The following is a 56,554-nucleotide window of genomic DNA, read 5'->3' as shown; positions in this document are numbered from 1 at the left end:
GGTTATAGAGAGCAGGTCCCTTTCTGTGGCCGGGGCTCGCTCCGCGATGGCCTGGAGGGTGACGTCGGTGAAGACCACGTAGACCGGAACCTTGGCCTCCTTGGCGGCCGAGGCACGCCAGACCTTGAGGCTCTCCAGCAGGGCCTCGTCGTAGTCGGCCGGGCAGGTGGCGCATCTGCCGAGCTTCTGCTCGGCGGCCGCGGCCAGGGTCCTGCCGCAGACACGGCAGTTGATCGGCGCGGCCACCTCGCGACGCCCGGCGGACCTTCTTGAAGCCGAACCCTGGGACGCCCCTCCGGACACGAACGCGGCGAAGGCCGACGTCGCCCGGCCGGACCCTCCGGAACGTCCTGTGAGGCCGTCGAGGAAGCGGGAGGGCCTCCTGGAGCGGTGCCCGCCGGGTGAGCGGGCCAACGCCCACGACAGCGCCAGGTGCTCTCTGGCCCGGGTGACGCCGACGTACAGCAGGCGGCGCTCCTCCTCGATCTGCTCCGGTGTCTTGGCGTAGACGATGGGCATCATGCCCTCGGTCATACCGACCAGGAAGACGGCGTCCCATTCGAGGCCCTTGGCGGCGTGCAGGGAGGCCAGTGTCACGCCGTCGACCGGCGGCGCGTGCTGTTCGCCCGCCCTGCGCTCCAGTTCCGCCACGAAGGCGGTCAGGTCGGCGCCCTCGGCCGCCATGTCCTCGGCGAGGTCGGCGAGGGCCCTGAGCGACTCCCACTTCTCCCGGGCTCCTCCTCCGCCCGGCGGCACGGGGGTCAGGCCGATTCCGGCGAGGATGTCGTTGACGGTCGGGGCCAGTTCGTCGTCCCGCGCGGCCGAGCGGGCGGCGCCGCGCAGCAGGACGACGGCGTGGCGCACCTCCGGGCGTTCGAAGAAGCGGTCGGCCCCGCGCAGCAGGTAGGGCACGCCGACCGTGGTGAGGGCCTGCTCGTAGGCCTCCGACTGGGCGTTGACCCGGAAGAGCACGGCGATCTCGCGGGACGGGACACCGCCGTCGACGAGGGCGCGGATCGCGCGTGCCACCCCCGCGGCCTCGGCCTGTTCGTCGTCGTACTCGGTGAAGCCGGGTTCCGGACCGTCGGGGCGCTGGGCGACCAGCGTGAGCCGGTGCGGGCTCTTCGACCGGTCGATCAGCCTGTTGGCCAGGGAGACGACCTGGGGGGTCGAGCGGTAGTCACGGACCAGCTTGATCACGGCCGCCTCCGGATGCTCGACGGAGAAGCCGGTCAGATATCTGGGGGTCGCGCCGGTGAAGGAGTAGATCGTCTGGTTGGGGTCGCCGACCACGCACAGGTCGTCGCGTCCGCCGAGCCAGGTGTCGAGCAGGAGTTTCTGCAGCGGGTTGACGTCCTGGTACTCGTCGACGACGAAGTAGCGGTACTGCTGGCGGATCTGTGCCGCCACCTCACGGTGCTCGGTCATCACGGCGGCGGTGAGTTCGAGGATGGTCTCGAAGTCGACCAGGTGCCGTTCGCGGCGGAGCCGTTCGTAGGCGTCGAAGAGCCGGAAGACCTCCTCCGCGGGCACCGGCGGCGTACGGCCCGCCTTTCGCGCGGCCTCGGCGTAGTCCTCGGGGCCGATCTGGGTGGCCTTGGCCCACTCGATCTCGCCCGCGACGTCGCGCAGTTCGGCCCGGTCCGGGGCCCTTCTGACGAGTCGGAAGGCGTCGGCCAGCAGCGGCAGCTTCGACTCGATCACCTTGGGCGGGTCTCCGCCGATGACGCGCGGCCAGAAGTAGGTGAGCTGGCGCAGCGCGGCGGCGTGGAAGGTGCGGGCCTGCACCCCCGGGGCGCCGAGCGCGCGCAGCCGCTGCCTGAGCTCACCGGCGGCGCGTGTGGTGAATGTCACGGCCAGCACGCTCTGGGCGTCGACCACTCCGCTGCGCACCGCGTGGGCGACGCGGTGGGTGATCGCCCGGGTCTTGCCGGTCCCCGCTCCGGCGAGCACACAGACCGGTCCGCGTACCGCCTCGGCCACCGCCCGCTGTTCCGGATCCAGTCCCGCCAGGACGTCGTCTGTGACCACGGGGACTCCTTACACGGGTTGTACAGGCCAGCTGTGAACATCCTGGCAGTCGGTGGCCAAGCTCCGCCCATTCTGGCAACATGCCGCCGTCAACCTACGTCGTTCCAGAAGATGCGTAAAAAGGGCAGTTCCTCCACAATGAGGGGGGATTTTGGGGTCCGAGGGAAGGAAGAAACCTGTGAGAACCGCGGCGACCGTGAGCGCTCTCGCCCTGGCGGCGTTGGTGATCGGCCCCGTGGCGCTACAGACGTCCTCCGCGGCGCACGCCTCCCCCGCCACGCTGGCGCACTACGGCGGCGCGTCCATCACCGCCTCGAAGGCGACCACCACGCGCAAGGCCAGGACGAAGCACTCCACCAAGGCGAAGCACTCCGCCAGGAAGGCCGATCCGAGCCCCGAGCCGTCCACGACCACCTCGGCGTCGGCCACCGCGACCTCGACCGCCAAGCCGACTCCCAGCCCGACGGCGAAACCGTCCGCCGGCGCGACCGCCAAGCCGAAGAAGCCGTCGGCCACCGCGACCCCGAGGGTCGCCTCGACCGACAACCCGCTGCTCGACGGCACCGTCATCAACACCGTCGCGTACGGCCCGCACCCCCGTCAGCGGATGGACGTCTGGCACCAGACCGACGGTCTCAAGCGGCCCGGTGTCTTCCTGATCCACGGCGGCTGGTGGTCGAGCGGCGACAAGAAGTACATGACCGCGATCACCACCAGCTACGCCGAGCAGGGTTACACGGTCTTCAACATCAACTACCGCCTGTCCGGCGACGCGGCCTGGCCCGCGCAGCGCACCGACGCGCTGGACGCCATCGCCACCGCCCGCAGGCACGCCGCCCTGTGGTCCTTCGACCCCAACAACTACGTGGTCGTCGGCTTCTCCGCGGGAGGGCACCTGGCCTCCGCCGTCGGCACCTACGGGGACGGGCTGCCCGGCCTGCGCGGGGTCGTCGGCATCTCACCGGTGACCTCGCCGATGCTGGCCTACGAGGACGGCGCGACCGACGTCTTCGACCTGAACAAGCGCAAGCTGCGTGAGTCGGCCATCCAGCTCGCCGGAGGCTGCGAACCCGTCAAGTGCCCGAAGATCTGGGCCAGCATGGAGGTCCCGAGGCACGCCAGCAAGGGCGACGTGCCGGAGCTGGCCGTACATTCCCAGGACGAGTTCGTGCCCGCCGAGCACAGTCTGCGGCTCAAGGAGCGGCTCAAGGCCGTCGGTGTGAGCATGACGGTGCTGACCGAGCCGGGAAGCGAGCACAGCACGCCGATGTACCGGCTTCCCGGGGTCGCCGAGACGGTCCAGGACTGGATCGCGGGCAAGCTTCTCTGACCGACGGAAATCCGGGCGACGGGAAGATGAACGGCTCTCACTTTGTTGCCACTGAGCGCTGAACATCTCACGAGGGGAAATCTCACGAAATGGCGCTGACGGTTTACACCGCCACCTGGTGCGGCCCATGCAAGCGGCTGAAGTCCCAGCTCACCCGCGAGGGGATCTCCTACCGGGAGATCGACATCGAGCAGAACCCCGACGCCGCGCAGTTCGTCGAGAGTGTCAACAACGGCAACCAGACCGTGCCGACCGTGCTCTTCGAGGACGGCACGTCCCTCACCAATCCCTCGGTGATCGAGGTCAAGGCCCGGTTGAACGCCTGATCACCAGTTTCCGGGAAGAGGCTCGCCGTACCAGGTCTCGATCAGCCTCCTGGCGATCGAGACCTCGGGCGGCGGAAGCACCTCGCCGCTGTCCAGCGCGGCCCGCAGTTCGGCGCGGCTGAACCAGCGTGCCTCGGAGATCTCTTCCTGGTCGACCGTGAACTCCGTCGTGACCGCCCGCGCGATGAAGCCGAGCATCAGGCTGCGCGGGAAGGGCCACGGCTGGCTGCCCAGGTAGCGGGGCTCGACGACGCGCACGCCGACCTCCTCGGCGACCTCCCTGGCCACCGCGTGCTCCAGTGACTCCCCCGGCTCGACGAAGCCCGCGAGCACCGAGAAACGGCCCTGGGGCCACTGCGGTCCCCTGGCCAGCAGGCACCGGTCCGCCTCGTCGTGCACGAGCATGATCACCGCGGGGTCGACCCGGGGGAAGTGCTGGCTGCCGTCCTCGGGACAGACCCGCACGTGCCCGCCGGAGCGCGTCTCGGTACGGCTTCCGCAGCGCGGGCAGAAGGCGTGGGTGGCGTGCCAGGCCTCAAGCGCGACCGCGTAGACCAGCAGCCCGGCGTCCAGGTCCCCCAGCAGCGAGCCGACCTGCCGCAGCCCGGCGACGACGTCCGCCCCCTCCTCGATGGCCGAGAGAGCGACGGCGGAGACGATCCGCCCGGGAAGCGCGGCGGGCCCGTCGGCCGGGAGCGATCCCGAGACGGCGAAGTAGGCGATCCCCTCGGCGTCCAGGCCGAGCAGGTAGCGCTCCCCCTGCGGCGCCTCGTCCGTGGGCAGCAGGACGAGATCGACCCCGTCTCCGTGCCGCCTGACCAGCGCCCGCCCGTCGTCGACCACGACGACCCGGGTCGCGCCGTCGGCCCACGCGCGTTCGAGCCACTCGGCGTCACCGCGTAGCGCGGCGGAGCGGTCGATCGCGCTGCGCGCGAGAAGCAGCGGCCCCAGCAGTCCTTCTTGGGTGGTGATGTCCACGTTCTTCCCCGTCTCCCAGATCGACTGGCATCCTACGACGCTCGCCGTGGACGGCTTTCCGGGGAGCGGCAAGCCGGGCATATGCGGTGAATATCCAGTCAGCCGAGCGACATGATCTCTGTGCGGCTAGGATGCGGCGAGTTAGGTTAGGCTTACCTGATTCCGGGGGTCCCATGCGGCTGTACCTCACCGCGCTCAAGCCGACCGACTCGGTCACCGACGGATTCCTGCCCGCGGCACGCGCGCTGGGCTGCGACGTCACCGTTCTGACCGACAGACCGGAGCACCATCGGGACTCGGGGGCCGAGGTGCTCGGCTGCGACGTCCGTGACGCCCGCGCGGTGATCGACACCGTCTCCGGCCACCACACGCCCGGCGCGATCTTCTCCAACTCCGACCACCTGCAGGCCGAGACGGCCCTGGCCGCGGCCTACTTCGGCCTGCCTGGCAAGGACTGGCGGGCCTGCGTCACCGCGAAGAACAAGGCCCTCACCCGCGCGCGCCTGGCGGAGGCGGGCGTCGAGACCGTCCGCTCGGTACGGCTCGCCCCCGGCGACCCCGTACCCCGGGACGTGCCGTTTCCCGCGGTCGTCAAACCGCGCGAGGGTGTCGCCAGCGAGGACGTCGTCCTGGTGCGGGACGACCGTGAGCTCGAAGAGGTCCTGCACGCGATCGGCGCCAGACGGCCCGGTGAGGCGCTGGTCGTCGAGGAGTACCTCGAAGGCCCACTGCACACGCTGGAGACGCTCGGCGACGGGAGCGGGACACGGGTGCTCGGCGGCTTCAGGACGACGCTCGGGCCGTTGCCGTACTTCGTCGAGGAACGACTCGACTGGGAGCCTCCGCCCGCGGCAGGCCATGTGCTGCGGGCGCTGGACGCGCTCGGCGTGGGCTTCGGGGCCTGTCACACCGAGTACGTGATGACGCAGGCGGGGCCCAGGATCATCGAGGTCAACTACCGCGTGATCGGCGACCACTGCGACCTCCTGCTCGGCAACCTGCTCGGCGTTCCGCTGTTCGAGAGGATCCTCGGCGTCCACCTGGGCCTGCCGGCCGGGGACCTGGGCGGTGCCCGGGAGCACGGGACCGCGCTGAGCGTGGTCGCGGAGCGGGCCGGGACCGTCGTCTCCGCTCCGGGAGCGGTCGCCCCTTCCCCCGGCGCCCGGGTCAGGCTCTGGCACCGGCCGCTGCGCGCCGTCGGCGACCGGATCGAACCGACCAACACCAACCGTGACTATCTGGGGGTCGTCCGCGCGATCGGGCCCGACCGGGTGAGCGTCGACGCCGCCCTGACGGCCTTCGCGGCGGACAGACCGTGGGTGATCGCGTGACCGCGCGGGAACGGTACCTCGCCGCGCGTGTCCTGGACGCGCTGCTGCGCGAGGACTACGGCGGCCTGGCCGGGCGGATCACCGGGAACAGGGGCGGCGTCACCCTGGCCCTGGCCGGTGGGCGCGGGGTGCGCCTGGTGCCGGGGTCGCTCTTCCAGGACTTCGTGGTCGCCCCCGAGGAGACGCTCGGCCTGCGCGAGGTCCTGCTGACCCTCGGGGAGGTCGCCCCGCCGGAGGACGGCCCGGGGATCGAGGCGTTCGCCCAGGAGTGCGAGCAGGCGCTGCGCGCCCTGGAGCTGCACGCCGCCCACCGGGAGCGGGTGCTCGGCCTGCTGGCCGCCGCCGGGCCCGGGGAGCGGCTGGACGCCGTACGGTACGAGACGCTGGCCGCCTTCGTCGACCATCCGGTCTATCCGACGGCGCGGTGCAGGAACGGGCTGTCCGACGACGAGCTGACGGCCTACGCGCCGGAGTTCGCGCCCTCCTTCGAGCTGCGCTGGGCGGCCGTGCCCCGGGAACGGGCGCGCGGCGCGGCCATGCCGTACGCGCCGGGCTTCGCGGAGGTGGGGCTGCCCTCGTCCCTGGCGCGCACACATGTGCTCTTCCCCGTGCACCCGCTCACCGTTCCCGTGGTCGAGGAGATCCCGTGGGCGGTCGTGGGGGCGCGGCCGTGCCTGGAGGTCAGGCCGACGCTGTCGACGCGCACGGTCGCGCTCGACGCGGGCACGCACGTGAAGCTGCCGCTGCCGACCAGCACGCTGGGACTGCGCAACCGGCGCTCCATCAAGCCGGGCACGCTCGCCGACGGCGCCAGGGCGGAGCTGCTGCTGCGGCGGCTGCCGCACCCGGGGGTGCTGCTGGCCGACGAGCAGACCTACGGTCACGCGGACCACGAGTATCTCGGCTGGCTCCTGCGCCGCCTGCCGCCCGGCGAGATCGTCCCGGTGGCCGCGCTGCCCGCGCCGACCCCCGGGGCGCGCCCGTCGTGGAGGAGCTGGCCGGACGGTGGTACGGCGGGGACGTCACGGCGCTGCTCGGCGCCTACCTCAGGCTGCTGTTCGGCTTCCAGGTGCGGCTCTTCGTCCGGTACGGCACCGCCCTGGAGGCCCACCAGCAGAACCTGGCCCTGGTGCTGGGGAACGGTCCGGCCAGGCTGCTCGTCAAGGACAACGACGGGTTGCTGACCTCACCGGACCGGCTGCTGGCCGAGGGCGTCGCGGTGCCGGACTTCACCGACGAGCGGATGCTGACCGACGACCCGCACGCGCTCGCCGACGTGTTCGTGACGATCACGCTGCACCTGGCCGCGGCGGCGGTCGCCTTCTGCGCGCTGCCGCCGGCGCGGGCCCGCCTGCTGGTCCGCGACACGCTCGGGGAGGCGCTCGCCGAGTACGGCGACGACCCGATGGCCCGGCTGCTGCGGGCCAGGACCCTTGGGGCGGCCAGGCTCGTCGGCAAGTCGATGGTCGTCGCCGGGACCCTGGTCGACAAGGCGCGTACCGGGGCCCGTGACGTGAACAAGTTCTACGGCACCAGCGGGCCCAACTACCTGCGCCACCTTCCTGCGGCCATCCAGAACATGACGATGCGAAGGATTCCATGACCGGCCTCGCGCTCGACCCCTGCTCCGCGGCCGTCTCCCCCGCGGCCGTCGCCGAGGAGGCGACGCTCGCCGCGCTGCTGCGCTGCTGCGTCAGGGAGGTCGCCGGGCCTCGCGGACAGGTCTGGCACGCCGAGCCGTACGTGCTGCTGCGGGTCGGCGGCACCGTGCTGCGGGCCAGGACGCACGGCGGGCTCGCGCTGCGCTTGGCGGGCCGCCCTGACTGGCTCGACGGGGGCGCCTGGCGCCCGCTCGACGTCGACCGGCTCGTCGGGCTCGTGGAGAGCGAGCTGGGCGGGACGAACGAGGAGTTCGCCGCCCAGGTCGGCGCGAGCAGGCGGGCCATGGCGGCGCTGCTCGCGGCCAGGCGGAGCGGGCGGGAACCGGCCGACCCGTGGCTGGCCTCCGAGCAGCGGCTGGTCTTCGGGCACCCGTTCCATCCGAGTCCCAAGGCCCACGACGGGTCGGGCTGGCTGCGCTACGCGCCCGAGGCGCACGCGAGCTTCCCGCTCCGGCTGCTCGGGGTCCGCGACGACGTGCTGGCCGAGGCGGGTGAGACCGGGCGGCTCGACGAGCTCGGCCCGGCACCCGAGGGGTACACGATCCTGCCCGCGCACCCGTGGCAGCTCGACCTGCTCGCCGACGACCTCGCCGTGCCGCTGGCCGACGGCCGCCTGGTCGACCTGGGGTACGGCTCCCGCCCCGCGGTTCCCACCTCCTCGGTCCGTACGGTCTACGACCCCGGGATCGACCGGTGCCTGAAGTTCAGCCTGGATGTGCGGATCACCAACTGCGTCAGGAAGAACGCGTGGTACGAACTGGCCGGAGCGGTCGAGCTGACCCGGCGCCTCGGGCCGGTCTTCGACGACCTGGCCGCCTCCTTCCCCGGGACGCGCTGGCTGAGCGAGCCCGGCTACCGCTCGGCGAACCTGGGCACCCGGCTGTTCGAAGGGCTCGGTGTGATCATCCGTACCAGCCCGTGGTCGGTGTGCAGGCCGGGGGTGACCCCGCTGCTGAGTGGCGCGCTGGCCGTGCCCGGATCCGGGCCCGCCGACCCGGCCGGTTGGTGGCGGGCCTATGTCGAGTGCGTCGCGCCCCCGGTACTTGAGGCCTACCTGGAGCACGGCGTGGTGCTCGAACCGCACCTGCAGAACGTGCTGGTCGGCGTGGACGCGTCGGGGTCGCCGGTCGAGGCGGTCTTCCGCGACCTGGAGGGGACCAAGCTCGTGGCGGGCAGGCACGACCTGTCCGGGCTGCCCTCGCGGGTCGCCGAGGCGCTCACCTACGATCCCGGGCCGGGGTGGGACCGGGTGGTCTACTGCCTGATGGTCAACCATCTGTCCGAGATCGCCGCCTCTCTGGCGGGCGACGGCCCGGTGCGGGAGCTGTGGGCGGTCGCCGGGGAGGTGCTGGCCGGATACGCGGGCTCCAGGGGGTGGCCGCGTCCGCTGGCGGACCTGCTGGCCGGGGCGCCGCTGCCGGCCAAGGCCAACCTCTCGGTGCGGTGGGCGCGCTCGGCCGACCGCCGGGCCGGGTACGTCCCGGTCGCCAACCCATTGGCGATGCTCTCCTAGAACCCTCCTAGAGCTCTCCTGGGCCCTCCTGGCTTCCGTCCGGCCCACATGCCCGGCGCCGGCTTCCTCCGGTAGCCGGGCTTTTCTCTGGGTGATTTATCACGCCATCCACACATATCTCTCCTGCTGGGCGACAACTGCGACCATCCAAGAAATATGGATAAAATCCACCTTCCATATGACACAAGAAGCCGAAATAAGCGACAGAACACACCAGTCAATTCTTTGATCTTCGTTAATAAACCAAAAGCATCACTGTAACGATCACCGGGTACTTCACCCCTGCCGCCATCAGGCGGATCATGTATCCGAAATCATCAACGACATGGAATGCGATGACTTCTAGTGGTACCAGACGGGCTTCCACCGTCGACTCCAGCAGGTACGTACGGGGATTGATCACCACGGCGGCGACAATCGGTACTTTCCTCACGCTTGCCTCCCAGTCGCTGGCGAACGCCGCGACCCCTGGCTCGGAAAGCGCCCCGCAGGGCAAGCCCGCGGGCCTCGCCACGCGCGGTGAGACTTTCCATATCGGCAGCCTCTCCTCCAGATGGTGTGGGTGCTGGAGAAGGCATTGCAGGTGCCACAACGGCCGTAACGGCCACAATGGCCGTAATGGCCGGGATGGCCACAATGGCCGGGATGGACGCGACGGTAAGACAGGGCCCCGAGGCCCTCAGGGACCGCAGGGTGTCCCCGGAACCCCGGGTGGGCCTCCCGGACCTCCCGGGCCTGCCGGACCTCCTGGGCCCCCCGGGCCTCCTGGACCTCCCGGGCCCGCTGGAGCCGCCGGTCCTGCAGGCCCCGCAGGACCCGCAGGCCCTGCCGGTCGCGAGGCCGGACCGCGGGGTCCCGCAGGCCCCGCCGGAGCCACCGGTCCCGCAGGCCCTGCCGGCCCCGCAGGTCCTGCCGGCCCCGCAGGTCCCGCAGGTCCCGCAGGCCTCACTGGTCCTGAAGGACCCGCAGGACCCGAAGGACCCGCAGGACCCACAGGCCTCACTGGTCCTGAAGGACCCGCAGGACCCGAAGGACCCGCAGGACCCACAGGCCTCACTGGTCCTGAAGGACCCGAGGGACCCAGAGGACCCGCAGGACCCAGAGGACCCGAAGGGCCCGAGGGACCTCCTGGGTGTCATGTACCTGAGAAGCCTCGGTGTCATGGGCCCCACAAGCCCCATGAGCCCCGCAAGCCCTGCGAGCCCCACAATCCCTGCGAGCCTCACAATCCCGGCTGGACCGCAGGGCCCAGCGGAGTCGGCTGGACCGCGGGACCCAACGGGGCAGGCTGGACCGCGGGCCCCAGCGGAGTCGCCTGGACCGCAGGGCCCAGCAGGGTCGGCTGAACCGCTGCCCGCTCCCACCGCCTGTCCATCCGGGCAACCGCACCCCGTTCAGTGACGAGGTGGTGCCCTGACGGGTCCGGCCCCCTTCAGGGGGCGAGGAGATGAACCGGATGCCGTGCCCGACCCATCGGGCGCGGCATCCGCGTTTCCCCGGCCGGGCCGTACTCAGTCGTCGAGGTAGCGCAGGATCGCCAGCACCCTGCGGTTGTAGCCGGGGTCGCGCGGCAGGCCGAGTTTGTCCGTGATCGCGTTGATGTGCTTCTCCACGGTGCTCAGTGACACGTGCAGGCGTCCGGCGATCGCCGCGTTGACGAAGCCCTGCGCCAGGAGACCGAGCACCTCGCGCTCGCGCCCGCTCAGGCCGTCCAGCGGGTCGGTGCGGGTGGTTCGGGCGAGCAGCTGGCGCACCACCTCCGGGTCGAAGACCGTCCCGCCCGCGTGCACCCGCTCCAGCGACTCCAGGAAGTCGGCGACCTCGGAGACACGGTCCTTGAGCAGGTATCCGACCCGCCCGCCCGCCCCGGAGAGAAGGGTCGCGGCGTAGGTCTTCTCCACGTACTGCGACAGCAGCAGGACACCGACCTCGGGCCTGCGCCCACGGATCTCCAGGGCCGCGCGCACCCCCTCGTCGGTGTGGGTCGGCGGCATCCGCACGTCGATCACGGCCACGTCGGGGCGGTGCCGTTCGACGGCGTCGAGCAGCGCCCGCGCGTCGCCGACGGCCGCGACCACCTCGTGCCCGGCCTCGTCGAGCAGCCGGACCAGGCCCTCGCGGAGCAGTACCGAGTCGTCGGCCAGGATCAGCCGCACGGCACGTCCCTCGGCAGCGTCGCGACGACCCTGGTCGGCCCGCCGGGCGGGCTGTGGACGTCGAAGGTGCCGTCGAGCGCCAGGACCCGCCTGGCCAGGCCGGACAGTCCGCCGCCCGAGGGGTCGGCGCCACCCGCTCCGTCGTCTGAGATCGTCACGCTCACCGTCCGTTCGTCCTCGGCCACGACGACCAGGATTTCACGCGCGTCCGCGTGCTTGACGGCGTTGGTGATCGCCTCCCTGGCGACGAAGTACAGGGCCGTCTCGATCGCGGAGGCGGGGCGCCCGGCCAGCCCGTAGTGCACGGTGACCGGCACCTGCGACCGTTCCGCGACGCCGGCGAGCGCGGCGCGCAGGCCGAGTTCGTCCAGGGCGGTCGGGTAGATCCGCCAGGCCACGCTGCGCAGTTCGTCGAGCAGGCGGCGCGACTCGGCGTAGGCCTCCTCGACCAGCGCCGCGGTCCTGGCCTGGTCGGGGTTGCCCCGGGCCCGGCCGAGCAGCATGGCCAGTGCGACGCCCCGCTGTTGCACGCCGTCGTGCAGGTCGCGCTCGATCCTGCGCCGTTCGTCGTCCACGGCCCTGACGACGCCCGAGCGGGTCGCGGTCAGTTCGGCGATGCGCCTGCGCATCAACTCCCGCGTGCCGGGACCGAGGAAGCGGTCGGCCAGGCGCCGTTCCACGGCCCCCGCGGCGAGAAGCCAGAGCACGGTCAGGGCCAGCACGACCGTCCCTCCGGCGAGGCCGAGCACCCCGTCGCTGGTCACCAGCCGCACCCCCGGCAGGTGCACCGGTACGGCCCGCGCCCTGTCCCCGGCCAGGTTCCACAGGCCGCCGAAGAGGAACAGCCCGCCGAGGAACAGCCCGGCGGCGCTGCCGTACCCGGCGAGGAGACCGAAGAGGGCGCGGACGGCGAGATAGCGACGGCCGTCCCGCCGGGGGTGCCCGGTCGTCTCGTGGTCGAACCAGGCGGCCAGCCTCGCCCGTTCGAGGGCGGTCAGCCGGTTCAGGATCCGCTCGACGCCGGGCCGTACGGCGGGCACCGGGTGGACGAGCGCCGCCGCGCAGAGGAAGAGCAGTTCGACGAGGCCCAGCACGGCGCCCGCGAGCACCCCGACCAGGGCGCGGGTGATCCGGTTACCTGACACGGGCGCGCAGTCTATGCGTCCCTGCGGCGCAGTACGGCATAGCCGGCGACCGTCGCGGCCGCCGTCCAGACCAGCAGCCACACCAGCCCCTGCGTGGCCGGGTAGGGCACCGGGCCGCCCATCGGGGTGTCCGAGCTGCCCATGAAGGCCAGGCCCGCGAACAGCGGCATGCGCAGCGAGGCCTCGAAGCCGATCGAGGTGCCCGTCATCACCAGCAGCAGCGGCGCGCCCATCAGCAGCATGAACGCCGTGGTCAGGGTGCCCGCCGCGCTGCGCGTCGCGACTCCCACGCCCAGCGTCGTCACCGAGACCAGGGCGAGGAAGACGCCCACGCCCAGCAGGTCGGGGACGACCTCGGCGGGCGGCGCCGTCACCCGGCCGCCGAACACCTCCGCGGACAACACCAGGTGGACCACCGCCGTCGCCACACCTGCGGCGACCACCCCGGCGACGAACGTCACCGGCGCCAGTACCAGTGCCTTGGCGGCGAGCACCCGGCCCCGGATCGGCGTCGCCTGCAACGTGGTCCTGATGCCTCCCGAGGCGTACTCGGGGGTGATCGTCAGCATCGCCAGCGCGACCAGACCGAACTGGGCGAACGCCGTCGCCGAGGTCACCGGGTCGCTGGCGGACAGAGTGCCGGCCAGGTCCCGGCGCACCATCTCCGTCGCCGTCCCGCCGCCGATCGCCAGCGAGCCGAGCACCATGAGCGCCGTGGTGCAGGCCAGGCACCACCAGGTCGAGCGGACCGAGCGCAGCTTCACCCACTCGCCGCCGATCGCCTGAGCCAGCTCTCTCACCCACGTGTTCACGCCCGCCCCTTCCGTACGCCGTACTCGACGCTGTCGGCCGTCAGTTCCTGGTAGGCCTGCTCCAGGGAGGCCTCGCGGTGGCGTAGTTCGTGCAACCTGATGCCCGCCTCGTGCGCCAGGTCGCCGACGCGCTCCGCCGTGGCTCCGGTGACGACCAGCTCGTTCTCCCCCGGCCGTTCCCAGTGCAGGCCCGCGGCGCCGAGCCGTACGGCCAGGTCGTCCGTGTGCGGGGTGCGGACGACCACCGCGCCCAGCGAGCCGCGCGCGATGATCTCGGCCAGCGGCGCGTCCGCGATGAGCCGTCCCCTGCCGATCACCACGAGGTGGTCGGCGGTGAGCTGCATCTCGCTCATCAGGTGACTGGAGACGAAGACCGTCCTGCCCTCGTCGGCCAGGGAGCGCATCAGGTCGCGCACCCAGCGCACACCGTCGGGGTCGAGGCCGTTGACGGGTTCGTCGAACATGAGCACCTCGGGGTCGCCGAGCAGGGCGCCCGCGATGCCGAGCCGCTGGCTCATGCCCAGCGAGAGCGCGCCCGCCCGCCTGCGCGCCGCCTGCCCGAGCCCGACCGTCTCCAGGACCTCCGTGACCCGGCGGCGCGGGATGCCGTTGCTGCGGGCCAGTGCCGTCAGGTGCGCCCGGCCGCTGCGCCCGGGGTGCAGGGCGCGCGCGTCCAGCAGCGCGCCGACCGTCCGCAGCGGGTTCCTGATCCGGTGGTACGGCAGGCCGCCGATGAGCGCCGTGCCCGAGGTCGGGTGGTCGAGTCCGAGGATCAGGCGCATCGTCGTGGATTTCCCCGCCCCGTTCGGGCCGAGGAACCCGGTGACCGCGCCCTGCCTGACCTCAAGGGACAGGTCGTCGATCACCGTCCGGTCGCCGTACCGTTTGCGCAGGCCGTTGAGTCTGATCATGCCCGCAACGCTAGGCGGGCCCCGGGGTGGTGACCATGGAGGCGATCCTCCGACCTCGATGGCGGAAACCCGTAACCGCGTGACCGTGCGGGCCGTCCGGGGAGGGGCGGACGGCCCGCACGGATCCCGGTCAGACCTGGTTGAGGTACCAGATCTCGTTGCCCGCGATGACTCCGGCGCCGGAGTCGTTGTTACCGGTGATCGTCTGCTGGTCGAGGGTCGTCCCGCTGCCGGACGGCGCGTCGAGCACCTTGGCGCTGTAGCGGTTGACCAGGTAGAACGTGCCGTCGGCGACCCTCTGCAGGGTCCACTGCTGGCTGGTCCCGCTGCCGCAGGTCGCCTGCCTGATCTGGGTGCCGTTGGTCGTGCTCGCCGTGACGAGGTCGAGGCACTTGGCGCTGTTGACGTTCACCAGCTTCCAGTAGGAGCCGCTGGCCTGGAGGGTCCAGCGCTGGCTGGTCGCCCCGGAGGGCGCGTTGTGCGTGACCAGCGCGCCGGAGGCGGTCGAACCGCCGGCGGGCTCGACGTTGTCGTGGCTGGCGAACCCGTTCAGGTAGTAGGAGGTGCCGTTGACCGGGGAGGCGTCGGTGACCTGGTTGAACACCCACTGCTGGTTGGCCGCGCCGGTGTAGGTCTGCTGCGTGACGGCCGCCGGGTAGGCGCCGCCCGCGGTCAGCGCCAGCCCGGAGAGCCAGTCGAAGATCGCGTAGGTGTTCGTGCCGGTCTGCAGGTAGGCGAAGCGCATGCCGTCCTGGCCGTTGCAGTAGTACTGCAGCAGCGTCGTGCCGGGCGTGGTGCCGCTGTAGGCGCTGTCGGCGCACAGGCGACTGCCGACGTTGATGAACTGCAGTCCGGTGTTGTAGCTCATCAGCCACTTCTGGCTGGGGGTGTCCACCCGGGTGCGCTGGCTCAGCTCGGTCAGCGCCGTGGTCGCGCCGCCGATGGGTTCGAGCGCGCCCCCTGTCGAGGCGTTCGTTATGACGTAGGTGTTGCCCACCTTGGGATGGGGGTCGCTGTCGGCCGTCGAACCCGCGATGAGGTAGGCGCTGTCGGCCACGTTCCAGTGCGTGGCCAGGTAGCTCCCGGCGGTCGGGACCGCGTTGTAGTAGTCGTCCCGGTTGCAGTCGGGCAGCCGGTAGTCGTTCCACTGCAGGCAGCTCCAGGTGGGCGTGCCGCCGTAGCACATGATGTCCCACTGGTCGAGGCAGTGCCAGGAGCCGTCCGAGTGGGCCGCGCTGAGCTGCACGGCGCCGAAGCTGTGCCCCAGTTCGTGGGCGATGGCGTTCGCCCCGAAGCAGTTGGGACTGGCGTCGACCCGGGAGAAGGCGAGGCCGTTGTTGAGGTTGGTCGACCCGGTGGTCAGGTCGTCGTTCTTGATGTCGGAGACACCGCAGATCACCGTGGCCTCGGTGAGCATGAGGTAGTGCCGGTCGTTGCTGTTGTAGCCGAGGGCCTGCAGGGCGGTCTTTCCGGCGTCGAAGGTGGCCAGCGAACCGGCGGGCACCACCACGTTGCGCACGACGGGGACGCAGCCGCCGCTGACCGCCGTGGTGACGTACCGGATGTGCCTGCTGCGGTTGGAGGTCGCGGCGGCGTCGTTGAACTGGTCGTCGGCGTTGGCCAGCCAGGCCCGGAACATGGGCAGGAGCTGCGCGTAGCGGTCCGGCATCGTCGCCTCGCGCACGTACAGGGTCTCGACGCGCTTGCCGCTGGTGCCGTCACCGTCGCAGGCGACCAGCTGGGGGCTGACCCGTGCGGTCTCCTCCTGCTTCTCGGCGTTCTTCCCGGTGTCCTTGACGGCCTTGGGGCCGACGCGCTCACCGAGTCTGGCGCCGGGGAAGACGTCGGAGGTGACACTGGACTGGCCGCCGTCCGGCGGGGCGGCCGACGCCGCGGGGGGTGAGGCGACCAGGCCGACCACGGCGAGTATCGACGCGGCGGCCAAGGAGAGGTTTCGCCTGAGCTGCATTCCGATGAACTCCGATCGGTACGGATACACCCACACAGGGCGATTCATCGGCAATGATCACATTTCAAATATTAAAAGCGACCCCCTTGTAAGATTTATCACACCATATTGACGCGAGGCCTTCCAGGTGTTCTCACATTCAAGGTGAACACGTGCGGTAATACCGGTGAACACCACAACCCCATTACGTCCCCGTACATTCAGGGAATGCGCCGCGACGGAGCGTGCGCACCCCTCCGCCCCACGTGACGTCGGGCTTCGACCGGCACCCCACACCCTTCTCATCGGAAAAGACCCAAGGACAGGAAAGCCGAACATTTCCCTCCCTGGAGGGAAACCCGGGGAATCGGCCGGGAGAATCAGGGGAGGATTTCCAGCCGGACGCCGGGAATGTCGTCGTAGAGGTGAGGGGCCGGGGTTATGACGCGCCAGCCGCCTCTGGACTCGGCCAGCAGTACGGCATGGGCCGCGGCGAGAACGGCCACGAGGTCGGTTCCCGCGACGGGGCCCGGGGTGTGCCGTTCCAGGTTGGCCGCGATCCTCGGGCCGAGCCCGGCGGCGTGCGCGACGTCGGCGGCCGTCAGGCTCCCCACCGTCACCACCGGCACCCCGAGCAGGGCCTCGGCCTGCTCGGGCCGCAGGGCCGTCACACACTGCGCGGCGGCCGCGGGCAGCAGGAGTGTGGTGTTGCGCAGCACGGACTGACGGACGATCTCACGCCCGTAGTTGCTCCTGACGTCGAGCAGATGGCAGACCGCGTCGAGATCGAGGACGTGGCCGGTCAGACCGTCGTCCTCCGGGGTCACCCGGCCTCCCGCACGTCCGGGGTCACGCGACCTCCCGTGCGGAGCCGAACAGGCGGTTGGCGCGCTCCCGGTCGGCGTCGGTGATGTCGTCCTGCCAGCCGGGACCCCACAGCCGTTCCAGGGCCGCCATGCCCTCCCTGATGCGACGCTGCTCCCGCAGTGCCTCGGCGATGTAGCCGGAGGCGTTGCCCGAGCGCTGCGCCTCGTCGGCGAGGTCGTCGGGCAGGGAGATCGTGATCCGCTTGGTCATACCGAGGAGGGTAATCGCGTCATACTCCCCCCGTCCACGAAAGGGCGATCATCCGCGTGGCCGGTCACGCGGAGGCAACGGGTCAGTCGACCCGGGGAGATTCCGTACGGCTCCGCTTGAGCTCGAAGAAGCCCGGGGTCGCCGAGACCAGCAGCACACCGTCCCAGAGCCCGCCCGCCGCCTCGCCACGCGGCACCGGGCTGACCACCGGCCCGAAGAAGGCGTTGACCCGCCCGTCGGGGCCGGGGACGTGGATGGCCGGGGTGCCCAGGTCCTCACCGATCGGGTCGAGACCGGCCCGGTGGCTCAGCAGGAGGGCCTCGTCGTGGTCGGTGCTCTCCGCCGCCTCGGCGAGTCCCGGGTCGAGGCCGAGTTCGGCCAGCGCGTCGCCGTACAGGCCGGGACCGATCGGGACCTTCCCATGGTGGATCCGGTCGCCGAAGGCGGTGTAGAGGTCGCGCAGGACGGGCGTGCCGTACTTCTGCTCGGCGGCGACGAGCACCCGGACCGGGCCGAGCGTGTCGGTGAGCCAGCGCCGGTACCACTCCTCCAGGCCCTGCCTGCCCTCGTTGAGCAGCCACAGGCTCATCACGTGGAAGCGGACCTCCACGTCACGGACGCGTTCGACCTCCAGCAGCCAGCGTGAGGTGTTCCACGCCCAGGGGCACTTCGGGTCGAACCACATGTCGGCGACGGTCAAGACATAACTCCTCGGCTGTTTCCCCGTTGGGCGAGTCCATCCAACGGCCTCGATTGGCTCCCCAGAAGGGCCAATTCCCCGGAAACCGAAAGAGCCAATGTAGGGTCTCCGCGTGGACCCGCACGTCAGCCTGGACGGCCCCGGCGACCTGGCCTCCCGCATCTACCGGCAGCTCCGCGAGGCGATCCTGGACGGCAGGCTCCGTCCCGGGGAGCGGCTGCCGCCCTCGCGGGAGCTGGCCCGCCGCCTCGGCGTCTCGCGCAACACGGCCTGCACGGCCTACGAACGGCTGACGGCCGAGGGCTTCCTCCTCCCCCGCGTCGGCGCGGGCACCTTCGTCGCCGAACCCACCACACCCGCCGGAGCCGTACGGCGTGGCGCCCCGCAGGGCCGTGGGGTGCGTCCCCGCCCCTTCTGGGACGATCTCCCCGACACCGCGGAAAGCTCCGAACCCCCTCGCTACGACTTCCGGGTCGGCAGACCCGACGGTGACCTCTTCCCCCTCGCCACCTGGCGCCGCCTTCTCGCCGCCGAACTGCGCGCCTCGACGGTCAGAACCTCCGGGTACGGCGAGCCAGCGGGCCACCCCGCCCTCCGGGAGGCCGTGGCCCGCCACGTCGGCCTGTCCCGTTCGGTGCGCGCCGACGCCGGGGACGTCGTCGTCACCCAGGGCGCGCAGCAGGCCCTCGACCTCGTCGGCCGAATCCTCATCGAGCCGGGTGACCGGGTGGCCGTTGAGGAGCCGGGCTATCCCCCGGCACGGCTGCTGTTCGCCTCCCTCGGCGCCCGGGTCAGCGGGGTGCCCGTGGACGACGAAGGACTCGACGTGGACGCGCTCCCGTCCGGCACCCGGCTGGTCCACGTCACCCCGTCGCACCAGTTCCCGCTGGGCACGCCGATGTCCCCGGCGCGGAGGGCCGCACTGCTCGACTGGGCCGCGCGCCACGACGCCGTGATCGTCGAGGACGACTACGACAGCGAGTTCCGCTTCGGTCAGCGTCCTCTCGACCCGCTGCAGAGCCTCGACCGGGACGGCCGGGTCGTCTATGTGGGCACGTTCTCCAAGACGCTGCTGCCGATGCTGCGGCTCGGCTTCCTGGTCGCCCCGGCCTCGTTGCGCCCGGCGCTGCGCGCGGCCAGGCGGCTGACCGACTGGCAGGGCGACCACGCCGCACAGGCCGCGCTCGCCCGATTCATCGACTCGGGCGAACTGTCCCGGCACGTCCGCAAGGCGACCCGCGTCTACGCGGACCGCCGCGAACGCGTCCTCACGGCGCTGCGCGGGGACCTCAGCGACTGGTTCGAGCCTGTGCCGTCGGCCGCGGGTCTGCACCTGTGCGCCAGGCTCAGGCCCGATGTGCCCGTCGATCTCGGCCGGATGTCGGCGGAGGCGCGCGCGTCGGGCGTCGCCGTCGAGAGTCTGGAGGCGTACTGCGCCGAGGACCGGTCACGCTCCGGGCTGGTGCTCGGCTACGGCTCCATCCGCGCCGAGCGCGTCACCGAGGGGCTGCGGCTCCTCACCCACCACCTGGCCACGCAAGTCCGAGAAACGCACCGTGAGCTTGACAAGGCTCTAAATTACGATTTTCCGGCGTAGCCCCCCGGCATGTGATCCTCGATCACGGCTCATAGAGTTTGCGCGCCCCCGAGGCGTTTTCCCCGAGACAGTCATCCGGATTGACCAGCTTGCACAGCCCCAGGGACAGGCAACCGCATCCGATACATCCGGCGAGCCGGTCGCGGAGCCACTCAAGACGCTGGATTCGGCCGTTCAGGTCTTTTTGGTAGCATTCCGAAAGCTTGGCCCAGTCTTCCCGTGTCGGCGTACGCCCCTCGGGAAGGAGGGACAGGTAGAAGCCGATCTCCGCAAGAGAGGTCCCCAGCTGCTGGGACGCACGGATAAAGGCCACCCTGCGAAGGGTGTCACGTGAGTAACGTCGCTGATTGCCCGCCGTACGGCGACTGACTATGAGCTGCTTGCGTTCGTAGAAGCGCAGGGTCGAGGTGGCCACACCACTACGCCTGGACAATTCCCCGACCGTCAGCTCCACGGCTCGACGATATCCCATATAAATGGGGACAACCATTATTCCGTTCATTGCGTGAGCGGCTCTTACGCTCCTCCACCCGACTCCGTAAGAGTCCTGGCGACGGAGTGGGTCACCACCGGACGCGGTGAGATCTCCAGGAATCCCCGCTGACCAGAACGACACCCGGACTTGCCCTCCCGGGGAGGACGCAGGCGACGCCGCGTTTTGGACCTGCCCACCGTGGTCATGCCCCCTCCCGCCCGGACAGCTGGGAGAACACGATCTCCGGCACGGAGGTCGAGGCGTTGGCGTGACCTGACACGTCAGCTGTTCAACCGATCGCGGGGACCGACTCGATGAGGGCGACCAGGCCGCGTTCGTCGAGGAGGTCGGCGGGCCGTACGGTCTCGTTGAGCCGCACGTAGTGGAAGGCCGCGCTCACCCGGCCGAGCGGGACCTCCGCCAGGTGTGCCCAGGCCAGCCGATAGGCCGCCAGCTGTACGGCCGCCGCGACCTCGGCCTTCTTCCCCTTCGGCCGTCTGCCGGTCTTCCAGTCGACGACCTCGTAACCGCCGTCCGGTGTCTCGAAGACCGCGTCCATCCGGCCCCTGACCAGCCGGTCGGCGATCATGGTCTCGAACGGGACCTCGACGTCAAGCGGCTCCCTGTCCGCCCACTCGCTCTCCTCGAACCGCTCGCGCAGCTCGGCCAGCTGGATGTCTGCGGCCTCGTCGGCCTCGCCCGTCTCGTCGGCCGAACCGGGCAGGTCGAGCTCGTCGATCAGCCGCTGCTGACCCCAGCGGGATTCGAGCCAGCTGTGGAAGGAGGTGCCCCTGCGGGCCAGCGGGGCGGGCTTCCTCGGCACGGGACGGCGGATCTGCCGGGCCAGGGCCTTGGGGTCGGAGGCGAGCGTGACCAGCGAGGACACGGTCAGGTGGGTGGGCAGCTCGACCCGGCCGGGACCGCGCCGCCGGTTCAGCTCACGTTCCCTGAGCAACAGCTCGATGTCGCGTTCCCAGGCCCTGGCCCGCTCCCTGTCCCACCCGCGCAACGCCGGGGAAACCCGGTCGGGGACGTCGTCATAGGGTTCGGGGAGAGGCCGGCCCGCCGGGCCGAGGTCCCCGTTGAGATCCTCGTAGGGATCGTCGTAGGGGTCGTCGGGGAAGGGCACCTCGTCGTCCTCGACGACGAACACCTCCTCTACCGGGACGACCTCCGGCTCCTCGGATTCCCCGGACAGCGCCGACAACGCCGCCAGCGCCGCACTGACCATGTCCGCGCCGTCCCGTACGGCCTCGTACCGTGCCCCGGCCGGGGTGACGGGCCACCTGGACTCGGCGGGCTCGGCCAGCAGCGGGTTGGTCTCCCCCTCCTCAAGGGGCGGCGCCCAGACCTCGGCCCGCCCGCACGTGTCGCGGACCTCGACCAGGAAGTCGGACGGGTCGAGGGGCTTCGACCCGCCGCCCCAGCGGTAGCCGGAGGCGATCAGCAGGTAGTGGGCACGGGTGACGGCGACGTAGGCCAGACGGCGTTCCTCAAGGAGCTCCCGCTCCCGGCAGCGCTCGTCGAAGTCGCCGATCTCCTCCTTGGACAGGCCGCCGAGTCTGGGCAGGTCGGAGGCGTCGCCCCGTAGCGGGTACGGCAGTTTGCGCGCGTTCTCCGTCCACCTGGGGCTGACGGTCGGCCTGGCCGGGAAGACCGTGCCGACGGTGAGCGTCCCGCCCTTCGACAACGCCTGGGACATCCCCGGCACGATCACGACCGGCCATTCGAGGCCCTTCGAGGCGTGGACCGTCATCAGCTTGACGCTGTTGCTCTCTCCGACCCGGCCCGCGTCGAGGCCGTTCTCCTCCTCGTCCGCGGCCTTCAGGAACGCCAGGAACGCCCCCAGCGTCGGGTCCTCGGAGTCTCCGGCGAAGCGGGAGGCGGCGTCGAGGAAGGCGTCCAGGTCGGCGCGGGCCGCGAAGACACCGGCGGAGCCCCTGGCCGCGACCTCGATGTCCAGGCCGAGCCTGCGTTCGATCTCGGCGACCAGGTCGGGCAGCGGCTGCCCGGTGTGGGCGCGCAGGACCCGCAGCTCCTGTGCCATGGCCACCAGGCGGACCCGGGCGAGCGGGGAGAACGCCTCCTGCCACTCGGGGCGTTCCGGCAGCTCGTCGAGGGCGTCGACCAGACTGCCCCGCTCCTCGGCCATGTCCGCGACGACCTGGTCGAGGGGGTCGGCGACGCCGCCGGGCCCGTCCTCACGGGTCTCCCGGCTCAGCTCACGCGCCCGGTCACCCAGTTCCTTCAGGTCGGCGGGACCGATCCGCCAGCGTGGCCCGGACAGCAGCCTGACCAGGGCGTCCCCGGCCGTCGGGTCGTAGATCACCCGCAGCGTCGCCACGATGTCCGCCACCTCGGGCACGGTCAGCAGCCCGCCGAGACCGACCACCTCGACCGGGATGCCCCGCGCCTCAAGGGCCCTGCGCAGCGTGGGGAACTGCGACCGTTTGCGGGCCAGGATCGCCACGTCGTGGGGCTGCAGGCACTGCGGCCCGCCCCAGGCGCTCTGCTTGGCCCGTTTGCGTTCGCCGTCGCCCCAGGGCAGCCCGTCGGGGGCGCTCTCACCGCCCAGCAGCCCGGAGATCTTCGCCGCGATCCACTCCGCCTCGTCCTCAGCGGTCCCGTGGAAGGCGGTCACGACCCGGCCCCGCTCGATCCGGTTGCCGCCGGGCACCAGCACAGGCACCTCACGGGCTTCGAGCCGCAGCGGGATCTGCACCCTGGCCGCCACGTCGAGTACGGCGTCGCCGTTGCGGAAGCTGACCGAAAGGCGGCGGACCGGGGCGGGCTCCCCCGAGGCCGTCCTGAAGTCGCGGGGGAAGCGGGTGAGGTTGCCCGAGGAGGCCCCGCGCCAGCCGTAGATCGACTGGCAGGGGTCGCCGACCGCCGTCACCGGGTGCCCGTTCCCGAACAGCGAGCGCAGCAGGACCAGCTGGGCGTGGCTGGTGTCCTGGTACTCGTCGAGCAGGACGACGGCGAACCTGCCCCGCTCGGCCTCCCCGACCTCGGGGTGCCGTTCGGCGATCCTTGCCGCGAGCGCCATCTGGTCGCCGTGGTCGACGACCTCGCGGCGGCGCTTGAGCCGTTCGTAGGCCTCGACCAGCGGAAGCAGCTGCTCCCTGGCCCGCTGCGTGGTCAGTGGCCTGCGCTGGAGCTGGGTGGGCGTGCCGGGCAGCCTGCCGTACCGCTCGGTCAGCCAGGCGCCGATCTCCCGCACCTCCTGCGGGGTGCGCAGGTGCTCGGCCATCTCCCCGGCGAGGTCGAGCACCGCCCGCGTGACGGTCGCCGGACCCCACTCGATCTGCTCCATCGGGCCGTCGTAGCCGCTGACCACCCGTCCGGCGAGCTGCCACGCGACGGCCGGGCTGATCAGGCGCATGGTGGGTTCGAGCGCCTCCCGCAGGGCGTGCTCGGTGACCAGCCTGGCCGCGTAGGCGTGGTAGGTGGAGATCGTCGGCTCGCCCTGCAACAGCTCGGCGGGCACCTGCTCGGCCGCGACCAGCCCGTTGAGCCGCTCACGCACCCGTACGGCCAGCTCCCCGGCGGCCTTCCTGGTGAAGGTCAGGCCGAGCACCTGCTCGGGGCGGACCAGGCCGTTGGCGACCAGCCACACAACTCGTCCCGCCATGGTCTCGCTCTTGCCGGACCCCGCCCCGGCGACCACGACCATCGGTTCGAGACCTGCCTCGATGACCTCGGCCTGCTCCGGCGTCGGCGGGAGGATGCCCAGCTTGGCCGCGAGCTGAACCGGGCTCAGCACACCTGGTCTCCGTTCTTGCTGACCGGGCAGCTCGCCCGCACGACACAAGTGCGGCAGCCGTCGTTGACCTTCGCCTGGAAGACCGGGCCGGACATCCCGGCCGCCACGGTGTCCACCATGTCACGTGCCCAGCCCGGGTCGGTGTCGTCGGCCAGCGGGATCTGGGCCTGCTCCTTGGCGGCGTTCCTCGTCGCCGCGTCTCCGACCTGCACCAGGGCCGCGCCGCCGGGCTCGGTCATCCCGTGCCGTTCGAACGCGCCGAGCAGCGTGGCGAGCTGGTAGACCCCGAGCTGGGGGTGGCGTTCGAGGTCGGCCTCCTTGGGGCCGTGCTTGCCGGTCTTGATGTCGATGATCACGGCCCTGCCCTCGCCGTCCCGCTCGACCCGGTCGACCCGCCCCTTGATCTGCACGCCCTCGGAGACCGTCGCGACGAACGACTCCTCAAGGGCGACCAGCTCCCGGGGGTTGTCCCGCTGCCAGCGCAGGAACCGGGAGACCATCTCCTCGGCGACGCCGCGCTGCTTGCGGTTGTACCAGGCGCCGCCGAAGTCCAGCTCGTGCCAGACGTCGTCGAGCCGTTTGCCGAGCGTCTCCTCGGTCCCCTCGCCGGTCGCCGCGAGCACCGCCAAGGCGTGGATGACCGTGCCGAGGCCCCTGGCGACGTCGGTGCCGCCCGCGCCGACCGAGGTCTCCAGCAGCCAGCGCAGCCCGCACTTGGTGAAGTTCTCCACCGCGGACGGCGAGACGCGCACGATGTCGTCCGGCCAGCGCAGCGGACGCTCGTCGGAGATCTCCGTCAGGGCGTACCACTCGTTGGGGTGCGCGCCGGGCACCCCGGCGGCGGCGAGCCTGGCCAGGTGCTCGGCGGCGGCCCGGCGCAGCGCCTCGGGCCGTGTCGGGTCGGAGACGGCCGAACGCAGGTCCGCGACCAGCGCGGACATGCTCAGCCAGCGGGAGCGCTCGTCCACGACCGTCTCCCCCGTCTCGCCGGGGGCGAGCTCGGCCAGGAACCTGGAGGGCCGCTCGTCGGCGTCGTCCCCCCCGACGGCGGTGACGACCAGCTTCCTCCTCGCCCTGGTGGCCGCCACGTAGAACAGGCGCCGCTCCTCGGCCAGCATCTGCGAGGCCAGCGCCGCCGAGACGGCCGCGGGGTTCTCGTGCTCGGAACCGGCCGCCTTGGCGACCATCTCGTCGGTGCCCAGCACCGACCCCCGCAGCCGCAGGTCGGGCCAGGCCCCCTCCTGCACCCCGGCGACGACCACGACATCCCATTCGAGACCCTTGGAGCGGTGGGCGGTCATGATGCGCACCGCCTCGCTGTCGGGGGCGCGCTCGGCCAGGGAGTCTCCGGGGATCTCCCGCGCGATGAGGTCCTCGACGAACACCTCGACACCGGCGTGCGGCAACCGGTCCACGAAGCCCGCCGCGTAGTCGAACAGCGCCACGACCGCGTCGAGGTCACGGTCGGCCATCGTGCCCCTGAACCCGCCGGACAGGCTTGTCTCGGTCCACCGTCCGGCCAGCTCGGTGGCGCTCCAGACGCCCCACAGGACGTCCTCGGCGGTGCCGCCGCGCCGTACGACCTCCGCGGCGCCCGCGATGAGCCTGGCGAGCCGTTCGGCGGGGAGCGCGACGTGCGGCTCGATCCTGACCAGCTCCCGCTCGTCCTTCAGCACGGCCACCAGCAGCTCGCCCGAGGAACGGGGCTCGGCCGCAGGGGCCGGGTCGTCGAGGTCGTGCTCCTCCGGACTGGTCACGGCCTCGTGCTCGGCGACACGCAGGGCCCTGCGCAGCCGCCGTACCCCGATCATGTCGGTGCCGCCGAGCGCGCCGGTCAGCAGTTCCTCCGCCATCGCCTCGTCGAGGATCTCCGGGTCGAGCGCGACCTGGATCAGCCTGATCAGCGGGCGCACCCCCGGCTCCTGGAACAGCGGCAGCTCACCCGCGCCGACCGCGACCGGCACTCCGGCCGCGACCAGCGCCCGGCGCAGCAGCGGCAGCTGACGGGTCGCCGAACGCACCAGCACCGCCATCCGTGACCACGGTACGCCGTCGAGCAGGTGGGCCCTGCGCAGCGTGTCGGCCACCAGCGCCGCCTCCTGCGCCTCGCCGTCGGCCACCACGACGTGGACCTCGCCCGGCTCCACGTCCGGCAGCGGCCTCAGGTCGCGGTGCCCGGCGCCGCCCGGCGGAACCGGCAGGCGGGCCGTCACCCGCCGCGAGGCCTTCAGCAGCTCGGCGCCGCTGCGGCGGCAGACCCGCAACGCGATGACGGGGGCCCTCCCGCCGTCCTTCCTCCTGAAGCGGTCGGGGAACTCCATGATCCCGCGCACGTCCGCGCCCCGGAACCCGTAGATCGACTGGTCGGGGTCACCCACCACGACCAGGTCACGCCCCTCCCCCGCGAGCTGCCCGAGCAGGAACTCCTGGGAGGGGTCGGCGTCCTGGTACTCGTCGACGAAGACGACGTCGTAGGCGGAACGTTCGCGCTGCCGTACCTCGGGGTCGGTCAGCAGCGCCCCCGCGGCCCGGATCAGGTCGGCGTAGTCGAGCACCGGCTCCAGGTCGAGGTCGAACCGCGCCTGGTAACGGCCCGCGAACCGGCCCGCGGCCACCCAGTCGGCTCGGCCGTGCGCCCGGCCGAGCGCGACCACGTCCTCACCGTCCAGGCCGCGTTCGGCGGCACGGGCCATGAAGTCGCGCAGTTCCTGGGCGAACCCCCTGGTCCTGAGCGCCTCCCGCATGTCCTGCGGCCACAGCGGGGCACCGTCCTCAAGCTCGCCGTGGAGCAGGCGGCGGATCTCAAGCAGCTGCTCGGGCGCGGTCAGCACCCGGGGCGCGACGTTCCCGGCGAGTACGGCCTCGCGGCGCAGCAGCGCGTAGGCGTAGCTGTGGAAGGTGAGCGCCAGCGGCGTCCTGGTCGTACGGCGCACGCGCGCCGTGATGCGCTCGCGCAGCTCCTCGGCGGCCTTGCGGCTGTAGGTGAGGACGAGCACCCGTTCCGGGTCCGTCCCCCTGCGTTCGATCCGGTCGACGACGCTCTCCACGATCGTGGTCGTCTTGCCGGTCCCCGGCCCGGCCAGGACCAGCAGCGGGCCGCTCTCATGCGTGACAGCCGCCCGCTGGTGCTCGTCGAGCACGGGGGCAACAGCCCTCCCGGCACCCACACGACGCACCAACCGCCAGCCCTGACCACTCACAACTCGTCATTCCACCAGATCCCGGACGATGATCGTGCCGACTCCGCCCCTCCGGCCCCTCTTGTAGGACGCCAAGCGGACCGGGTCACGAGGAGTTCGACCTGGCCATCACCCCCGGCGGACGCCAGACCTCCTGGCCTGTGCCCCCCGGTCCTGCTCCTTCACCCCGGCCTCACGCCGGTGACCGGCCTTCTCCCACAGGGCACCGACCGGGACGGTCGGCGTCCGACCTCGGAAGGAGCCGGTCCCACCGAGAGGGCATGGGGTGGTCGCTCTCCGAGCGGCTCGCCGTACGGCCTTTTTGCATGGGTCCGCCGACATGTGGTCGGCGTTATCGATCAGGCGTCCGGTTCCAGGGTTGTGACAGTCAGGAAGTGCCGGGTGTGGAAGACGCCGCCACCAGTGGATCGCGAGTCTCGACGTCCACACCCGCCGCGGCTCACCCTGTCCTGCCCGACGCGTTCGACGATCGCTGCTACCCGCTCAGCGCCTCGCGCAAGACGGAGGGGGCTTCACCGAGGTGCTTGCGGACGGTTCGGGTCAGGTGGGCGTGGTCGGCGAAGCCATAGCGGGCGGCGAGATCCGCGAGGCAGTCGCCACCGGCGGTCAGATCGTTGAGGACGGCGCGGACGCGTAGGTCGTTCCGGTAGCCGGTGATGGTGCGGCCGGTGACGGTATGGAAGATCTTGCTCAGGTGCTTGGGGGACGCGCCGACCATTCGGGCGAGATCTTCGAGGTTCGTCGTGAGATAACCGGCGTTGAGGGCTTCCTGGACGGCCAACGCCAGCCGACGATGCACCACGCGTGTGGCCATCGAAGTGCCGGTGGAGGCTTTCCACGCCGGCCGGGACGGGGTCAGCGTGTCGAAGAGCCGGTAGAGCCGTTCCTCGGCTTCGAGGCGGTCGGTTCCCCGCAGAAGGGCTCTTAGCAGCTTCCGATGGCGAAGGTCGGCTTGCGCGCTGACATGGAGGGTCCAGTCGTGACGCAACGGGCCGCTGAAGCGATCGGCGAAGCTGCCCGGCTCGAAGAGGATCGCCGTGTACACCCAGTCCCGGCCCAGGGGCTCGGCGAACCTCTCCTCTGTGCCGGCGACATTGACGTATCCGGTGACGGGGTCGAGATAGGACGCCATGCCTTCGGCGTCGCGGACGAAGCCGCTGGCCTGGAAGAGGACGACTGCGTCCGTCTCGTCGGGCGAAAACCCTGACCACTCCGTGGGAGGACCGCCGTCGCCACGGGCGCGCTCGATTCTGATGCCGATGTCGGGCGCGTGCATCAAGTTGTCCCTGGACATGGCCGAAGCATTACACGTCATCGGGTAGGAGTAAACACCCATGTCAATGAATACCATTCGAAACAGTCAATGCATGGAGCCATTTCCGCATCCGGCAATTCCCTCCACGACGAAAAGACCTTCTATCGCAGATATCAAGAAAAGCCCTCGGCATTCGCCCCCGCAAATCAACCATGCTTTTCGGACCCGATGACCGTCCCGGCGGGCTCCGAGAAGCCGCGTACCGATGTTCAAGCGCGAGCGGGTTCGAGCGGAAAAGATGGTGGCACAGGGGCTCCAGCCGGGCGGCCCGAGCAGAAGGAAGGCCACGACATGGCGGTACACGTAGCCCTGGTCGTCTTCTGTGCGTCCACAGTCCCGAACGAGGCCGTCCATCCCATGAGCGGCCCGCACGCGCCGGGCGCGGTTTCGGCGACCGCCCCGGCGGGCGCGGCCACGCCGGCCTTTTCAGGCCCCGAATGTCACCGATCCAGGAATGGAGAGTGAGGCATTCGCGCCCCGCCCTCGATCAACGGATCCTCACAACGGAAGGGAAGAACATGTTCAGCCTCATCAAGTCGACGAACCCGACCCCGGGTCGAATGGTCGCGCCTCCGGTGACCGCGGTTGCGGCCAACTGCTGGTCGTAGGCGGAGCCTGGTCGGACCGGCTCAGACAGCAGTACAAGCGCGATCCGGAAGCAGCCACGGGACCCGGCTCCTGCGCGAACCGGCATCTCGCCCGTCCAAACCGTGAACGGTCGTGTTCCGCGCCTTTACCGGCGCAGCCGACCTCCACTTCCGAACGGACCGTACCCGATGGTCAGCTCGTCCTCCTGGGCGACGACCCAGACGGCGGCTTCGGCTCCCGCCACTTCGGGTTCGTCTCCGCGGAGCCGGTCATGGGAACCGTCGTGCGGTTCGAGGGCTGACCGGCGACGACGTTATCGGCTGGCCTCTCCTGTGGCGCGCGACGCGCGGCTGACGTCGAGAACGGGGCATGGTTCGTGCTGGTGTGGCTGTTACCAGGGCACCGTTCCGGCGTCGTCGAAGAATCCGCCGGTCGGGCCGTTGTCGGGCAGGGTCGCGAGGCGAATCGCGATGGCCGCGCCCTGTTGTGGTGTGCGGACGCCCTGGAAGCCGGTGAGGTCGGTGGCGGTCAGGCCGGGGCAGGCGGAGTTGATCAGGATGTTGGTTTCGCTCAGCTCCTTGACGTACTGGATGGTGAGGGCGTTGAGGAAGGTCTTGGACGCCAGGTAGGCGGTGGGCACCGGGCCCATGTCGATACCGGGGGCGGTGTGCAGGGTGAGCGAGCCGACGCTGCTGGACATGTTGACGATCCGCGGTGACGCCGAGTCGCGCAGCATCGGCAGCATCGCGTTGGTGACCCGGATGACCCCGATCACGTTGGTCTCCACGACGGCTCGCACGGTCGCGGGATCGACCGTGGTGGGTGTCTGCGGCACGCCGCCGGTGATCGCGGCGTTGTTGACCAGGACATCGAGCCCTCCGGCATGGTCGGCGATCAGCTCGGCCGCCGCGACCGCACTTGCGTCGTCGGTCACGTCGAGCGGCACACCGAACGCGTCGACCCCGGCCGCGCGCAGCTTCCCGACCGCCGTGTCTCGGCGTCGCCGATCCCTCGCGCCCACACCGATTCGCCAGCCAAGCGCGCCCAGGCCGGCGGCGATCTCGTATCCGATTCCCTTGTTCGCGCCGGTCACCAGCGCGATCGTCCGTTCGCTCATACCGCCGATCATGTTGCGGGCTCGGGTGGGGCGTCCAAGACCGGTCAGGTGGACGGCGATACCGCACGGGTATCGGTCGTGGTCGGCGCTGGATACGATGAGCGGGTGGAGACGCGGGAGTTGCGATACTTCGTCGCCGTCGCCGAGGAGTTGCACTTCGGGCGGGCGGCACAACGGCTCGCGATGGCGCAACCACCACTGTCACGGGCGATCCAGCAGCTGGAACGACGGCTCGGAGTCGTTCTACTGCACCGCACCCCTCGCGCCATCTCCTTGACCGAGGCCGGGTCGGTGCTGCTGCGGGAGGCCCGGACCGCGCTCGACGCGGTCGAAGCCGCCGAGCGGCGAACCCGCCGTGCCACGGGCGACCAGCCGGGTGTGGTGCTGGCCGCCAAGGCCGGAGCGTCCAGGGAACTGTTGTCGAAGCTTCTGGACGCCTACGCCGCCGAACCGGGCTCCGCGGCGGTCGAGGTGATGCTGTGCGGGCCGGGCGAGCCGGAAGGTCTGCTGCGCACCGGGCGTGCCGACGTCGCTCTGCTCCACCGGCCTTACGACACGACGGCCGGATTCGACACCGAGGATCTGCACGCCGAACAGCAGATCGTAGTCCTGCCCAAGGGTCATCCCCTCGCCGACCGGGCGTATCTGTCGTTGGCCGAGGTCAACGCCCAGACGGACCTGCCCCTGCCGCGCTGGCCTGAACGGGATGGCAGCCATCCGGACGGCCCCGGCCCGCAGGTGCGCGACCATACCCAGCTGTTCCAACTGATCGCGCTCGGACTGGCCTGCGCCGTCGTACCCGAGTCGCTCCGAGACCGGCTACGCGACGACCACGCCATCGTGCCGGTGCCGGACGCGCCGACCGTCACGACCGTCATCGCCTGGCCACCGCACAGCAGATCCAAAGCCGTCGCCGACCTCGTCCGCACCGCGACACGCCTCTAGCCGCGTCCGCCGCACGATCCGGGGTTCTCCCGCCGGTCACAGCGGCATCGCCTTCCGGTCGGCGACCGGCGGCAAGAACCGCTCATGCCGGATCGACGACGTTCAGCCGTGACCGCCGACGACGACAAGGCACCTGCCCGAAGACCGCCCGTGAGCATCGTGGGATGGAGCCCTTTTGGGCACTTTTCTCACCTGGGAACGGCCCTCGGTAGGGTCGTCGGCATGCGAATCATCAAGGGTGCGGGTGAGTGGGCGCAGCCGGCCGGTGGGTCCGCCAACGACTGGGTCGAGCAGCTCAAGGTGCCTGATCTGTCCGTCGGGACGTACTGCATCCCGGCGGGCGGGGTCGACACCCAGAGCCCGCACACCGAGGACGAGATCTACGTGGTGACCTCGGGCCGGGCCAGGATCGTGACGCCGGACGGCGAGGCGGAGGTCGGCCCCGGCGCCGTGATCTTCGTCCCGGCGGGCGAGGAACACCGCTTCGTCGACATCACCGAGGACCTGGCCCTACTGGTCGTCTTCGGCCCGGCCTACGGCTCACGCGCGGTTCCCCAGTCCTGACGACCGGCTCGCGCGAGGTGGCCGATCGGTTGTGCGAGCGTGCGGGCTTCCGGCGACGGGATTCGACGGCCGGGTGCCGGACGGCCCTCAGGAGTGATTCCGAAGGTCCGCCCGGCCGCGGGAGGGTTACTCGACGAATTCGGCGATGTGGTCCCGGATCCAGGTGGTGAACGGGCGGGCCGGGTGGCCGGTGACCCGTTCGACGGTGTCGCTGAGCGGAGTCGGGCGGCCGTCGTTGGCGTGCCAGTAGTCGAGCAGGGCGTCGGCGTAGGACGCGGGGATGTAGGCCGCCACTTCCCGCCTCCATTCCTCGGAGGTGACGTGGTTGACGGTGATCGGGCGGCCGACGGCCTCGGAGAGCCGGTCGATCTGCTCGCTGAAGGTGAGGGTCCGCGGGCCGGTCAGGTGGAGGTTTCCGCCCTGGTGGTGGGGGTCGGTGAGCACGGTGAAGGCCACCTCGGCGATGTCCCGTTCGTGGATGGGGTCGGTGTAGGAGCCCGGGTAGGGCAGGTTCACCGGCTGCCCCGCCTTGATCGCCCACGCCCAGGCGCTCGCGTTGCCCGCGAAGGAGCCGGGGCGCAGGAGCGTGGTGGTCAGCGGCGAGTTCAGCAGGGCGGTCTCGACGTCGAGATGGGAGGCGGCCAGCGGGTTGTCGGCCGCGCCGGGGTCGAGGACGCTGGCTGAGGACAGCAGCGCCACGTGCTTGACGCCCGCCGTGGTGGCGGCGCCGACGAACTCGTCGATGTGTGACGCCTCGGCGTACAGGAAGACCGCGCTGACACCGTGGAGGGCGGCAGGGAAGGTGGCCGGGTCGCCGAGGTCGCAGGTGACGGTCGCGACGCCGTCGGGGACGTGGAGTTCGCCGGGAACGCGGGAGGCGACGCGTACGGGGTGGCCTGCCTGGTGCAGCAGGGCGGTCAGCTGGGTGGCGACCGCGCCGCGGCCTCCGGTGACGAGAATCATGAAAGTGTTCCTTCGGATGGTGTGGTCAGGGTTCGGGCCGGTGGAGAGACACCGGCCCAGCGTCAGAAGGGCCTGCGAGGCTCGGTGGCGGCGGGCCCCGCGCCGGAGCGGACATGGGCCGAGGCACGGATCGAGACGGCGCCGTCGAAGAACGGGGTCGTCCTCAGGCCCGCCGGCGATCGTCGGGGAGCCGGACTCCTTCAGGATGGTGAAGGAGGGCCACGAGCAGGAGGACCGCGCGTACGCGCGAGGGGAAGGTTGCGGGCATGGCTGAGCACGCTCTCCGTTGAGAGATCCAGACAGCCTTGCTGAGGCTGCCGTGCCGGCCGGATGTCCCGACGCGCTCACCGAGGAGCGCTGCACCTTACGAGCGGGAACGTACCACAAATCACGACATCCACGATCACCGGTACGCCTCAAGGGACCCGGGAGTAGCCTCTGCCGAGGCTGTGAACGACCCGTAAGGCGGCGGAGGGACGAGATGGGCGCGGACGATCGGATCGAGCGGGCCGGGGCGTTGTACGAGCGGGCGGTCTTCGGGGGTGACGCCGACGCCGTGGCGGCGGCCGATCGGGAGTTGGACGCGGTCGAGGCCGATCTCTCCCTCGCCCGGGGGCGGGTCGCGCACGCGCGGTTCCTGGCCGACGGGCGCCGGGAGGCGTACGAACCAGGTCTGTTCGAACGCGCCGCCGAGCTCTACCGGAGCCTCGGGGACGTACGCGGCGAGGCGGAGGCCCTGTTCTGGATCGGGTGTTTCCACCAGGTCGTACGGAACGACGACACCGCCGCGGTTCCCGTGCTGGAACAGTCCCACCGGCGGGCGGTGCGTGCCGGTGACGCCCTGACCGCGTCCTACGCCCTCCGGCACCTGGGTATCGCGGAGCACCGGGCGGGCCGGCTGGGAGCGGCAAGGGAGCGCCTGGAGGAGTCGACGCGGCTCCGCCGTGAGGCCGGGTTCCTTCCGGGTGTCGCCGCCAACCTGGTCGGGCTCGCCTATGTCACGGCCGGGGAGGGTCGCCGCGACGAGGCGCTGAGGCTTCTCGACGAGGCGGGTTCCATCGCCGGGTCGTCCCGGGCCGACGGCGTGCTGCGTCAGGTCCAGGAGGCGCGGTCCCGCCTGTGACCTGGGACGAGGGTCAGGTGAAGATGTGGTCCACGAGGCGGGGGGTGGCCTTGCCGTCGTCTCGGGGGGTGTAGGTGTTGCGGAAGTGTTCGTAGCGTTCGGCGTGGGCGGCGGCCACGGTGTCGATGGTCCTGAGGGCCTCGATGACGTCGGCGCCGTTGGTCAGCAGCGGTCCCGGGGCCTCGGCGGCGAGGTCGAGGTACAGGCCGCGCTTGGTCGAGTAGCGCTGCAGGTCGTAGGTGAAGAAGAGCATGGGCCTGCCGGTGGCCGCGAAGTCGAACATGACGGACGAGTAGTCAGTGATCAACACATCCGCCACCAGCAATAAGTCCGTTATATCCGGATAAGCGGTGACATCGCGGCCAAGCCCTTCGGGGATGTTGGGCGCCGCCTGCATCGAGTGCGCCCTGATCAGGAACTCGTGTCCCGGGCCGAGCGCCTTGTGCGCCCGCGCCAGGTCCAGCTTGAGCGAGGAGTTCTTGCGGTCGTAGTCGCGGAAGGTCGGCGCGTACAGCACCACCCTGACCCCGTCGGCGACGCCGAGCCTGCGGCGCACCCGGGCGGCCAGTTCGTCCCGCTCGGGCGAGGAGAGCACGTCGTTGCGGGGATAGCCGCACTCCAGGACCTCCCCGTGGTAGCCGAACGCCTTGCGCAGGATCGGGGTCGCCCAGGGGCTCTGCGAGACCAGCAGGTCCCAGCCGCGCACCTCGGCGGCCTGCCGGTGCCAGGCGGCGGGCTTCGGGTCACGGGACATGTGGGGCAGGTCGTTGCCCAGGCGCTTGAGCGGGCTGCCGTGCCAGGTCTGCACGACCATCTGGTCGTCGCGGGCCCGGAACCAGGGCGGCAGGAAACCGTTGGTGACGACGTACCGGGAGCGTGCCAGCACGGCGTAGTGCTCCCGGCTGCCCGCCCTGACCACCGTCGGCCGGATGCCCGAGCCGAACCCCAGCTCCGCCGAACCGGGCGGGGTGAAGGCGCCGTCCTTGACGATCCAGACGTGCGCGCGGTCGTCGCCGCGCCGTACGCGCTCCTCGTAGATGGCGCGGACGTTGCCCTCGTACTGGCGGCCGTCGTAGGCGACGTAGACGGTGGCCTCGTCCAGCTCACGACGCCGCTGGTCGGGATAGAAGGAGCGCTGCAGGGCGTACAGGCCCCCGGCGCCCTTCTCGTCGTCGGGGATGTCCTCGGCGACGATCAGCACGGGCACGTCGAACCTGGTGGACAACAGGCGGTAGGCCCTGCCGTCGCGGACCCTCGGCTCCTCGTCGAGGGTGTCCAGCGCGGCGTGGTCCACGCGGAGGGGGACGACCTCACCCGAGGGGTCGCGGGTGGTCATGCTCCAGCTTCCGCTCCCCATCGCGACGGCCTCGCCGAACTTCGGCATGGCCGAGGGCGTCAGCCGTACGGCGAAGCGGTCGTCGGCGCGCTCCATCGGCACGGTGTGGACCGTCCCGCCACGGTGCCTGAGCGTCAGCTCGGCGGTCCCCGAACCGGGGTAGGAGCCCTCGATGGTGAGCGTGCCCTCCTCGTCCCAGGTGGCGGAGGAGATGACGGGGCGGATGCGGTGCGCGGCGACGCTGACGCGGTCGCGCCGGTCGCGCAGCACGGTGATCTCCCGGTCGCCGACGACCAGCCGGCTCTCCCTGGCCTGGCCGATCATGACGGGTGCGGCGGGGTCGCCCTTCGGCTCGATCCAGAGCCTGCCGCCGTCGCGCTCCTGCAGCAGCGAGGGTACGGCCAGCGGCACGACGACCTGGGTACCTCCCTCGACGGGGGTGAACTCGGCGGACATCCGGTGGCCGTCGAGCCGGGCCTGTCCCCTGGTGTGCTCCCCGCCGGGCAGGAAGACCGTCAGTTCGAGGCGGTCGCCGTCGAGGCGGATTCCGGTCAGCTCGGCCCTGGTCGGCTGCAGGGCGATCTGCAGCGCGCGGTCGGAGGTCCAGACAGGACGGATCCACCAGCCGCCGGGGAGCTCGAACCCGGCCGGACGCTCGGTGCGGCCGTTCGAGGGGCCGCGGAGCAGGCCGGTGGCTCGGGCGCCACGGCTCCAGATGGCGATCTCGGCCCGCCAGGTGGTGGTGTCGGGCACGGTCTCCCTGCGGCGCAGGGTCCGCCTGACGCCGTTCACCAGGGAGCGCAGGGCGCCGCGCCAGCGCAGCGGCCAGGCGGGCATCTCGGCGACGAAGCCGGACCAGTCGTAGTTGCAGCCGGGCTCGCGGGCCCCGTGGGTGGCCTCGGGGCGCAGGACCCTGCGGGTGCGCAGCCGTACGGGAGGCAGCCAGCGGGGGCCGCGCAGCACGACGAAGGCCCGGTTGAAGCGGGGGCTGCGGACGGAGAGCCCGGCGAGGTAGGCGTGCCCGGTGACGCGCAGCCGCCCGCCGGTCCAGGAGACGTCCTCGATGTGCGTCATCGGGATCAGGTCGGCCGCGCGCAGCCGGTACATGGCCTCGGGCAGCTCGTCCTGCAGGGGCAGGTTGGCGTACCAGCGCAGGCGTCTGCGGACCCGCCGGGAGGGCTCGGCCGCCGCGGTGGTGAGGCTCTGCAGCGCGTCGCCCTCGGCGAGGTCGTCGATCGTACGGTGCTCGACGAGGTGGAAGGCGAGCCTCCTGGCGACCGGGAGGTCACGCTTGACCTTGGGATCGACACCCGTGATGTAGGGCTTGAAGAGCGTGACGAACTCGCGGCGGCGGGCGGCGCCGCGTTTGACCGCGAGATCCAGGCGGCTGCCGAGCGGACCGGAGAGGACTCCGGCGTCGAAGCGGCGGCGTTGCGCGGGTGTCAGTCCCTCGGCTGTCACGGCCGAGAGGATCGATTCGAGCGGTTCTCCCCGGTCACAGAGATCTTGGACAACCCGAAGACGGTCGGCGACGGAGTCGCCACCTGTTCGGGCGGGCGTGACGCCTGTGGCCATGAAGGGGGCACCGCCTTTCGGACAGAGCGCTGTCCTAGGCAATGTTAGTGGGCCACGAAGAAGCCGGTTACGTCGTGATTTCTGGTAGACCGTCCCAGCGTGCGAAACGCATGTCGGCGCGCTCGCCCCGCATGGGTGTGCCCTCCTCGCGCCACCTGGCCAGGCAGCGCGCCTCGTGCCCGGGAGCCGGGGTCCCGTCGGCGTGCACGACACGCCACCACGGCACGCCGCCGCCCCAGGTGGACATGACCCTGCCGACCTGACGGGGACCGCCCTCGCCGAGGTATTCGGCGATGTCGCCGTAGGCCATCACCCTGCCGGCGGGGATGCGCTCGACCAGGTCGAGCACGCGCTCGGCGTAGGGGGTCGGGTGGCCTACTGACTCCATACGGAGGGTCCGGCCGCGAGAATCTCGTCGATCTTCCCGAACTCGTAGGCCGTCGAGCCGTTCAGCTGCTCGACGAGGCCGTCACGGATCGCGTACTGCTCGCCGTCCTCACCGACCAGGCGGGCGCCGAGCAGCGCGGAGACCCTGGCGAGCTGAGCCACCTGCCAGTCGGAGCCCGGCGCGCCCGAGAGCTTGCCGTCCCAGACGGCCACCGCGTGGACCCCGTCGCCGTGGCGGGCCAGGACCTCACCCTTCTCCTGCGAACCGCGGAACTCGAACCCCGCTCGCCCCAGCACGTTCGCGAGCTCCGCGAAGGCGAGAGGCGCCGGGCGCTCCACGCGCAACTCGTACCCCATGATGCGCGACATTAGCGAATGTTCGACGTTCGCCGGACCGTGAGAAGCCGCATGGAGCCGTCCGCGTCCGAACGGTGTCCAAAAAGACTTCGAACCGAATCAAAGCCCGTCCCATATATGACGCTATATGGCATTTATCCGGAACGCCGGGTGAGTGTCACCACGGTCCAGCAGAACGCGAGCAGGCCGACGGCCAGGCCGGTGCCGTACACCCAGAGCCTGAGGGCGTCGGGGCCGGGCCTGGCGGGCTCCTCGGTCGGGAGGCCCGCCCCGAAGTGACGCTCCCCCTCGTCGGGTGGCGTGCCCGCCGAGGCGCGCAGCAACTCCCCCGCCCTGACCAGGGCGGCGCCCGCGTCGACCACACCGAAACCGACATGGTCGTCGTATCCGGCGATCGGCGCGGAGGTGGCGGTCGAACTCAACGCTCGCGCCACCAAATAAGGCGGGATATCTGGATATTTCGCTTTTATCAGTGCGGCGACTCCGGCGACCAGCGCCGCCGCCGAACTGGTCCCGTCCGAGGGGCGGTACCCCCCGCCGGGAACGACCACGGGCACCTCGACGCCCGGCGCGGAGACCAGGACCGACAGGTTGTCGCTGCTGAACCCGGCGGGCTCGCTCCGCTCGTTCACCGCGCCCACGCCGATGACCCCGGAGTAGCCCGCGGGGAAGCTCCAGAAGGAGGTGTCCTTCTTGACCGCGTAGGGGGTCTCCCCGTCGTTGCCGGCCGCCGCGACCAGCACGACCCCCTTCGCCAGGGCGTAGGAGACGGCCTCACGCTCGCTCTTCTGCGGGCCGTACGCCCCCAGGGACATGCTGATGACCTTGGCGCCGTGGTCGGCCGCGTAGCGGATGGCGCGGGCGACCGGGCTGTTCGTCCCGGTGCGCTGGTCCTGCTCGGGGAGCGGGGGGGCGCTCTGCTCGCTGTCACGCAGGATCAGCGGCAGGGACAGGACGCGCGCCTCGGGGGCGATCCCCAGCAGGCCGCCCTCGCCCCGGCCTCCCCCCGCGATGAGCGAGGCCATCGCGGTGCCGTGCCAGATCTCCTTCGCGTCGTCCCCGACCGGCCCGGCCGAACCCATCTCGGGCCCGACGGTCACCCTGCCGCGCAGCTCCGGGACCTGGGCGTCCACGTCGCTGTCGACCAGCGCGACGGTCACCCCGGCCCCCTTGGTGATCTTCCACGCCTGCTCGACGTTCATCTTCTCCAGCACCCAGCGCTGGTCCCGGCGCACGTCGTCGGCGACCGCCGGGGCGCAGACCCCCAGACAGAGCGTGATCAGGGCTCCCGCGGCCCCCAGCCGCCTCAGCACACGTTCCCCTGGGTGCACTGGGGTACGGCGCTCGGCTCGTCTCCCAGGGCACGGGCGATGCGTCCCGCGATGGACTGGGCGGTCGGCCACAGCTCGCTGTGCAGGATCTCCTCGGGCGGAACGGCCTCACGCGTACGGCCGTCGGCGTATCCGGCCGTGGAGAGGACGACGTACGGCCCGGCCGCGATCCAGGAGTTGTGCTGGCGCTGCGCGGCGCCGAACAGCTCGCCCGCCGTGCCGGGGAAGGCGACGGGGCGCACCCCGACCCGGTCGTCCACGGGCAGTTGCCCGGTCGCGGCGATCCGGCGCTCCTCACTGCCGAGTACGGCCACGCCGACCGTGACCACGAAGGTCGAGGTCTGGTCCACGTAGGTCGCCCGCAGCAGGGTCAGGCAGCCGTGCTCGGAGAGCACCGAGCCGACCGGGGCGTCGAGCCCCGCTCCGCAGGAGGTCTCCGGGGCCAGCCCGATCCGTCTGGCGTACTGCTGCGCGCGGCCGAGGGCGACGTACTGCAGCTCGGTGGGGAAGATCAGGTCGGCCGACCAGGTGTGCCAGCGGGCCGCGATGTCCTCCTGGATGTAGCGGGCCTGCTCGGCGGGGGTCAGCGGGCGGGCCCTGGTCTCGCGGAGGACGCCGACCGCGCCCGCGAGCACGTCGCTCACGGCGATGGCCAGGATGACGCCCATCAGGATAAGGAAGATCACCCGCAGGCGCATGCCCTCTTCGAGGCTCGCCGCCTCGACGCGCTCAAGCGCGGGACGGCGGTGCCAGCCGTTCTCCCGGCGCCCCGCGGCGGGCCAGGTCCGGACCCTGGCACGTCGCGGCGCGCCGGGGGCTCCGGAAGCGCCGCCTTCGGTGCTCCTGCGGGGACGGGAGCCCCGGGGCACCCGGGAACCGCTCGGAGGCCAGCCCGTGGCACGGCCCCCGGCGCGCCCACCGGTGTGTCCACCGGCGGACGGAGCCTGGGAGCCGCCCGCGTGCGGTCCCGAGGCCTCCAGATGCCGTTCAGGCTCCTGGGACCGCCCGGGCTTCGACATAGTTCGATGCTACGTCGCGCGCCCCCGCCGCCCTATCGCCGGAGTGTGTTTGGCGGGTCGCACCCTGCCGTCCCCGGCACCCCTCAGGGCGGCGCGGGAGCCGTACGGGCCCGGCGGACGGCGAATCCGGCCGTCACCAGGCAGGCGGTCGCGCAGAGCGCGGCGGCCGCGGCGACCCCGCCGTTGAGGGCGATCCCACGCCGGTCACGCCGGATCACCTGGACCGGCCCGGCCGCCGCGCCCATCGGCAGGGCGGGATCGTGGACGCCGTCCCCGCCCGCGGTCAGGGTGTGGCGGGAGATCCTTGCGGCCTCGGCCAGCGCGCGGGGGGCGTTGACCACGCCGAAGCCCATGCCGGTGTCGTAGCCTCCGCTGGGCCGCCTGGTCGCCCCCTTGGTCAGGGCCTGCGCGACCAATGCGGGCGACATTTTCGGATATTTCGCTTTTATCAGGGCGGCGACTCCGGAGACCAACGCGGTCGCCTGGGAGGTTCCCCGGCCGATCCAGTATTCGTTGCCCGGCCCCGCGCCGAGGATGTCCACCCCGGGCGCCGCCACCACGACCGAGGGGTTCCAGTTGGAGAAGGAGGCCCGGCGCAACCTGCGGTCGGCCGCCGCGACCGAGACCACCCCGGGGAAGGCCGCCGGATAGGAGTAGGGGGCGTAGCCGGTCGCCTCCGGCCTGCCCGCCCCCTCGTTGCCCGCCGCGGCGACGAGCACGACCCCCCTGGAGATCGCGTAGCGGACCGCCGCCCGCTCCTCCCTGGTCGCCAGTTCCTTCGAGATCGACATGTTGATCACGTCGGCGCCGTGGTCGACGGCGTACCTGATGCCCTTGGCCACCACGTTCTCGAACCGCTCGGCGGTGTTGAAGGTGCGAAAGCCCGGCTCCTCGTCCTCCAGGATCACCCGCACGGACAGGATCCTCGCCTTGGGCGCGACGCCGATCACCCCGCTGCCCCCGCCGGGACCGTGCCCGTGCCCGGCGATGAGCGAGGCCATGTAGGTGCCGTGCAGCCGTGAGGGGGCCACTCCCCGTGGGTTGGCGCCCACGGTGAAGTCCCTGCCCTCGGTGACGGAACCCGCCAGGTCGCGGTGGACGGGATCGACCCCGGAGTCCAGCACCGCGACCAGCGCGCCCGCCCCCTTGGAGACGCGCCAGGCGTCGGCCAGGTCCAGGGTCCGCAGCACCTGCCGCTGGTTGCCCCGCACCTCGTCGGCCCACCCGGCCGGTACGGCGGGCACCAGCCAGAGCCCGGTCAGCGCGAGCGCCGCAACCGCCCGCCGTACCCTCAGCACCGCCACCGTCCAGCAGACTCGGAGCCGCAGTCGGGGCGTTCCGGCGTCGCGAGCCCGGCGAGGATCCGGTCGGCGATGTCCCCGGTGAAGGCGAAGATCGTCGGCCGCTGCTCCCCCACGGCCTTGCCCGGCCTGCCGTCCACCTGGCCGACCGTGGTCATCACCACGTACGGCCCCGCCTGTCGTACCAGGCCGCGCTGCCTGCCGACGGCGGTGAAGCGGTCGGTGACCGTACCGGGGAAGCCGAGGGCCAGCAGGCCCGGGGAGGGGCGGCCGGTCCTGGGCAGCGCGGCCTTGGCCCTCGCCGCCTCCCGCTCCCCCGCGAACGCCACGACGCCGACGGTGACGACGACTCCCTGGAGCGCGTCGATGTAGGTGGCGCGCAGCACCCCCCGGCATCCCGTACGACGCAGCGCCTCACGCAGCCCGGGGTCGACGGCCCGGTCGCAGCGGGTCTCCGGGGAGATGCCCACCCGGTGCGCCTGCTCCCTGCCACCCTGTTCGGCGGCGTAACCGACGGTCTCGGGGAAGATCCGCCCGGCTGGCCAGGCCCGCCAGCGGCCCGCGGTCTCGGCGGCGACGGCGCGGTCGAGCTCCGCCCTGGAGGGGCCCCTGGTCAGCTCGGTCACCGCGGCGCCCGCCGTGACCGCCGCCACGGCCGCGCAGGCCAGCGCCAGCGTGGACGCCATGATCAGCGTCATCCACGCGCGCCTGCGCTGACCTGGGACTTCGTTCACATTCTCGACCTTAAACCGGCCTCTAGGGATCTCACCCGCTCTATCCCCAAATAACGGACGCCTCATGACAACGGATGTCCGTGACAACACACGCCCCACGGAGCGAGGCTCCGCGGGGCGTGAGGTACGGCTGTGACTAGTAGGTCGGCAGGCTGGGGTCCACGGACTTGATCCAGCTCAGCACACCACCGCCGACGTGGACGGCGTCGGAGAAACCGGCGTTCTTGACGATCGCCAGCACCTCGGCCGAACGCGCGCCGGACTTGCAGTGCAGCACGATGCGCTTGTCCTGCGGGAGCCGCTCCAGCGCGGAGCCGTTGGTGAACTCACCCTTGGGGATGAGCACGGCGCCGGGGATGGAGACGATCTCGTACTCGTTCGGCTCCCGGACGTCGATCACGTAGATGTTCTCGTCCGCGTCCTGCATGGCCTTGAGGTCGGTCGCGGTGATCGTGGAGCCGGAGGCCGCGTCCTGGGCCTCCTGGGAGACCGCGCCGCAGAACGCCTCGTAGTCGTCCAGGAGCTGGGTGACCGTCGGGTTCTTGCCGCAGAGCACGCACTCGGGGTCCTTGCGGACCTTGACCGAGCGGTAGGTCATCTCCAGGGCGTCGTAGATCATCAGACGGCCGACCAGGGGCTCGCCGATGCCCGCGAGGAGCTTGATGGCCTCGTTGACCTGGATGGAGCCGATCGAGGCGCACAGCACGCCGAGCACGCCGCCCTCGGCGCACGAGGGCACCATGCCGGGGGGCGGGGGCTCGGGGTAAAGGCAGCGGTAGCAGGGACCGTGCTCGGCCCAGAACACGCTGGCCTGCCCGTCGAAGCGGTAGATCGAGCCCCAGACGTACGGCTTGCCGAGCAGGACGGCCGCGTCGTTCACCATGTAGCGGGTGGCGAAGTTGTCGGTGCCGTCCACGATCAGGTCGTAGCCGGAGAAGATCTCCATGATGTTGTCGGTGGTCAGCGCCACGTTGTGGACGATCACGTCGATCAGGGGGTTGATCTCCCTGACGCTGGCCGCGGCGCTCTCGGCCTTCAGCCTGCCGATGTCGGACTGGCCGTGGATGACCTGGCGCTGGAGGTTGGACTCGTCGACGACGTCGAAGTCGACGACGCCGAGGGTGCCCACGCCCGCGGCGGCGAGGTACAGCAGAGTGGGAGATCCCAGGCCGCCCGCGCCCACACAGAGCACCTTGGCGTTCTTCAGGCGCTTCTGCCCTGCCATACCCACGTCGGGGATGATCAGATGGCGCGAGTAGCGACGCACCTCATCGACGGTCAGCTCGGCTGCCGGCTCTACCAAGGGTGGCAACGACACAGTTCTACTCCCGTTTCAGGGGGTTTTGACGACACGGCTGGCACAGCACGCACCATTCACAACCTAACCGGATGCTCCTGTCATTCCCCAATCGGGACAGGTATGGACTCGGAGATGAGCCTGCGGGCCTCACGGGCGACCCTGCCGGGCACCTCCATCTGCGCCACGTGTCCGGCGTCAGGCAGCAGCACCAGCCTGACGTGCGGGAAGGCCCGGCCCGCGCGGACGGCCATGCGAGGGTGCACCAGCCGGTCGCGCCTGCCGTGGATGACCAGCGTGGGCGCGGCCACCAGGGCCGCCTGACGCCACAGGTTCTCCTCACCCCGCCTGAAGTACTCGGCGACGATCCCCCTGGCGTAGCCCGTCAGGACACCCGCCGAGTACGGCAGGCCGTCCCTGCGCCGCAGTTCCTCGGCCGCCTCCTTCAGCCGGTCGGGGTGGAGCCGACCGAAGTCGGCGTAGCACATGGACATCGTCATCGTGATCCTGCGCTCCGCGGGCAGCATGCGCATCCGGCCCACGGCCCACTCCCCGACCTTCGGCACGCTCGACAGGGCCACGCGTGCCGGGCCGTACCGGGGCAGCAGGTCGGGCAGGGCCGGGGAGACGAGGGTGAGCGAGCGGACCAGGTCGGGCCTGGTCGCGGCGACGCGCACCGAGACCGCCCCGCCGAGGGAGTTGCCGAACAGGTGGACCGGGGTGTCGGAGACGCGCTCGATCAGCGCGACGACGGCCCGGGCGTGGGCGGCGACGGAGTAGTCGCCGCCCGGCGGCTCCGGTGAGTGCCCGGCGCCGGGCAGGTCCAGCGCGTATCCCCTGACCACGTCGGACAACTCGCCCATCAGGTCGGTCCAGTTGGTCGCCGAGCCCGCCAGGCCGTGCACGTAGACGGCGCTCTCCTTGGGCCCCGGCGGGGTCGAGCGCACGTGGACACGTCCGTCCCATCCGTTCTCCGCCAGGTCGACCAGCTCTCCGGGCCAGCTCGGAATCGGCTCGCTTCCCACGACTTCCCCCCTCGTTCGCCTTCCGTTTCGACGATAGCTCCCCGCCGTACAGCGTGGGCACAAAAGCGACATTAAAGACTTATCGCATCAAAACAATTAATAAGAGTCCAACGCCGTCAATAGAGAGATAAGGAGACAGTAAAAGCCACCGATCGCCGTTTGGTAGGCGAGATGCACGGAAATACAAGACTGCGAAGGATGACCGATTAACAGTCATCCGGGGCATTTTCCGACCAGTGTGGAAAATGCCCAAAGAGTGGGGGCAACCGATCCTTTCAAGGGGGAAACGAAATGCCCAAGTTCAAGAGCATTCTCACGGGACTCGCGCTCAGCACCGCCCTGTCGGGCGGGCTCGTCGCGATGAGTGCCGCGACCTCGACCGCCGAGGCCTCCGTGGTTCCGGCCTTCCAGACCAGCGTCGGCTTCACCACCGGCGGCTGCGGATGGGGCTGGGGCCGTCGCTGGGGTGGCTGGGGCCACCGCGGCTGGGGCTGCGGCTGGAGGCGTCACCACCACCGTAGGCTCGTCATCATCAACACCAACAACGTCGGCGCCGGCGGTGGCGGCGGCGGTGGCGGTGGCGCTGCCCGCAACGCCAACGACAACGACAACGACAACGACAGGCGCGGGCTGCTCGGGGCACGCTAACCCCGCAGACGGCTGACCGCCGGGCCGGCGCGCCACGTGAACGTGACACGAGGCCGAGTCACGTGACCGGGCGCGACCGGCTCCGGCGGCCGCCGAAACTCCCGCCCACGGCGAATGGGTGTGGTGTCCGCCTTCTCCTCCGAATACGCGGGGAAATGACGCGGACATCCGGGAGTGAATCAATCGATTCGCCTTTCAGATAGACGCGAAGCACGGTTCTTCGTGGAGACCGGCGAGGGCCCCGGGGATTCTCGAATCTCCGGGGTCCTCATCGCGCCCGCCTTTCCGCTGGGCGTTCTCACGCGAGGCTCACGCCGTACCCCGTGTCTCCTCACCGGACGCCGCGGGGCGCCTCCGCCCGCCTTCCCCGGGGGCGGGACGCCTCCGCTTGGCGGCCTCGACACTGGCCCGCAGCGCGGCCATCAGGTCGGCCGTCGGGCCCGGCTCCGGCGGCGGGCCCACGGAGACGACCTCCCTGCCCGCGACCTTCGCCTCGATGACCTCCTGCAGCGCCCTGCGGTAGGCGTCGTGGTGGCGCGAGGGGTCGAAGTCGGCCGTCATGCTCTCGACCAGCGACTCGGCCATCCGCAGCTCCTGCGGCCTGACCTCGGGCTCCTCCTCCAGGAAGGCGAAGTCGGCCGGGCGCACCTCGTCGGGCCAGAGCATGGTCTCCAGCACCAGGACCCCCTCCCTGACCCGCAGCGTCGCGAGCGACTCACGCTGCCGCAGCGCGACCTTCGCGATCCCCACCCGCCCCGAGCGTCCCAGCGCCTCCCGCAACAGGACGTACGGCCCGGCGGCCCCCTCGTCCGGCTCCAGGTAGTAGGACCTGCCGAGCAGGACCGGGTCGATCTGCTCCGCCGGGGCGAACTGCAGGACCTCGATCCGGTGCGCCGTGGACAACGGCAGGTCCTCGAAGTCCTCCCCCTCCAGCACGACCACCTCACCGGTCGGCAGTTCGTAGCCCTTGGCCACCTCGGCGTAGGGGACCTCCTGCTCGCAGGCCTCGCAGAACCTGCGGAGCCTGATCCGGCCCGCGTCCTCCCGGTGCACCAGGTTGAAGGTGACGTTCCGCTGTTCGGTCGCGGCGTACATCCTGACCGGGATCGTCACCAGACCGAACGAGACCGCGCCGTTCCAGATGCTCCGCATGGCGTCTCCCTGGATAGGGGCTTTCCCCAAGTCTCGCACGCGTGTTCGGAGACGTCACAGGACGAGGGCGAACACCCGCTCACGGGACCGGGCACATCCGAGGCCGTACGCTGACGATGTCCGGCCATGTCCGGTATTCCCCAGAGAACGGGGAAGGTGTCCACCGAGGAATCCGGAGAGCCAGGGAGAGCAACGGGAGGGCAGATGTCAGAGATGGACGTTCACGGCGAAGGCGCGCAGGACGAGCCGCAGGAGCCTTTCAGCGAGGAACTCGACATCGAGGCGCCCGAGGCGGACGCCGTGGAACAGCAGCGTCCGGCACGCGAGGAGGACTCCCCGACCTGGCCCGACCACATCCCCCAGGAGGCCGACACGGCGGACACCACGGAGCAGAGCCGTGCTGTTGATCTTGATGAGGACGATTATCGCTGACGTGGATTACCCGCGCGTAGGATGAGCGAGACAGCATGAGACCCCGCGAGGAGACCGCCGTGACGACTACCCCGGACGCCAAGCCCCGGGGCACCCGGCTGCCCCGGCTGGCCCGCCGCCGCCAGTTGCTGAACGCGGCCCAGGAGGTCTTCGTCGAGAACGGCTACCACGCGGCGGCGATGGACGAGATCGCCGAGCGCGCCGGGGTGAGCAAACCGGTTCTCTACCAGCACTTCCCCGGCAAGCAGGAGCTCTATCTGGCCCTGCTCGACCTGCACGTCGACGACATGATCGCCCGCTGCCGCGACGCCCTGGCCTCGACCACGGACAACAAGCAGCGCGTCCAGGCCGCGATCGGCGCCTTCTTCGACTTCGTCTCCGGCCAGGGTGAGGCCTTCCGGCTGGTCTTCGAGTCCGACCTGCGCAACATCGCCCCCGTCCGCCAGCGCATGGAGCGCAACCTCCGCGAGAGCGCCGAGATGATCAGCCAGGTCATCCAGGAGGACACCGGCTGCTCAAGCGACGAGGCCCGCCTGCTCGGCGTCGGCCTGGTCGGCATGGCCGAGGTCAGCGCGCGCTACTGGATCAGCAGCACCGGCTCCATCCCGAAGGACGCCGCGACCCAGCTCATCGCCCGCCTGGCCTGGCGCGGCATCTCCGGCTTCCCGAGGACCGCCGACCACTGATCCGGCTGTTCGCTTGACGCGATCAGCCCGCATGTCGTGCCTCCGATGGGGCGACCATGGGACGAGCAACCCTCGTCGAAAGGGAGCAACATGGAAATCAAGATCGGCGTGCGCTCGGTGCACCGCGAACTCGTGGTCGAGACGGACCTGACGGCCGAGCAGGTCGAGGAGGAGCTCGGCAAGGCGCTCGCCGCCGACCGCGGGATCTTCTCCCTCACCGACAGCAAAGGTCGCAGGGTCCTCGTCCCCATCACCTCACTCGGTTTCGTCGAGATCGGCGAGGAGGAGGCACGCCCCGTCGGCTTCGGCGGCACCCTCTGACAGACCCGGTACGGCTCGCGCCAGGCCGTGACGCCGGTCGTGAGACCGGCGCACCGGTCCTGGCGCGACCCGTCACCGAGCCCTGGGCGATTCCGGCGCCGGCGGAGACGAGACGTCCCGCACCGGCGTCGGCGGACGCCTCAGTGCGGTCTCAGCACTCCCCGGGGCACTCTCCCCTCTCTCCGAGTCCGCACCCGCGCGGACGGCGGGCCCTTCTTGCGGAATGGCCCTCCGAAGGGGCCGCCGGACAGTCGGCGCCTCCCCTTCGCAGCACCGGACGTGACGTCCAGGGGTTCGGTCCACATCTCGTTAGGAAACTGCCATAGCGGCGCGAGGCCCTCATGTCTCGCACGGTACAACCGTTTGGCGCCTCGACGCGTGGTCTCGCCGGGCGCCTTTTCCTCCCGCACCCCACATCTGGCCCGGCGTTCCGCCCGATGGCGCTTTCGCCCGGCGCCGCCCCCGACGCCGGGAGGCGCTCACGGACCGGGGGTCAGGCCGAGGGCGGCCATCCGCCCGCCGTGCGCCTCGGTCAGCCTGCCGAACATCCGGGTGATGTCCTCCCCGGCCGCCTCGACCAGCAACGCCGCCAGCTCGGGGCGCGCGGCCACCACGTGCTGTCCCTGGCTCAGGGCCTCACCGACCAGCCGCCTGGCCCACAGGGCGAGCCGCCCCGCCTGCCTGTGGTCCTGCCTGATCGCCGCACCGACACGGTCCACCGCGAACTGGGAACGACCCTCGTCGACGAGCACCTCCTCGACCAGTTCCCGCGTCTTTTCGTCGACGTGGGCGGCGGCCTCCCGGTAGAAGTCGAGCGCGATCCCCGTGCCGACATAGGCCTTGACCAGCGCCTCAAGCCAGTCGGAGGGCGTGGTCTGGGCATGCCAGTCGTCCAGGGGCCGCACGAAGGGCTCCATCGCCTCCTCCGGATCGACCCCGAGCGAGGCTATCCGGTCACGCAGAAGACGGAAATGGGCGTACTCGGTCGCGGCGAGGTCGCTGAGCGCGGCCCGGTCGGTCAGTGTCGGGGCGTGTCTCGCGGCGTCTTCGGCGAGCCTGAGGAACGCGGTCAACTCGGCGTAGGCGAGCACTCCGAGCAGGTCGGGGACGCCAGGAGGGGAATCACTCATGCAGGAAGCCTATGAGTTGCGGCGCCTGCCCTTTCAGCTGGAATACGAAGAAATCGGCTGCACGTTGTGGTATCGAGTACACTACTGTGTGAAAGTGCGACCGCCCTGTGTTAATCCAGGAGACCTGCTCCTGGACGCCCCCAAGTCGGCATGACGCCGCAGCGGTCGCTGATGACATTGAGAGGGCTAGCCCTTCCGCGAGGACACGGCACGGGGAACCTTTGCGCCCGTGGTCCCGGCAGGACTGCCTTCAACGGAGATTAGGCAGGCCAAGCTGACGACGTTCCGAGACCTCGGAGTCACACCAGAGATCGCTGACGCCCTTGAGACCGAGGGCATCACCGCACCGTTCCCGATCCAGGAAATGGCCCTTCCCCTGGCCCTGACCGGCCAGGACATCATCGGCCAGGCCCGCACGGGTACCGGCAAGACCTACGCCTTCGGCGTGGCGATGCTGCAACGTGTCGGCAAGCCGAGGAAGAACCGAAAGAAGCCACGCGGGCTGATCGTCGTGCCCACCCGTGAGCTGGCCATCCAGGTCACCGAAGACCTGGTCACGGCCGCGGGCAAGCTCGGCTCCCGCATCCTCACCGTGTACGGCGGACGCGCCTACGAGCCCCAGATCGAGGCGCTCAAGCAGGGCGTCGACGTGATCGTCGGCACCCCGGGCCGCCTGCTCGACCTGGTCAAGCAGAAGCACCTCGACCTCGGCCAGATCGACGCGCTCGTCCTCGACGAGGCCGACCGCATGCTCGACCTGGGCTTCCTGCCCGACATCGAGCGCATCATCAAGCTCGTCCCGGCCAAGCGGCAGACGATGCTGTTCTCCGCGACGCTGCCCGGCGAGATCGTCGCGCTGTCACGGCGCTACCTCAACCGCCCGACGCACGTGCGCGCGGAGAACAACGACGCCGAGGCCGAGGCGACGCCGCAGACCACCCAGTTCGTCTGGCGCGTGCACCGGATGGACAAGATCGAGATCCTGGGCCGCCTGCTCCAGTGCGAGGGCCGGGGTCTCACGATGATCTTCTGTGAGACCAAGCGCGCCTGCGACATGGTCGTCGAACAGCTCAAGGAGCGCGGGTTCGCCGCGGCGGCCGTACACGGCGACCTGGGCCAGGGCCAGCGCGAGCAGGCGCTGCGCGCCTTCAGGAACGGCAAGATCGACGTCCTGGTCGCGACCGACGTCGCGGCGCGGGGCATCGACGTCGACGACGTCACCCACGTCGTCAACTACGACTGCCCGCAGGACGAGAAGGCCTACGTGCACCGCATCGGTCGTACCGGCCGGGCGGGTAAGACCGGCGTCGCGGTGACCTTCGTCGAGTGGGAGGACCTCACTCGCTGGAAGGTCATCAACAACGCGCTCTCGCTCGACTTCGCCGAGCCCGTCGAGACCTACTCGACCTCACCGCACATCTTCACCGAGCTGGGCATCCCCGAGGGCACCAAGGGTGTGCTGCCGCACGCCAACCGCTCCAGGGCGGGCCTGGCGGCGGAAGAGGTCGAAGATCTCGGAGAGACGGGCCGGACCCGCTCACGCGGCCGCAGGGGCCGTGAGGAGGAGCGGGAGGAGCGCCGTGAGCGCCCCGCCCGCACCAGGGAGAGGCGCCGCACCCGCGGTGGCCGTACCGGCGCGGAGGCGGCCGAGTCCGCAGGGGCCCAGGAGTCCCGGCCGGCCGTCGCCGAGGCACAGCACGAGGAGTCCGGGCGCCGCCGCTCGCGGGGGGACCGTGTCTCCGAGGAGACCCAGGCGCCGCTCGCGGCGCGGAGGGTCGAGAGCCCGATCGTCGAACCCGCCGAGCTGGAGGTGGACGTGGATGTGACGCCCCGCAAGGACATCCGTGACGACCGGCCCGCCGAGACCGCGTCCCGCAGGGGCCGCAACCGGAGGGCAGGCCTGAACCCCGAGGTGAGTCTCACCGACGAGGGTCCCGGTGGGGAGGCCGCCGAGGCTCCGCTGTGGGACGACGAGCAGGACTGGGAGGACGAGGCGCCCGCGCCGCGCCCCCAGCCGGAGAAGATCATCCCGCCCAGCCCGTTCGCGGTGATCTTCCAGTCTCCCGACCTGGCCACCGACGACGACGAGATCGCGCCGTCCGCCGCCTCCGAGCGGGCGCAGAGCCGCCGCCGTCCGCAGGTCAGGGGCCAGCAGCGGGGTCCCCGCCGCCAGGGCTAGCCGTACCGGTGTGACGAGGGGCGCGACCGCGAGGTGGCGCCCCTTTGCCGCATCTCGGCACGTCCGGCCTCGGGGCGCGGAGACATGTCACCAAGAGAGGTATCGTGGGGCCACGTGAGTACGCCGCGTTTTCTGACCCTGCCTCCAGGCGTCCGTGCCCGTCGGCTGGAGACTGCGGCCGGCACGTTCGCCGCGCTGGAGGCGTTGCCGGTCAGCGGCATCGCCGAACGCATGCCCGCCCTGCTGGTTCCCGGTCTCACCGGCAGCAAGGAGGACTTCCTCGCGGTTCTTCAGACGCTCGCCCAGTCGGGCCGTCAGGTCGTCGCGATCGACATGCGGGGGCAGTTCGAGACGGGCGGCCCCGACGACCCGTCGGCCTACACGTGCGCGGCGCTGGGCAACGACGTCGACGCGCTGGCGCAGCTGATCGGCAGGGGTGAGCCCGTCCACCTGGTCGGGCACTCCTTCGGCGGCCTGGTCACCCGGGAGGCGGTCATCGACGGCCGCACCAAGTTCGCCTCCTACACGATGATGAGCACCGGCCCCGCCGCGATCGTCGGCCCCAGAGAGCAGGTGGGCCGGGAGATGCTGACCAGGGCCCCCGAGGTGGGACTCGAACGGATGTGGGACACCCACCTTGAGCCGGAGGCCCTGTCCGCCGGGGTGCCCGACGAGATCGTGGCCTTCCTGCGCAAGCGTTTCTTCGCCAACTCCCCGGTCGGGATGTCCGTGATGACCAAGGAGATCCTCGCGGCACGTGACCGCTGTGACGAGCTCAACCAGGTGGACGTGGCGACCCTGGTGCTGTTCGGCGAGCACGACGACGGCTGGCCGCCGATGGCTCAGTCGGAGATGGCCGACCGGCTGAACGCCGACTGCGTCGTCGTGCCCGGCGCGGCCCACTCTCCCGCGGTCGAGGCCCCGGAGACGACGGCGGCGGCGCTCATCCGCTTCTGGACCGCCGCCGAGGCGAACCTGCGCAGCTGAACCGCGTACCTCAGGGGTTCGGGCCGACCGCCTGGCGCGGCGGGGTGAGCCGTTCCGGCCGCCGGTAGACCAGCTCCCCGTCCCCCGCCGACTCGACCAGCTCGGTGATCAGGTGGTGGTCGGGTGAGAGCCCACACGCCGGGTCCGTACGGCTCGCGTCCCCGGTGAGCGCGTAGGCCTGGCAGCGGCAGCCACCGAAGTCCACCTCCTTGCGCGGGCAACCGGCGCACGGCCCGCTCATCCACTCCGTGCCCCGGTAGGCCTCGAAGGCCGCCGAACGCCGCCAGATCCACTCAAGCGAGTGATCCCTGACGTTGGGGAACTCCAGTGGCAGGTCGTAGGAGGCCGGGCAGGGCAGCACCGATCCGTCGGGGCCGACGGTCAGCGAGATCGCCCCCCAGCCACCCATGCAGGGCTTGGGCACCCCGTCGAAGTAGTCGGGGACGACCCAGATCAGTTCGACGCCCTCGACCCGCTCGCGCAGCCGTTCCACGGTCTCCTTGGCCCGGGTGAGCTGCTCGCGCGTGGGCAGCAGCGCGCGCCGGTTGCGCAGCGCCCAACCGTAGAACTGGGTGTTGGCCAGCTCGACCCGCTCGGCGCCCCAGGAGGCGGCCAGTTCGACGATGCCCTCGATGGAGTCGAGGTTGCGCCGGTGGAGGACGACGTTGAGCCCGAGCGGAAGCCCCGTCTCGCGCACCAGGGCCGCCGCGCGCTCCTTCGCGGCGAAGGAGCGGGTCCCGGCGATGAGGTCGGAGGCCGCGGCCGTCGAGTCCTGCACCGAGAGCTGGACGCTGTGCAGCCCCGCCTCGACCAGCCGGGCGAGCCGGTCCTCGTCGAGCCCGACGCCGCTGGTCACCAGCTGGGTGTAGACGCCGTTGCGCGCCGCGGCGGCGGTGATCTCCTCAAGGTCGGCGCGCAGCAGCGGCTCGCCGCCGGACAGGTGCGCGTGGACCACCCCGAGCGCGGCGGCCTCCTCGAAGACCCGCACCCAGTCGGCGGTGGCCAGCTCCCGGGAGCGCGGGATGAGCCCGACCGGGTTGGAGCAGTAGGGGCAGTGCAGCGGGCAGCCGTGGGTGAGCTCGGCCAGCATGGCCCACGGCGGCGCGGGCCCGTCGCCCGTCTCACTCATCGCACCCACCCCTCCGTGCGCACCCGGCTGAGAAACTCGGTGACGTCGTCGGCCACCGGCGCCCCGGGGAAGTCCGCGCTCAGCCGCTCGACGATCTCCTCCACGGTCCTGACCCCGTCGCACAGCCGCAGTACGGCGACCGCCCCGCCCTCAAGCAGCACGATCCGCTCGGGCATGACCAGCAGGTCGGCCCGCCGTACGGCGTCGTGCCGCAGGATGATCCCGGAGCCGAGGCGGGGCCGCCAGTCGGCCTGGGGCACGGTCTCCGCCCCCGGGGAGGGGGCCTCGGCGGCCGTCACGCCTGGTCCACAGCGTCGAGCAGCGCCCACAGCACGTCGCACTTGCGGGAGAGCGCGGCCACGGCCCGCTCCTGCTCGGCCCGTCCCCTGGCCCACTCCAGGACCATTTCGAGGGCCTCCCCGCTGTCCTGCCGTCCCTGGCTGATCCTGCCCCTGAAGTACTGCAGGCCCTCGGAGTCGATCCAGGTGTAGTGCCGCTCGAAGGCCTCGATCCTGGTCCGCATGATGTCGGGGGCGAACAGCTCGGTCAGCGACGCGGCGACGGCCTCAAGCGGCGTCCCCAGCCTGCACAGGTTCACGTACGCCTCGACGGCGAACCGCACGCCGGGCAGGACGCCCTCCCCGGACAGCAGGTCCTTGCGGTCCAGGCCCGCGGCCTCTCCCAGGCGCAGCCAGCGCTCGATGCCGCCCTCGCCCGCGCGCCTTCCGTCGTGGTCCTGGATGCGGCGGATCCACATGCGGCGCAGTTCCGGCGCCTCCAGCTTGGCGAGGATGAGCGCGTCCTTGATCGGAATGTGCCGCTGGTAGTGGAAACGGTTGAGAATCCACCGGCGGATCTCCTCCGGCGACAGCTCCCCGGCGTGCATGCGCACGTTGAAGGGGTGGCGGTTGTGGTATCGCGCCTCGGGCACGGCCCGCAGACGGGCCTCGAACTCGGCGGGGGTCCAGGATTCGGCGTTCACAGCTCGATCACCATTCCGTCGGCGGCCACCTCGACGCCCAGTTCGGCCAGCCTCTTGTGCTGGGGCGCGTCCGGGTCGACGAGGGGGTTGGTGTTGTTCAGATGCGTGTACAGGCACCGGCCGGGCAGCCGGGACAGTCGCTCCGCCGTCGCCTCGACGGGCAGGTGGCCCATCTCGGTCGCGGTGCGCGAGGAGATCCCGGTACGGCGGGGCTCCTCGTCGTCCCAGAAGGTGCCGTCGACGATCACACAGTCGGCCTCGGCCGTCGCCGCCTCAAGCTCGGGCGACCAGACGCCGAAGGCCGGGGCGTACAGGCACGTCCCGCCGCTCGCCCGGTCGGTGAAGCGCAGCGCGACCACCCAGTCGGGAGCCGCCGCCTCGTCCGAGGCGTAGCGGGGGCGTTTCCCGGAGACCGGGACCGCCTGGACACCGACGTCCTCGGTGAGCGCGACCTCGCCGTCCGCCGTCAGGTCACGCCAGCGCAGGTCGGCGTACGGGGAGAGCACCTCAGACAGCCTCAGCCCGCCGGTGAGCGCCCGGCGGACCGTGGGGGTGGCGACGATCTCCAGTTCGTCGGCCTCGCGCAGCCGGAACAGCCCCAGTGTGTGGTCGAGTTCGGCGTCGGTGAGGACCACGCGCATGACGCGTGTCCGCTCCGTGGGCGTACCGCCGGAACGCAGTGTCTCGACGTGTTCGGCGATGTCGGGGGTCGCGTTGACGATGTGGTCCTCGACGGCCAGCGACGCGTGGGTGCGCCGCCAGGCCGGGTTGGTGCGTGCCCCGGTACACCCGGGGCACGCACAGTTCCACTGGGGGACGCCACCGCCTGCGGCGGTTCCCAGAATTCGCAGTCGCATGGCGTGAACCCCCGTCCGGTTACCTGGTGGCCAGGAAGTACGCCGTCATCTCCATCGACGCCTCGACGACCTGGTAACCGGGCTTGTGCCAGGTGGCCTTCTCGCCTTGGCGCTCCGTGGTCTCGACCATGAGAGTGCACCGCCTTCCATGTGACGCGTGGGTTTTGGGTCACAACCGTTATGACCCGATATCAGTGCTTTCGTCAATGGTTGGCGGCAATTACGTCGGACCTATTTTCTGTTATTGGCCCCAAATATAATAATCTACCACTTTTGATACATATTTCATCGGATCAATCCGGGGCACAACACGACAGAAGCCCTGAGATACTCATGCACTGAACGCCAAATTCCGGACACCCGCGCCCCAGTCATCACCCGCCCCCGGAACCTCGTCTCAAGGGGCGCTCAGGCGTGCCGTAAGGGCCGCTCCTGAGACCTGTGGAGATGCTTCGAGAACGCCTCAGTCGTCGCCGAGGCCGTCCCACGGCTGACGGCCGTCGGCGGCCCGCCGGCCCTCCGGGCAGTGCGCGCGGAAATCACACCAGGAGCAGAGCGGGCCCGTCCTGGGCGGGAAAACCTCGTCGATCCGAGGTGGTACTGCGGGTGGCGTGCGCCCCGCGGCGGCCGTACGGGAACCTCGGGGGGCCTCACCCGCCCAGGCCCGGTAGGCCTCGTCCGCCTCCGACGCCTCGACCGCGATCGCCTCGGCACGCCCGATGTGCCGGGCCAGGGACTCCTCGGAGTGCTCCCACTCCACGATCGAGCCCGTCGGCAGATGGTGCAGCTCCACCCGGTGGCAGGGGCGGCGCATCATCCGGGAGGAGGCGACGGCGTAGACGGCCAGCGCCAGCGAGGAACGCGCGTCGTCCTCGGTCAGCGGGCGGCGGCCCGTCTTGTAGTCCACGACGACCAGTTCGTCACCGCGCCGGTCGAGCCGGTCGACCCGCCCTGAGACGGCGATGACGGACGTCCTGGTGGCGACCGTACGCTCGACCCCGACCGGCTCGTCAGCGGGGTCCAGCGAGGCGGCGTAGCCCATGACCATCTCACGGGCCCGCGCACGCCACGCCGCCGACTGGGCGGCGTCGCGGAACCCCTCGCCGATCCATCCGTTGTTCAGCAGGACACCCGCCATCACGGGCGTGCGCCGCTCGTACGGCTCCCGCCACCACCCGGCCAGCGCGTTGTGCACGCTGACGCCGACGCTGTTGTGCGCCCACGGCGGACCCTTCTGCGGCGCCGGCCGGTCCAGGTAGGTGAACCGGTAACGCCTCGGACAGTCCAGCCAGGTGTTCAACCGCGACGGCGTGCACGAGTACAGCCGCCGCGGCATGCCCTCCAGGGGCAGCTGGTCCATGAAAGGACTACTCGTCGTTCAGGTTGATCCGGATGCCCGCGGCCCTGGTGCCGTCGGTGAGCGGCCCTTCCTTCTCCTCGACCGTGCCGCGGGTCAGCGAACCGGAGAGCCAGGCGTCGAACTGCGGCTCCAGGTCGCCGATCGTGGACTCCTCGCCGTGCGCGGGCAGCACCCGGGTGCGGTGCGGCAGCGTGAACAGCCTGCCGCCGATCGCGGTGAGCTGGTCGGCCAGCGCGGGATACTCCCCGCCGATCCTGCCGGGACCGTCGGCCTGCAGTGTCTTGCCGCTGAAGACCGCGTCGAGCGCCTCGCAGTACAGCGAGACCCCGCCCTGCGAGACGCCGGGCGTCGAGAGGACCTCAAGCTGGACGCCCGCGACGCCGAACAGCCCCTCGTCCTCCATCTCGATGTCCGGCCACGTCTCCGACCAGGTCAGCCGCCACAGCGGCCGGTCCTTCGGGTGGAGCGCGACCACGGCCTCGTCACGGGCCGCCACCTCGATGGCCGCACCCACGTGGTCGGGCAGACCATGGGTGCAGACGACCGCCAGCACCTCCCGCTCGCCGACCTTCTCCAGGATCGCCTCCGCGTCACGCGCGGGGTCGATGACGATGACCTCCTCATCGTCACCCACGATCCAGGTGTTGTTCTCGACCTTGTGCTCGACGCCGTCGACATCGACGACGCCCTCGGTCACCACTCGCTCGATACGCGCTGTCACGCTTCCGCACTTTACTCTGTTTCTTTGCGACGCCTTCGG

The 56,554-nt window shown here is 71.0% G+C and carries 51 protein-coding genes (1 of these 51 cut by a window edge); 17 read left to right on the top strand and 34 right to left on the bottom strand.

Translation table 11 applies throughout. The features are described 5' to 3' along the window. Positions 1 to 2,031: the 5' portion of an ATP-dependent DNA helicase UvrD2 gene (locus ACFOYY_RS38370; protein WP_386196158.1), read on the bottom strand. Its footprint begins 87 nt before the window's first position; only the first 2,031 of its 2,118 coding nucleotides appear in the window; it begins with the start codon at positions 2,029 to 2,031; its stop codon lies off the left edge, out of view. Positions 2,032 to 2,209: 178 nt separating this feature from the next. Here ACFOYY_RS38370 and ACFOYY_RS38365 point away from each other — a divergent pair, with 178 nt between their 5' ends. Both ACFOYY_RS38365 and ACFOYY_RS38360 read left to right on the top strand, forming a co-directional pair. After that, positions 2,210 to 3,361, top strand: coding sequence for an alpha/beta hydrolase (locus ACFOYY_RS38365; RefSeq protein ID WP_352016227.1), 1,152 nt, complete (start codon positions 2,210 to 2,212; stop codon positions 3,359 to 3,361). Positions 3,362 to 3,450: 89 nt separating this feature from the next. Then, the gene (locus tag ACFOYY_RS38360) at positions 3,451 to 3,687 is read left to right on the top strand and encodes a mycoredoxin (protein ID WP_184718882.1); all 237 of its coding nucleotides are present in this window, start codon (positions 3,451 to 3,453) and stop codon (positions 3,685 to 3,687) included. Here the strand turns inward: ACFOYY_RS38360 and nudC are convergent, their stop codons facing one another. After that, positions 3,688 to 4,746 carry an NAD(+) diphosphatase gene (nudC, locus tag ACFOYY_RS38355; protein WP_386196156.1) on the bottom strand — a complete coding sequence of 353 codons (1,059 nt, stop codon included), beginning with the start codon at positions 4,744 to 4,746 and terminating at the stop codon, positions 3,688 to 3,690. It abuts the gene before it with no gap. Between the two features lie 92 nt (positions 4,747 to 4,838). Between nudC and ACFOYY_RS38350 the strand changes: the two genes are divergently transcribed. The 4 genes from ACFOYY_RS38350 to ACFOYY_RS38335 are packed head-to-tail and all read left to right on the top strand — an operon-like array spanning position 4,839 to position 9,170. Continuing rightward, positions 4,839 to 5,996 carry an ATP-grasp domain-containing protein gene (locus ACFOYY_RS38350; protein ID WP_386196154.1) on the top strand — a complete coding sequence of 386 codons (1,158 nt, stop codon included), beginning with the start codon at positions 4,839 to 4,841 and terminating at the stop codon, positions 5,994 to 5,996. After that, positions 5,981 to 7,180: an IucA/IucC family protein gene (locus tag ACFOYY_RS38345; protein ID WP_386196153.1), complete on the top strand. Its 1,200-nt coding sequence runs from the start codon at positions 5,981 to 5,983 to the stop codon at positions 7,178 to 7,180. Before ACFOYY_RS38350 ends, ACFOYY_RS38345 begins: the two co-directional genes overlap by 16 nt. Further along, a complete protein-coding gene (locus ACFOYY_RS38340; RefSeq protein ID WP_386196151.1) occupies positions 7,066 to 7,599 on the top strand; it encodes an IucA/IucC family C-terminal-domain containing protein in 534 nt (177 codons plus the stop codon). The genes ACFOYY_RS38345 and ACFOYY_RS38340 overlap by 115 nt, the downstream gene beginning before the upstream one ends. Further along, entirely contained in the window at positions 7,596 to 9,170 is a 1,575-nt protein-coding gene (locus ACFOYY_RS38335; RefSeq protein ID WP_386196149.1) for an IucA/IucC family protein, read from the top strand. Before ACFOYY_RS38340 ends, ACFOYY_RS38335 begins: the two co-directional genes overlap by 4 nt. A 235-nt stretch (positions 9,171 to 9,405) precedes the next feature. Here the strand turns inward: ACFOYY_RS38335 and ACFOYY_RS38330 are convergent, their stop codons facing one another. The 9 genes from ACFOYY_RS38330 to ACFOYY_RS38290 all read right to left on the bottom strand — a co-directional run bounded on the left by ACFOYY_RS38330 (position 9,406) and on the right by ACFOYY_RS38290 (position 17,904). Then, entirely contained in the window at positions 9,406 to 9,603 is a 198-nt protein-coding gene (locus ACFOYY_RS38330; protein ID WP_362776448.1) for a hypothetical protein, read from the bottom strand. A 1,078-nt stretch (positions 9,604 to 10,681) separates the two neighbouring features. Next, positions 10,682 to 11,326: a response regulator transcription factor gene (locus ACFOYY_RS38325; RefSeq protein WP_352016232.1), complete on the bottom strand. Its 645-nt coding sequence runs from the start codon at positions 11,324 to 11,326 to the stop codon at positions 10,682 to 10,684. Further along, entirely contained in the window at positions 11,317 to 12,471 is a 1,155-nt protein-coding gene (locus tag ACFOYY_RS38320) for a sensor histidine kinase (protein WP_386196147.1), read from the bottom strand. The genes ACFOYY_RS38325 and ACFOYY_RS38320 overlap by 10 nt, the downstream gene beginning before the upstream one ends. Before the next feature lie 11 nt (positions 12,472 to 12,482). After that, entirely contained in the window at positions 12,483 to 13,283 is an 801-nt protein-coding gene (locus tag ACFOYY_RS38315) for an ABC transporter permease (RefSeq protein WP_352016234.1), read from the bottom strand. Then, positions 13,280 to 14,194, bottom strand: a complete 915-nt coding sequence (locus ACFOYY_RS38310) for an ATP-binding cassette domain-containing protein (RefSeq protein WP_352016235.1) — start codon at positions 14,192 to 14,194, stop codon at positions 13,280 to 13,282. Before ACFOYY_RS38310 ends, ACFOYY_RS38315 begins: the two co-directional genes overlap by 4 nt. A gap of 130 nt (positions 14,195 to 14,324) precedes the next feature. Continuing rightward, the gene (locus ACFOYY_RS38305) at positions 14,325 to 16,163 is read right to left on the bottom strand and encodes an RICIN domain-containing protein (RefSeq protein WP_352016236.1); all 1,839 of its coding nucleotides are present in this window, start codon (positions 16,161 to 16,163) and stop codon (positions 14,325 to 14,327) included. 359 nt (positions 16,164 to 16,522) lie between these two features. Continuing rightward, a complete protein-coding gene (locus ACFOYY_RS38300) occupies positions 16,523 to 16,969 on the bottom strand; it encodes a hypothetical protein (protein WP_362776455.1) in 447 nt (148 codons plus the stop codon). Positions 16,970 to 16,991: 22 nt separating this feature from the next. After that, complete coding sequence (locus ACFOYY_RS38295; protein WP_352016238.1) at positions 16,992 to 17,219, bottom strand: hypothetical protein; 228 nt, start codon at positions 17,217 to 17,219, stop codon at positions 16,992 to 16,994. An 82-nt stretch (positions 17,220 to 17,301) separates the two neighbouring features. After that, a complete protein-coding gene (locus ACFOYY_RS38290; RefSeq protein ID WP_352016274.1) occupies positions 17,302 to 17,904 on the bottom strand; it encodes a DsbA family protein in 603 nt (200 codons plus the stop codon). Positions 17,905 to 18,031: 127 nt separating this feature from the next. Here ACFOYY_RS38290 and pdxR point away from each other — a divergent pair, with 127 nt between their 5' ends. Beyond that, positions 18,032 to 19,516, top strand: a complete 1,485-nt coding sequence (pdxR, locus tag ACFOYY_RS38285; protein ID WP_386196143.1) for a MocR-like pyridoxine biosynthesis transcription factor PdxR — start codon at positions 18,032 to 18,034, stop codon at positions 19,514 to 19,516. A 22-nt stretch (positions 19,517 to 19,538) separates the two neighbouring features. Here pdxR and soxR read toward each other — a convergent pair whose 3' ends face one another. From soxR to ACFOYY_RS38265, 4 genes are all read right to left on the bottom strand, one after another. Beyond that, on the bottom strand, positions 19,539 to 19,988 hold the full coding sequence (gene soxR / locus ACFOYY_RS38280; RefSeq protein WP_352016275.1) for a redox-sensitive transcriptional activator SoxR: 450 nt from the start codon (positions 19,986 to 19,988) through the stop codon (positions 19,539 to 19,541). 292 nt (positions 19,989 to 20,280) lie between these two features. Then, entirely contained in the window at positions 20,281 to 23,754 is a 3,474-nt protein-coding gene (locus ACFOYY_RS38275; protein WP_386196141.1) for an ATP-dependent helicase, read from the bottom strand. Beyond that, on the bottom strand, positions 23,748 to 26,894 hold the full coding sequence (locus ACFOYY_RS38270) for an ATP-dependent helicase (RefSeq protein ID WP_386196139.1): 3,147 nt from the start codon (positions 26,892 to 26,894) through the stop codon (positions 23,748 to 23,750). Before ACFOYY_RS38270 ends, ACFOYY_RS38275 begins: the two co-directional genes overlap by 7 nt. Positions 26,895 to 27,429: 535 nt before the next feature. Continuing rightward, positions 27,430 to 28,230: a helix-turn-helix domain-containing protein gene (locus ACFOYY_RS38265; RefSeq protein ID WP_386196137.1), complete on the bottom strand. Its 801-nt coding sequence runs from the start codon at positions 28,228 to 28,230 to the stop codon at positions 27,430 to 27,432. 493 nt (positions 28,231 to 28,723) lie between these two features. On the opposite strand from ACFOYY_RS38265, the gene ACFOYY_RS38260 reads away from it, so the two are divergent. After that, the gene (locus tag ACFOYY_RS38260; RefSeq protein WP_386196135.1) at positions 28,724 to 29,158 is read left to right on the top strand and encodes a S26 family signal peptidase; all 435 of its coding nucleotides are present in this window, start codon (positions 28,724 to 28,726) and stop codon (positions 29,156 to 29,158) included. A gap of 90 nt (positions 29,159 to 29,248) precedes the next feature. On the opposite strand, the gene ACFOYY_RS38255 is transcribed toward ACFOYY_RS38260, so the two are convergent. Then, the gene (locus tag ACFOYY_RS38255) at positions 29,249 to 29,974 is read right to left on the bottom strand and encodes an SDR family NAD(P)-dependent oxidoreductase (protein WP_386196134.1); all 726 of its coding nucleotides are present in this window, start codon (positions 29,972 to 29,974) and stop codon (positions 29,249 to 29,251) included. A 105-nt stretch (positions 29,975 to 30,079) separates the two neighbouring features. On the opposite strand from ACFOYY_RS38255, the gene ACFOYY_RS38250 reads away from it, so the two are divergent. Together ACFOYY_RS38250 and ACFOYY_RS38245 are read left to right on the top strand one after the other, a co-directional pair. Further along, positions 30,080 to 30,919 (top strand): LysR family transcriptional regulator, encoded by an 840-nt coding sequence (locus ACFOYY_RS38250; RefSeq protein ID WP_352016245.1) that lies wholly within the window; start codon positions 30,080 to 30,082, stop codon positions 30,917 to 30,919. 222 nt (positions 30,920 to 31,141) lie between these two features. Next, complete coding sequence (locus ACFOYY_RS38245) at positions 31,142 to 31,483, top strand: cupin domain-containing protein (RefSeq protein ID WP_352016246.1); 342 nt, start codon at positions 31,142 to 31,144, stop codon at positions 31,481 to 31,483. 126 nt (positions 31,484 to 31,609) lie between these two features. Here ACFOYY_RS38245 and ACFOYY_RS38240 read toward each other — a convergent pair whose 3' ends face one another. Then, a complete protein-coding gene (locus tag ACFOYY_RS38240) occupies positions 31,610 to 32,446 on the bottom strand; it encodes an NAD(P)H-binding protein (RefSeq protein ID WP_386196131.1) in 837 nt (278 codons plus the stop codon). Between the two features lie 481 nt (positions 32,447 to 32,927). Here ACFOYY_RS38240 and ACFOYY_RS38235 point away from each other — a divergent pair, with 481 nt between their 5' ends. Continuing rightward, complete coding sequence (locus ACFOYY_RS38235) at positions 32,928 to 33,569, top strand: hypothetical protein (protein WP_352016248.1); 642 nt, start codon at positions 32,928 to 32,930, stop codon at positions 33,567 to 33,569. 13 nt (positions 33,570 to 33,582) lie between these two features. On the opposite strand, the gene ACFOYY_RS38230 is transcribed toward ACFOYY_RS38235, so the two are convergent. From ACFOYY_RS38230 to ACFOYY_RS38190, 9 genes are all read right to left on the bottom strand, one after another. After that, positions 33,583 to 36,366: a CDP-glycerol glycerophosphotransferase family protein gene (locus tag ACFOYY_RS38230; protein ID WP_362776475.1), complete on the bottom strand. Its 2,784-nt coding sequence runs from the start codon at positions 36,364 to 36,366 to the stop codon at positions 33,583 to 33,585. Positions 36,367 to 36,547: 181 nt separating this feature from the next. After that, the gene (locus ACFOYY_RS38225; RefSeq protein ID WP_352016250.1) at positions 36,548 to 36,868 is read right to left on the bottom strand and encodes an MGMT family protein; all 321 of its coding nucleotides are present in this window, start codon (positions 36,866 to 36,868) and stop codon (positions 36,548 to 36,550) included. Further along, positions 36,856 to 37,236, bottom strand: a complete 381-nt coding sequence (locus tag ACFOYY_RS38220) for a hypothetical protein (RefSeq protein ID WP_352016251.1) — start codon at positions 37,234 to 37,236, stop codon at positions 36,856 to 36,858. The genes ACFOYY_RS38225 and ACFOYY_RS38220 overlap by 13 nt, the downstream gene beginning before the upstream one ends. Before the next feature lie 122 nt (positions 37,237 to 37,358). Then, positions 37,359 to 38,537 carry a S8 family serine peptidase gene (locus ACFOYY_RS38215; RefSeq protein WP_386196128.1) on the bottom strand — a complete coding sequence of 393 codons (1,179 nt, stop codon included), beginning with the start codon at positions 38,535 to 38,537 and terminating at the stop codon, positions 37,359 to 37,361. Continuing rightward, positions 38,531 to 39,574, bottom strand: coding sequence for a hypothetical protein (locus ACFOYY_RS38210; protein WP_352016253.1), 1,044 nt, complete (start codon positions 39,572 to 39,574; stop codon positions 38,531 to 38,533). Before ACFOYY_RS38210 ends, ACFOYY_RS38215 begins: the two co-directional genes overlap by 7 nt. 83 nt (positions 39,575 to 39,657) lie before the next feature. Further along, positions 39,658 to 40,878: a S8 family serine peptidase gene (locus tag ACFOYY_RS38205; RefSeq protein WP_386196126.1), complete on the bottom strand. Its 1,221-nt coding sequence runs from the start codon at positions 40,876 to 40,878 to the stop codon at positions 39,658 to 39,660. Beyond that, positions 40,866 to 41,609, bottom strand: a complete 744-nt coding sequence (locus ACFOYY_RS38200) for a hypothetical protein (protein ID WP_352016255.1) — start codon at positions 41,607 to 41,609, stop codon at positions 40,866 to 40,868. Before ACFOYY_RS38200 ends, ACFOYY_RS38205 begins: the two co-directional genes overlap by 13 nt. Positions 41,610 to 41,745: 136 nt before the next feature. Continuing rightward, a complete protein-coding gene (gene moeZ / locus ACFOYY_RS38195; RefSeq protein WP_352016256.1) occupies positions 41,746 to 42,927 on the bottom strand; it encodes an adenylyltransferase/sulfurtransferase MoeZ in 1,182 nt (393 codons plus the stop codon). A gap of 80 nt (positions 42,928 to 43,007) precedes the next feature. Continuing rightward, the gene (locus ACFOYY_RS38190; protein WP_362776485.1) at positions 43,008 to 43,931 is read right to left on the bottom strand and encodes an alpha/beta fold hydrolase; all 924 of its coding nucleotides are present in this window, start codon (positions 43,929 to 43,931) and stop codon (positions 43,008 to 43,010) included. 291 nt (positions 43,932 to 44,222) lie between these two features. Here ACFOYY_RS38190 and ACFOYY_RS38185 point away from each other — a divergent pair, with 291 nt between their 5' ends. Further along, positions 44,223 to 44,579, top strand: coding sequence for a hypothetical protein (locus ACFOYY_RS38185; protein ID WP_362914269.1), 357 nt, complete (start codon positions 44,223 to 44,225; stop codon positions 44,577 to 44,579). 309 nt (positions 44,580 to 44,888) lie between these two features. Here ACFOYY_RS38185 and ku read toward each other — a convergent pair whose 3' ends face one another. Further along, the gene (gene ku, locus ACFOYY_RS38180; RefSeq protein ID WP_386196122.1) at positions 44,889 to 45,731 is read right to left on the bottom strand and encodes a non-homologous end joining protein Ku; all 843 of its coding nucleotides are present in this window, start codon (positions 45,729 to 45,731) and stop codon (positions 44,889 to 44,891) included. A 204-nt stretch (positions 45,732 to 45,935) separates the two neighbouring features. On the opposite strand from ku, the gene ACFOYY_RS38175 reads away from it, so the two are divergent. The 3 genes from ACFOYY_RS38175 to ACFOYY_RS38165 all read left to right on the top strand — a co-directional run bounded on the left by ACFOYY_RS38175 (position 45,936) and on the right by ACFOYY_RS38165 (position 47,170). Next, the gene (locus ACFOYY_RS38175; protein WP_352016260.1) at positions 45,936 to 46,163 is read left to right on the top strand and encodes a hypothetical protein; all 228 of its coding nucleotides are present in this window, start codon (positions 45,936 to 45,938) and stop codon (positions 46,161 to 46,163) included. Positions 46,164 to 46,222: 59 nt separating this feature from the next. After that, on the top strand, positions 46,223 to 46,849 hold the full coding sequence (locus ACFOYY_RS38170; RefSeq protein WP_352016261.1) for a TetR/AcrR family transcriptional regulator: 627 nt from the start codon (positions 46,223 to 46,225) through the stop codon (positions 46,847 to 46,849). 90 nt (positions 46,850 to 46,939) lie between these two features. Then, positions 46,940 to 47,170, top strand: a complete 231-nt coding sequence (locus ACFOYY_RS38165; protein WP_184718831.1) for a DUF3107 domain-containing protein — start codon at positions 46,940 to 46,942, stop codon at positions 47,168 to 47,170. Between the two features lie 479 nt (positions 47,171 to 47,649). Here the strand turns inward: ACFOYY_RS38165 and ACFOYY_RS38160 are convergent, their stop codons facing one another. Beyond that, on the bottom strand, positions 47,650 to 48,300 hold the full coding sequence (locus tag ACFOYY_RS38160; RefSeq protein ID WP_352016262.1) for a ferritin-like fold-containing protein: 651 nt from the start codon (positions 48,298 to 48,300) through the stop codon (positions 47,650 to 47,652). Between the two features lie 364 nt (positions 48,301 to 48,664). Here ACFOYY_RS38160 and ACFOYY_RS38155 point away from each other — a divergent pair, with 364 nt between their 5' ends. Then, a complete protein-coding gene (locus tag ACFOYY_RS38155) occupies positions 48,665 to 50,479 on the top strand; it encodes a DEAD/DEAH box helicase (protein WP_352016263.1) in 1,815 nt (604 codons plus the stop codon). Positions 50,480 to 50,593: 114 nt separating this feature from the next. Then, positions 50,594 to 51,466 carry an alpha/beta fold hydrolase gene (locus tag ACFOYY_RS38150; protein ID WP_352016264.1) on the top strand — a complete coding sequence of 291 codons (873 nt, stop codon included), beginning with the start codon at positions 50,594 to 50,596 and terminating at the stop codon, positions 51,464 to 51,466. Positions 51,467 to 51,476: 10 nt separating this feature from the next. On the opposite strand, the gene pqqE is transcribed toward ACFOYY_RS38150, so the two are convergent. The 6 genes from pqqE to ACFOYY_RS38120 form a co-directional block, all read right to left on the bottom strand. Then, entirely contained in the window at positions 51,477 to 52,595 is a 1,119-nt protein-coding gene (gene pqqE / locus ACFOYY_RS38145; protein WP_352016265.1) for a pyrroloquinoline quinone biosynthesis protein PqqE, read from the bottom strand. Beyond that, a complete protein-coding gene (gene pqqD / locus ACFOYY_RS38140) occupies positions 52,592 to 52,894 on the bottom strand; it encodes a pyrroloquinoline quinone biosynthesis peptide chaperone PqqD (RefSeq protein WP_386196117.1) in 303 nt (100 codons plus the stop codon). The genes pqqE and pqqD overlap by 4 nt, the downstream gene beginning before the upstream one ends. Next, positions 52,891 to 53,577 (bottom strand): pyrroloquinoline-quinone synthase PqqC, encoded by a 687-nt coding sequence (gene pqqC, locus ACFOYY_RS38135; RefSeq protein WP_352016267.1) that lies wholly within the window; start codon positions 53,575 to 53,577, stop codon positions 52,891 to 52,893. Before pqqC ends, pqqD begins: the two co-directional genes overlap by 4 nt. Then, a complete protein-coding gene (gene pqqB / locus ACFOYY_RS38130) occupies positions 53,574 to 54,434 on the bottom strand; it encodes a pyrroloquinoline quinone biosynthesis protein PqqB (protein ID WP_352016268.1) in 861 nt (286 codons plus the stop codon). Before pqqB ends, pqqC begins: the two co-directional genes overlap by 4 nt. 463 nt (positions 54,435 to 54,897) lie before the next feature. Continuing rightward, positions 54,898 to 55,794, bottom strand: a complete 897-nt coding sequence (locus tag ACFOYY_RS38125; protein WP_352016269.1) for a RecB family exonuclease — start codon at positions 55,792 to 55,794, stop codon at positions 54,898 to 54,900. 7 nt (positions 55,795 to 55,801) lie between these two features. After that, positions 55,802 to 56,515, bottom strand: coding sequence for an MBL fold metallo-hydrolase (locus tag ACFOYY_RS38120; protein ID WP_352016270.1), 714 nt, complete (start codon positions 56,513 to 56,515; stop codon positions 55,802 to 55,804). Between the last annotated feature and the right edge of the window lie 39 nt (positions 56,516 to 56,554).

The sequence above is a fragment of the Streptosporangium jomthongense genome (assembly GCF_042650425.1).
Lineage (GTDB): Bacteria > Actinomycetota > Actinomycetes > Streptosporangiales > Streptosporangiaceae > Streptosporangium.
Note: the sequence above shows the minus strand (reverse complement) of the source record. Positions and strands in the feature narration are given on the sequence as shown.

What these genes read in the sequence shown, in the direction of transcription:
- ACFOYY_RS38360 (WP_184718882.1), top strand. Translation starts at nt 3,451, where the DNA reads ATGGCGCTGACGGTTTACACCGCCACCTGGTGCGGCCCATGCAAGCGG.
- nudC (WP_386196156.1), bottom strand. Translation starts at nt 4,746, where the DNA reads ATGCCCGGCTTGCCGCTCCCCGGAAAGCCGTCCACGGCGAGCGTCGTA.
- ACFOYY_RS38350 (WP_386196154.1), top strand. Translation starts at nt 4,839, where the DNA reads ATGCGGCTGTACCTCACCGCGCTCAAGCCGACCGACTCGGTCACCGAC.
- ACFOYY_RS38335 (WP_386196149.1), top strand. Translation starts at nt 7,596, where the DNA reads ATGACCGGCCTCGCGCTCGACCCCTGCTCCGCGGCCGTCTCCCCCGCG.
- ACFOYY_RS38310 (WP_352016235.1), bottom strand. Translation starts at nt 14,194, where the DNA reads ATGATCAGACTCAACGGCCTGCGCAAACGGTACGGCGACCGGACGGTG.
- ACFOYY_RS38305 (WP_352016236.1), bottom strand. Translation starts at nt 16,163, where the DNA reads ATGCAGCTCAGGCGAAACCTCTCCTTGGCCGCCGCGTCGATACTCGCC.
- ACFOYY_RS38295 (WP_352016238.1), bottom strand. Translation starts at nt 17,219, where the DNA reads ATGACCAAGCGGATCACGATCTCCCTGCCCGACGACCTCGCCGACGAG.
- ACFOYY_RS38290 (WP_352016274.1), bottom strand. Translation starts at nt 17,904, where the DNA reads ATGTGGTTCGACCCGAAGTGCCCCTGGGCGTGGAACACCTCACGCTGG.
- soxR (WP_352016275.1), bottom strand. Translation starts at nt 19,988, where the DNA reads ATGGGATATCGTCGAGCCGTGGAGCTGACGGTCGGGGAATTGTCCAGG.
- ACFOYY_RS38265 (WP_386196137.1), bottom strand. Translation starts at nt 28,230, where the DNA reads ATGCACGCGCCCGACATCGGCATCAGAATCGAGCGCGCCCGTGGCGAC.
- ACFOYY_RS38260 (WP_386196135.1), top strand. Translation starts at nt 28,724, where the DNA reads ATGGAGAGTGAGGCATTCGCGCCCCGCCCTCGATCAACGGATCCTCAC.
- ACFOYY_RS38255 (WP_386196134.1), bottom strand. Translation starts at nt 29,974, where the DNA reads ATGAGCGAACGGACGATCGCGCTGGTGACCGGCGCGAACAAGGGAATC.
- ACFOYY_RS38245 (WP_352016246.1), top strand. Translation starts at nt 31,142, where the DNA reads ATGCGAATCATCAAGGGTGCGGGTGAGTGGGCGCAGCCGGCCGGTGGG.
- ACFOYY_RS38240 (WP_386196131.1), bottom strand. Translation starts at nt 32,446, where the DNA reads ATGATTCTCGTCACCGGAGGCCGCGGCGCGGTCGCCACCCAGCTGACC.
- ACFOYY_RS38235 (WP_352016248.1), top strand. Translation starts at nt 32,928, where the DNA reads ATGGGCGCGGACGATCGGATCGAGCGGGCCGGGGCGTTGTACGAGCGG.
- ACFOYY_RS38225 (WP_352016250.1), bottom strand. Translation starts at nt 36,868, where the DNA reads ATGGAGTCAGTAGGCCACCCGACCCCCTACGCCGAGCGCGTGCTCGAC.
- ACFOYY_RS38220 (WP_352016251.1), bottom strand. Translation starts at nt 37,236, where the DNA reads ATGTCGCGCATCATGGGGTACGAGTTGCGCGTGGAGCGCCCGGCGCCT.
- ACFOYY_RS38210 (WP_352016253.1), bottom strand. Translation starts at nt 39,574, where the DNA reads ATGTCGAAGCCCGGGCGGTCCCAGGAGCCTGAACGGCATCTGGAGGCC.
- ACFOYY_RS38185 (WP_362914269.1), top strand. Translation starts at nt 44,223, where the DNA reads ATGCCCAAGTTCAAGAGCATTCTCACGGGACTCGCGCTCAGCACCGCC.
- ku (WP_386196122.1), bottom strand. Translation starts at nt 45,731, where the DNA reads ATGCGGAGCATCTGGAACGGCGCGGTCTCGTTCGGTCTGGTGACGATC.
- ACFOYY_RS38175 (WP_352016260.1), top strand. Translation starts at nt 45,936, where the DNA reads ATGTCAGAGATGGACGTTCACGGCGAAGGCGCGCAGGACGAGCCGCAG.
- ACFOYY_RS38165 (WP_184718831.1), top strand. Translation starts at nt 46,940, where the DNA reads ATGGAAATCAAGATCGGCGTGCGCTCGGTGCACCGCGAACTCGTGGTC.
- ACFOYY_RS38160 (WP_352016262.1), bottom strand. Translation starts at nt 48,300, where the DNA reads ATGAGTGATTCCCCTCCTGGCGTCCCCGACCTGCTCGGAGTGCTCGCC.
- ACFOYY_RS38155 (WP_352016263.1), top strand. Translation starts at nt 48,665, where the DNA reads ATGGCCCTTCCCCTGGCCCTGACCGGCCAGGACATCATCGGCCAGGCC.
- pqqE (WP_352016265.1), bottom strand. Translation starts at nt 52,595, where the DNA reads ATGAGTGAGACGGGCGACGGGCCCGCGCCGCCGTGGGCCATGCTGGCC.
- pqqB (WP_352016268.1), bottom strand. Translation starts at nt 54,434, where the DNA reads ATGCGACTGCGAATTCTGGGAACCGCCGCAGGCGGTGGCGTCCCCCAG.
- ACFOYY_RS38125 (WP_352016269.1), bottom strand. Translation starts at nt 55,794, where the DNA reads ATGGACCAGCTGCCCCTGGAGGGCATGCCGCGGCGGCTGTACTCGTGC.